Below are 55,670 nucleotides of genomic sequence, written 5' to 3'. Positions count from 1 at the left end.
GGCGGCCGCTCGCTCTGGGATGATGCCAAGCGCCGCCTGTTCAACAACAAGGCCGCCGTCGTCTCCATGTGGGTTCTGGGCGTGCTGATCCTGCTCGCCGCTTTCGGCCCGATGCTCTGGGTGCATGATTACAGCCAAATCTCGGCCGATACCGAACTGCCGCCAACCTTGCAGAACTGGCACCTGCTGGGCACCGACGAGCAGGGCCGCGACCTGGTCGCGCGTAACCTGCTGGGCCTGCGGATTTCCATGTCGGTGGGTCTGGTGGCGACCATCGTCTCGCTGATCATCGGGGTGACCTGGGGCGCGATTGCCGGCTTTGTCGGCGGCAAGGTCGACAACATCATGATGCGGTTCGTGGACGTGCTCTACGCCATGCCCTTCATCTTCTTCGTCATCCTGCTGCTGACCGTATTCGGGCGGAATATCATCCTGATCTTCGCCGCCATCGGTGCCGTCGAGTGGCTGACCATGAGCCGGATCGTGCGCGGCCAGACGCTTGCCATCAAGGGCAAGGAATTCATTGAGGCCGCGCGGGCTGCCGGTGTTTCGGGCCCGGCCATCATCCGCCGCCACATCCTGCCCAACGTGGTCGGCCCTGTCGCGGTCTATGTGACGCTGACCATCCCGGTCGTGATCATGGCCGAAAGCTTCCTCTCCTTCCTCGGCCTTGGCGTGAACGAGCCGCTGACCTCGCTCGGCGTGCTGATCTCCAATGGCGCCAAGGAAATGCAGGACAAGCCCTGGCTGCTCATGGCGCCGGCGATCCTCATGGCGGTCACGCTGCTCTGCCTCAACTTCATCGGCGACGGGTTGAGGGATGCGCTCGATCCGAAAGAACGCTAGACGCCTTTCCATGAGTGATTCCGCCTTTATCGATCTGAAATCGACGCATAATCCGCACCGCTTCTATCTGCCGGTGGAGGAGCGTCTCTGCGTCGGCCCGCCCGGCCACAAATTCCTGTTCGGCGGCGTTGGCCTCGCCACCGCCATCACCGCGCTCGAGCGCACCACGGGCCGGCCCTGCATCTGGGCGACGGCGCAGTACCTCTCCTTCGCCAACCCGCCGGATGTCGTCGATGTGGATGTGCGGGCCCCCATTGTCGGCAAGAACATCACCCAGGCGCGCGTGCTCGCCCATATTGCCGAGCGTGAGATCTTCACGGTGAATGCCGCTGTCGGGGAACGCGAATCCGACCAATCGCATCAGTGGCTGACCAAGCCGGATGTCGCCCCGCCCGAAGACTGTCCGCCCATGCCGCGCTTTGACGAGACCTCGGAGGACCTCCACACCTTCCTCGACATGCGGGTCGCCCAGGGCCGTTACGCCCCGCGCCGGCAGATTTCCGGCGGACGCAGCGAGGATGGCCGCGTCGTCCTGTGGGGCCGGGCGAAGACCGGGGCACCGATCGATTCGGCCATGCTGGCGATCATCAATGATTTCGTGCCGTCCGGCACAAGCCACGCGCTGGGGCTTCCGGCCGGCGCCAACTCTCTCGATAATACGCTGCGCATCCGCAAGATCGTGGAGACCGAATGGGTCTGCTGCGACATCCAGATCGAAGGTGTCCACAATGGTTTCGTGCATGGCCGCATCGCCATGTTCGCCGACGATGGCACGCTGATGGCCACCGGCAGTCAGTCCGGCATCATCCGCATCTTCGACCCGGAAGCCTTCGCGAAGCGGTTTCCGAAAGAAGCCTAGCCTAGCGCCGCTTTCGCAACCGCCGCGCTGGCCGGGCAGCTTGCGATTTCAGTTTGAACCGCCGGGGCCTCATGGCTGGAGGAATGCGTTGCGGCGACGGCGATGACTTCGGCATCCGAGAACATGGTCGCCAGCCGTACAAGGCTCTGGCGGGTGGTGCGCGGGGTCTCGGCGTCAGAGAGGGCATCGAGCTGCACTTCGCCTTCCTCGGCCATGCCGCGGAAGATGCAGCCAAGGTCGGAGGGGCCGTCATTGCCATCGACCCAGTGGCCGAGCTGCTGGGCGGCCGCCGCGAAGCGCAGGATTTCGATCTCGTAGCTGTCCGGGATATCGGCTGTGCCGGCCTCATCAATGTGCGCGATCAGGCTCGCGGTCTCGTCGCGCAGATCACTCGCCTTCGCGCCCCAGTCACCGACAAGCTCCGGCGAGGCGGATGCGGTAAAGGGCAGGGCGGCAGCAGCGATGGCAACAAGCAGGCGTTTCATGACGGCACGATCTCCAAATTCTCCTCAGAGGCGAAGCAAGCCGCATGCCGCTCGCCTGACAGGCCCTCCAGCTTGACTTCATTGCGCCCGCCCCATATCCAGCGCCTCAATGAATACGAGATCGCACCACCACCATCACCACGCGTGACGCGCCGACGAGGCGCGAACCGGTCCGGCTGCGCCTCTCTTCAAGTGTTCATTCCCAGACATTGAACCGCCAGAGGCAGACAAGCCGATCCCCGGTTGTCGTGTCTCGTCCAGTGCGTCCGCTTCACACTCATTCCGGCTTCGTCTAAGGCGAAGCGCGAGCGAGATGAACAGGACCAGACGATGAGCAAGAAGAAACAGGACCCCGACGCGCCGAAGAGTGGCAAGGACCTCGCCCGCAAGCCGCGCGGCTTTCCGGACCGGCGCGAGGGGCTGATCCATGCCCAGGCCGAGATGATCGACCGGGTGACCTCGGTCTACCGCCGCTGGGGCTTCGAGGCGCTCGATACCGGGGCGTTCGAATATGCCGACGCGCTGGGAAAATTCCTGCCTGATGATGACCGCCCGAATGCCGGGGTCTTCTCGCTGCAGGATGATGACGAGCAGTGGATCTCGCTTCGCTATGACCTGACCGCGCCGCTCGCCCGGTTTGCCGCCGAGAACTGGCAGACGCTGGCCAAGCCCTTCCGGCGCTATGCCGCCGGGCCGGTCTGGCGCAATGAGAAGCCGGGGCCGGGACGCTTCCGCGAATTCCTGCAATGCGACGCTGATACGGTCGGTGCCGCAGGGGCCCATGCCGATGCGGAGATGGTGGCGATGGCGGCTGAAGCGATGCGCGCGGCCGGGGCAGGGGATGGGGAGTTTGCCGTCCGGGTGAACACCCGCCGCCTGCTCAATGCCGTGCTCGACGGCGTCGGTGCAAATGGCGATGCGGTGCGCCTCACTATATTGCGCGCGCTCGACAAGCTCGACCGGCTCGGCGAGGAGGGCGTCAAGCTGCTGCTCGGTCCGGGACGCGAGGATGAGAGCGGAGACTTTACCAAGGGCGCAGGCCTGGACACGGCTGGCATTGATCGCGTTATGGCGTTCGCCCAGGCGGGCCGGCCAACGCGCAGTGAGACGCTGGAAGCGCTCGGCCAGGCCGTCGGGACCGGCGACGAGGCGCAAGCCGGGCTTGATGAACTCGCCGCCATCGCGCGCGGGCTTGAAGCGTTCAGCTGCCCGGACAGCGATGTCCTCTTCGATCCATCTGTCGTGCGCGGGCTAGAATATTATACCGGCCCGGTTTTCGAGACGGAGCTGCTGCGCGAGACCGTCGATGAGGATGGCAATTTGGTGCGTATCGGCTCAGTCGGCGGCGGCGGGCGCTATGACGATCTCGTGGCTCGCTTTACCGGCCAGCAGGTGCCCGCGACCGGTTTCTCGGTCGGCATCTCGCGGCTGGCGACGGCCTTCGCCATCAGCGGCGACATCGAAGCATTGAACGGGCCTGTCGTCGTCCTGAACCTCAATCGCGAAGACCCGACAGAGGCGCTCAAGCTCGCGACCGAGCTTCGTGCCGCCGGTATACGGGCGGAAGCCTATATGGGCTCGTCCGGCATGCGTCCGCAGATGAAGTATGCCGACCGGCGCGGCGCGCCTGTCGCGATCATGGTCGGCGAGGACGAGATCGCCAAGGGCGTGGTCACCATCAAGGACCTCAAGGAAGGCGCGAAGCAGGCGGCTGCCATCAAGTCCAATGAGGAATACCGCGAAGCCCGCCCGGGCCAGTTCGAAGCGCCGCGTGCCGAGATGATCGCGCGGGTGCGTGAGATCGTGGAGGCGTCGGAATGAGCAGCCCTGAGGACGTGTTCGCCCAGCTTGGCGGCGAGCTGTGTGACCCGCCGATCGTCATGCCGGCGAACCAGCCGCTGGAGCTCTCCGGCGAAGCGGTGCGCGCCCGGCTTTGTGTCTTTGTCGGAGAGAATGGCGAGGAGTGCGCGTTGCGCCCCGACCTCACCTTGCCGCTCGCCATCGCGCAGGCCAAGGCCGGCGTGTCTGACGAAACCTTGAAGCGCTATTCTGCGCGCGCCTTCCGCCTGCCATCCGTGGCGGGCGATTCGATGGAGTTCATGCAGGTGGGCTTCGAGCGCTATGGCGCGCCTTCTGATGCGCAGACCGATGCGGAGGCTTTCGCGCTGGTCTGCGAGGCGGCCGCGGCAAGCGGTGTCAGCGAGAGCGAGACCCGCATGGGCGACCTCGCCGTCTTCCCGGCTTTTGTCGATGCGCTCGATCTTGCGCCCGGCCTCGCCGAGGCGCTGAAGCGGGCTTTCCGGCAGGTGGGCGGGGTGTCAGCGCTGCTGAAGGCAAAGCCCGCCCAGCCGGCCCATGGCCTTGCTGCGCGTCTAAAAGGCGCGAGCCCGGCTGAAGCCAAGGCCATCGTCACCGATATCTTCGCGCTGTCAGGTATCCAGACGCAAGGCACACGCTCCATTGACGAGATTGTCGAAGGCCTCCTCGCGCAAGCCGCCGATGCGGAGTATGGCGGCGCGCCGGACCTTGCCCGTCAGACGCTCGAATCGGTGATGGCCGTCGACTGCGCGCCGGAGCAGGCCGCCGATGCGCTGCTTGCCATTGCACGCCAGGCCGGGATCGACGGGGTGGAACCCGTGCTCGATCGCCTTGATGCACGTGTCTCGAAGATGCGGGAAGCTGCGCCGGCCTTCATGAAGGCTGCCCGCTTCGGCACGCCCTTCGGACGGCGCTTCAATTATTATGACGGCTTCCTGTTCGAGCTTTTCCGGCCGGGTGAAGCCGATAGCCGTCATCCGTTCGGCGCGGGCGGGCGTTATGACACGCTGCTGTCCAAGCTCTCGGCAGGCGCCGTGGATGCGAGCGCAATTGGCGGTGTTGTCCGCCCGGACCGTCTCAATGGGGGAGGGGCATCATGAGCCGCCTGACCATCGCTATCCCGTCCAAGGGGCGGCTGAAGGACAATGCCGAAGCCTGGTTCGCCAAGGCCGGTTTCTCTCTGAAACAGGCCGGTGGCGAGCGCGGCTATACGGCAGAACTCAAAGGCCTGCCCGAGGCGGACGTGCTGCTCTTGTCTGCGCGCGAGATTGCACAGGGCCTGATCGACGGCGCCTTCCACATTGGCGTGACCGGCGAAGACCTGCTCAATGACCTTTCCGCCGACCTGTCGCGCGATGCCTCTGTGATCAAGCGGCTCGGCTTTGGCGGGGCGGATGTCGTGGTTGCCGTCCCGGCTGCCTGGCTCGACGTGAACACAATGAGCGACCTCGAGGCGGCCGGGGCCCGCTTCCGGCAGCGCCATGGCCGCCGCATGAAGGTGGCGACGAAGTATCTGCGCCTGACGCGGAATTACTTCGCCGCGAAATCGGTCGGCGAATACCGCCTGATCGAGAGCGCAGGCGCAACGGAGGCGGCGCCGAGTTCCGGGCAGGCCGAGGTCATCGTCGACATCACATCCTCTGGCGCGACGCTGAAGGCGAATTCGCTCAAGGTGCTCGATGATGGTGTGATCCTGAAAAGTGAGGCCGCGCTGACCGGTTCGCTCAGGGCGGACTGGAGCGAGGACGCGCTTGGCGCACTGGAGAAACTGCTGGCCTCGGTCGAGGCCGTGGAATCGGCGGACGCGACTCGCATGCTCGTGGCGGCGAATCCGATCCCCGATAGCGTTATCAGCGCCGAAGGGATGCAGCCTGTTTCGGCAACTTCCGTCCTCTCGCCCTCCTTCAGCGCGGTAAAAAATGCCCGGGCGATCGCTGAAACAGGGGTGGGCCCGGTTACAATCTTGCGCACAGAGTTCATTTTCGACCGGGAAACACCCTCATTTACGAAGTTTGTTACCAATCTGAAATCGAACGCTTGACAATGTGACAGAAAAACGGCGATACAAGTCCTGCAAGTTTCTGGGAGGAAACGCTGCAAGAACTCTTACAGGCGCGACCCGATGGTCGCGCCGTTTTTTTGTCTCCTTGCGGCGAAGATCTCCCCTCCGGCACAAGCTGATTGTCCTGCTCATATTGGGTTGTTTTGCGCGTGGGCAAGTCAAAGCCGGACGGTTTCACGGTTTTTGGATATGATGCCGTTCCAAGCTGCAAAAGGCTGACGCATGTTCGACCGCCTGAGCCGATTCATTGCCCGCTTCTTCCGCAAGCACCCGGCTAGTCTGGCTGAGCTTGAAGGCAAGATCGTGCTGGCCGGGCTTTCCTTTCTTGATGAGGAGGGAGCGGTCGCCGAGCGATTTCAGCTTTATGGCCGGGTGATACGCGCCAGCAGGCACGAAGGCGTGGTGCTGGCGAAGGGAGACGGCACGGGTGAGTTCATCCTGCCGCCATATCCGCTCCAGTCCTATCGGCGCGCGGCGTCCGGTGAGTACACGATAAAATCGTCAGGCGCGCGTATCATGGATCCGGATTTCACAACCGCCTGGCTGATCGACGGACCGCCGGACGGGTGGCCGGAAACCAGGCTGCACGGCATGCAGGGGGGATTCGAGCCTGTGTCCGGCACAGACTGACAAGAAAAAAGGCCCCTTGCGGGGCCCCGAATAATGGAGTTTCTCTAAGAGTGGAACCCGGTTGGCGGCTCAGGGTCAGGGCGTCAGGGTATCGCCAACCGGGCTCTCTGTTGTTATTGATATTCAATATAGACCTTTATCGAATAACGTCAAGTCCATATCGAAAAACAATTATTACAACGCTGTTAGCACTTGCGCTTGCAACCAACGCCGCGCCAGATAGGATTTATGGTCCTGCATGGCTAGGGCCATAGCGGCATGTCGCCCATGCATAATTGCATTTGCAACCATCGCATCGACAGCCTGCAGGCGACGGCTTGAAGGCCGCGGCCAGTCGTCCATGTTGACTTTGATTTCTGCCCCCGCCATGCGATGGGCTTTCAAGGTTCAAAATCGGAGTTCAAGGAATGTCAGATCCGCGCGCCCACATCATGCCTGTCTACGCGCCGCCATCGGAGGTGTTCGAGCGCGGTGAGGGCGTGCGCCTCTACACGGAGGACGGCACCGAGTATCTCGACTTTATCGCCGGGATCGCGGTCAACGCGCTCGGCCATTCGCACCCGAAACTGGTCGAGGCTCTGACGGGGCAGGCCGAAAAGCTCTGGCACCTCTCCAACATGTTCCGGGTCCCGGCGGGCGAAGAGCTCGCCGGCAAGATCTGCGCGCGCACATTCGCTGACCGCGTCTTCTTCACCAATTCCGGCACCGAGGCCGTCGAATGCGCGTTGAAGGCGGCCCGCAAGTATCACTGGTCTAAGGGCGACGAGGACCGCATCGAGTTCGTGACCTTCACCGGCGCCTTCCATGGCCGCTCGCTCGGCGCGATCAATGCTGGCGGTAATCCGAAATACCTTGAGGGCTTCGGCCCGCCGATCGAAGGCTTCAGGCAGATCGAATGGGGTGACCATGATGCGCTCGATGCGGCGGTCACTGACAAGACCTGCGCGGTGTTTGTCGAGCCTGTGCAGGGCGAAGGCGGCGTTCGTGCCATGCCCGAGCAATGCCTGGAAGGCCTGCGCAAGCTCTGCGACGAGCGTGGGGCGCTGCTGATCTATGACGAGATCCAGTGCGGCATGGGCCGGACCGGCCAGCTCTTCGCGCATGAATGGGCCGAAAACGCCCAGCCGGACATCATGTGCCTCGCCAAGGGCATTGGCGGCGGCTTCCCGCTCGGCGCCTGCCTGATGACCGAAGAGGTCGGCCTGCCGATGCAGCCTGGCTCCCACGGGTCGACCTATGGCGGCAACCCGCTCGCCATGGCGGTTGGCAATGCGGTCTGGGACATCATCTCGGATGAGGACTTCCTGGCCGAAGTGCGCCGGGTCTCCGGGACGGTGGCGCAGGGGCTGAAAAGCCTCGCAGACAGCCATGCCGACAAGGTCGACGGCGTCACCGGCAAGGGCCTGCTTACCGGCCTGAAGCTCAAGGCCGCGCCGAAGCCCGTGCAGCAGGCCTGCCGCGACAAGAACCTCCTCGTCGGCGTCGCCGGCAACAATGTGCTCCGCCTCGCCCCACCGCTGATCATCAAGGATGAAGACGTGCGCGAGGCCGTCGGCGTCATGGACGAGGCGCTGAGCGCGTGGGAGATGGAGGGGTAGGCAACTTCTTGCTCGTGTGGAGATGGCTTGTTGCTCTAGGGGCCTGCTTTCTCGTCGGAGCGCTTGCCGGAATTTGTCTTCACTGAATTCTTTTTGACTCCTTTGGCGATCTGTCGGTCGGCCATTTGCGATTAGGCCTGACGGTTGGCTTGATATTAGCGCTGACTGGTGCGTTACGCGCGCTCTGGCTATTCAGATCGAAGCAAAGACCAAACTAAAAAAGCCGGCCCCTTCGGGTGCCGGCTTTCTTCATTCAGTTAGGCATCAAAGCCTATTTCTTCATGCCCTTCATGCCCATGCGGCCGATTTCGTTGCGGCCGACGACCATGTGGTGAACCTCGTCCGGGCCGTCCGCGAGGCGGAGCGTGCGCTGGCTGGTGTACATGTCGGCAAGCGGGGTCCATTGCGAGACACCCGTGGCGCCGTGCATCTGGATCGCGTCGTCGATGATCTTGCAGACGCGTTCCGGCACCATCGCCTTCACCATGGAGATCCAGACGCGGGCTTCCTTGTTGCCGAGCACGTCCATCGCCTTGGCGGCCTTGAGCACCATCAGGCGCATGGCCTCGATCTCGATGCGGGCGCGCGAGACCTTTTCCTGGTTGCCGCCGAGCTTGATCAGCGGCTTGCCGAAAGCATCCCGGCTCATGCCGCGTTCCAGCATCAGGTCGAGCGCTTTCTCGGCCGCACCGATGGAACGCATGCAGTGGTGGATGCGGCCCGGGCCGAGGCGGAGCTGCGAAATTTCGAAGCCGCGGCCGACGCCGAGCAGGATGTTCTCTTCCGGCACTTTCACGTCGGTGAAGCGGATGTGCATGTGACCGTGCGGCGCGTCATCCTTGCCGAAGACATGCATGGGCCCGAGCACCTCGACGCCGGGCGTGTCCATCGGAACGAGGATCTGCGACTGTTGCTCATGGCTCTGGCCGTCCGGGTCGGTCTGAACCATGACGATCATGATCTTGCAGCGCGGGTCACCGGCGCCGGAGGCGTAATACTTCTCGCCATTGATGACCCATTCGCCGTTCTTGAGCACGGCCTGGGTGCGGACATTGCGGGCATCCGAGCAGGCGGTGTGCGGCTCGGTCATCGCGAAAGCCGAACGGATCTCGCCGTTGAGCAGCGGTTTCAGCCACGTCTCTTTCTGCTCTTTCGTGCCGACGCGCTCGAGCACTTCCATGTTGCCCGTATCAGGGGCAGCACAGTTCATGCTTTCCGAGGCCAGCGAATTCTTGCCGAGCTCGGCAGCGATGTAGGCATAGTCGAGATTCTTCAGGCCTTCGCCGGTTTCGGCATCCGGCAGGAAGAAGTTCCACAGGCCCTGATCCTTGGCCTTCTGCTTGACCTCGTCGAGCAGTTCGAGCTGTCCCGGCGCATAGGCGAAACGGTCTGCGCGGCCTTCACCAAGCTCGTGGAACTTGATGCTCATCGGCTCGACTTCTTCCTTGATGAACTTCTTGACGTGCTCGTAGAGCGGCACGGCTTCTTCGGACATGCGCAGATCGTTCAGCGGATCGCGTACGTCCATTTTTTCGAGGCTTCCGGTATCCATGGTTTTAATCTCCTCCCAGAGACTCTAGCGTTAGGGGCTTGTTCGCTGGGGCGGCATTTGCGTTTCCGCCAGCAGCGGCTTAATGTTTCACTAGTGAAGTATATCCGCCGCGATGGCGTGGCGCAAGGGCAGGGCATGACGGCGCGACACAAAAATCCAAGGCTTTATTCCAGGCTCCAGATCGCAGCCCAGCAGCTGCGCAAGGTCACAGACCGGCAGCTGGTCGAAGTGGCCGGGATCACGGCACCGCAGCTTGGTGTGCTGACGCGCGTGGCGGCGGTGAAGGAGCTGAACCAGACGAGCCTCGCGCGCGACCTGCGCCTCAATGACAGTGCCATCACGGCCATGGTGCGCCGCCTCATTGGCCTCGGCATGCTGGAAAAGGCCCGCAGCGAAAGCGACAGCCGCTCCTGGGTCCTGACGCTGACCAGGGATGGCGAAAACGCCATTGCACGCGCCAGCGAACACATGCTGTCGATCAATGCCCGCATCGAGAAGGATTTCGGAGCCGACGGCCTCGACGACTTTGTCGACAAGCTCAACCGGCTGATCGAGATCTGCGACGAGGAACAGTCCGTCGAGGCGGGAGCCTAGACCCCCGCGCTTTCCCTCTGGGCAACCCTGTCGAACCAGGCGGCGACGTTCTTGAAATCCCGGTTCAGCGGCTGGCCGACCTGTTCGCCGAAGGCGAGGAAGCAATAGAGCAGGATGTCGGCGAGGGTGAACCTCTCGCCGGCGACATAGTCCCGGCTCGCAAGCTGCTTGTCGAGGAAGGCGATATTGTCCTGCGTGAAGGCTTTCAGCCCTTCGGCGGCTTCCGGCAGGCAGCGCATCCGGTCCTTGAACATGGGCAGGCCCTCGGCACCGCGGAAGGCGGTGGTCAGCGGTTCGACGATCTTGAGGTCGACCCAGCGGGTCCAGCGACGTGTCTGGGCGCGGTCTTCCGGCGTCGAGCCGATCAGGCTCTCGCCCGGCTGCGTCTCGTCGAGATACTCGCAGATCGCTGTGATTTCGGTGATCAGGGTACCGTCGTCGAGGAAGAGCGCCGGGGACTGCCCATGAGGGTTCTTTTCCAGATAGGGCGCCTGACGGTTATCGCCCTTCATGATGTCGATCTCCTCGGTCGGGATCGAAATGCCGCGCTCGGCCATGAACATGCGAACGACGTGGGGGTTGGGGCCAACGGATGTGTAAAGTTTCATGAATTCCTCCCTTTATCGGTCCGGAGGGTATCCATGTGTTTGCCGCGGGCAAGCATGGACGCAACGTCAACGCTCGTCCTTGTGCTCCTGCGCGCGGACCTCGCGTGCCATCACGCCATTCGTTTCAGCCCCGATGCAGATCGCAACCGCCGAAAGCCAGAGCCACATGAGCAGGGCGACGGCGGCGCCGAGCGAGCCGAAGGTCTCGTTATAGTCGGCGAAGTTGCCGAGGTAGAAGGAGAAGCCGACCGAAGCCGATAGCCAGATGGCGCCGGCAACCAGCGTCCCGGGGATGACGGGCCTTGTGCGTTGCTGGGCGTAAGCCACGCCGTGAGGTCGTGCGATCCGGTAGAAGATGTAGATGCCGCCCAGGAACAGGGCGAGCAGGCCGAGCCAGCGTACGATCCGCAGGAGGGCATCGACGAAGGCACCAAGCTGCAGCGCCTCGATGATCGGGGGGACGGCGCCGATCGCAGCGAGCGAGAGCAGGGCGAAGACAATCCCGCCGCCGGTAAAGGCCAGGGCGATCAGGTTCTGCCGGATGAAGCCGCGCCTGACATGACGATGATAGGTGACAGCGACCGCAATAAGCAGCGCATTCGCCGCCCGGGAGGCTGACCAGAGCGCGAGCAGCAGTGAGAACAGCGCCCCCCAGGAAAGCCCGGCGACCTGACTGTCGGCTATACGCACCATCTGGTCGGAAATGAGCTTGTAAGCAGCATCGGGCACGACCGCATTGAGCAGCTCCAGATAGGTCCGGAGTTCGGCCTCCGTCGTGAACAGGCCCCAGACCATGAGTGCGCAGGCAATGGCCGGGAAGACTGACAGGAAGGCGTAGAATGCCACGCCGCCTGCAACCAGCGCGACATCATCCTCGCCGGCCTTTCCGGCGATGCGCATCGTCGTGCGGTAGGCCGGCGAGCCAAAACGGCGCCATAGCGGGGTTTCGCGAAGGGTTTTCAGGGCGGCTATTTCTGCCATGAGAACCTAACGGATCGGACAGGTCCGGCGTTCCGCTTGCGACATCGGGGCTTGACCTCGCAGGCCGGAACGCCAGCATTGGAGATGTCAGACAGAGAGGAAGAAGATCACCATGAAACAGGCAAGACACTGGATCGCGATCGCCCTTCTCATCCTGGTGGTGGTTTTCGCCATCCAGAACATGGCGGCGATCAGCGTCAACTTCCTCGGCTTCGAGTTCGCGACAAGCAGGATCGTCCTGATGGTGATCTGCGTCCTCATCGGGTTCGGACTTGGCAAGACCATTCATTTCAGGCGGCTCGGAAAATGACGGCGTGGCTGCTGCGTCTTGCGGCGCCGCTGAGTGCGGTGCTGGGCGCATCTGTTTTGTTCGCTGGCGCCGCCGACGCCGATCGCGTCAGCGATGACCGCTCAGGGGCCGAGAAGGATGTGAGCGTCCTCTGCGAACTGGTCCGCAGCCACTATGCTTATTACGAGGCTCGTGAAACGGTCTGGGAGGCGGCCTGTCGCAAAGGGCTTGAGCGGGCGCGGCGGCAAACGGGGCAAACCCCGGCAGGACATCTCGACCTGCTGGAAGGCATGCTCGACCAGCTCTACGACAATCATGTTTCCCTGAGCGTCAATTCCGCGGATTCTCCGCGCCTGGTGCCGTCTGGCAGCGACTATCATGTCGAGATGAGCAATGGGGCTGTCGTCGTGACGGCCGTGCGGCCCGGCTCTGGCGCTGCCCGCGCAGGGCTGGCTGTCGGCGACAGGGTCACAGCGCTGAACGGCGTGCCGGTGCTCTCGGCTGCGATGCAGCGGATGATGGTCAAGCGCAACACGATCAGTGAAGCACGGCTTGAGTGGGCCCTGAATGCGCAGGCGGCAGGATACCGCGACCAGCCGAGACGGGTCACCGTCGAGAGGGACGGAGACGCTTTCGAGCTTGATCTCGGTCCTCCGGCAACGCCGGGGACCGACACACGCCTCACGGTTCGCCGGCTTGACGGCGATGTCGGCTATATCCGTTTCGAGGATTCACTAGGGCAGCAGGATGCCGTCACGGCTTTCAATGAAGCGCTTGAAGCGTTGCGCGGCGTCGATGGATGGATCCTCGACCTGCGCAATACGCCGGGCGGCGGCAATACCGGCGTTGCCGAGCCTGTGCTGGCGCGGTTCATTCGCGGGGTGAAACCCTATCAGCGGACCGGTCCGCGCTGGCATGAAGATCCTGTGCGCCGTGTGGCGTCGCGAGGACCGTGGCGCGCGAGAGGACGCGTCGCTGTCCTTGTCGGGCGCTGGACGGGCAGCATGGGCGAGGGCATGGCCGTCGGCTTTGACGGGATGAGGCGCGGACGTGTCTTCGGCAGCGAGATGGCGGGACTGGCTGGCGGCATTGAGAGCTTCGACCTCCCCGCCAGCGGATACAGCGTGCGCTTCCCGACCTATAACCTGATGCACCTGGACGGCACCGACCGTCACCTCTGGCGCCCGCCCGAGCCGGTGCTGGCGGACAATGGCAATGGGGAAGACCTGGCCCTTGAGGCCGCGCTCGACTGGGTTGCGAAGCGCTAGTCTGTTTCCTCCTGCCCGGTAAGAACCTTGAACTCCCCGGCATTGCGGAAATTGAGGTCGCGCTGCGGGAAGGGGATCTCGATATCGTATTTGGTCAGCGCGGTGTGCAGGGCCCAGTAATAGTCGGCTTTCACGCGTGACGGCTTCTTGACCGCTTCTTCGGTGAGCCAGATCACCAGCTCGAAATCGAGCGCGGAGTCGCCAAAGCCTGTGAGCCAGACCTGCGGTTCGCGGCCCGGCGTGTCGTCATAGGTCCACGGAACTTCCTGGGCGGCCTCCAGGGCGGCCTTCTTTACCTCTTCCTTGTCCGAGGCATAGGCGACGCCGAATTCGACATGCATGCGCCGGCGGGCATCGCGCAGGGTCCAGTTGATGACCTGCGCCTTGATGAATTCTTCGTTGGGGACAAGGATGTCGACATTGTCGTTCGTCGTGACGAGCGTCGAGCGGATGTTGATTTCCTTCACCAAGCCGGTGACGCCTGACTGCAGCTCGATGAAGTCTCCGACTTTCACCGAGCGTTCGAACAGGATGATCACGCCGGAGATGAAGTTCGAGAAGATCGACTGAAGGCCAAAACCGATACCGACACCGAGGGCACCGCCGAAGACGGCGAGCGTGGTCAGGTCGACGCCAAGGGTCGAGATCGCGATCAGGATGGCAATTGCCATGAACCCGACCTTCAGCACCTGACCGAGCAGGCCGGCCATGGAGGGGTTGAGCGTCTTGTTGGAGCGCAGCTGCGACTGCGCCGCGTCGCCGGCGACCCGCCCGATCCAAAGCGCGACGATGGCGATGACGATGCTGGTGATGACCCGCAGCAGCGTGATCTGCACGCCGGCAATGGTGAAGGCGGCGGCATTCATCGCATCGGTGACGGGGCCAAGAAGGTGCAGGATGTATAGCGCCGCAACCGTCCAGGCGAGGACGGCCAGCGCTGTCTGCCAGAAGCCTTCCTTCATGTTGGAGGTGATGAAGCGCACGACGATCCATGCGTTCATCAGGCTGGCGGCGATGCGAAGCCCGGCATTGGGAAGCCCCATCGCGTCGAATGTTGCCGTCGCAATCCAGAGGAAAAGCACCACAAAGGCGGGCCAGGTAATGCGTGCCACGGAGACTGCGAGCCTGGACAGAACATCATTCTGCTCGCGATTTTCAGCGTACCGGCGCAGGCGTGAGGCCGGATAGCGCGAGCACAGCCAGCCCAACGCGACTGCTGCGAGGAAGGCGCCAGCTTGCCAGAGCGATCCCCAGGAGACGAAATTCTCCCGGAAGGTTTCATAGCCGTCGATGGCCTGCTGTTTCAGCGTTTCCCAGTCGAGATGGCTGGTGACCAAATTCTCTTCGCCGCTGTCGCCCCCCGTGTCCGCAGGTGCCTCGGCAGCGTCTTCGGTCCCGTTGATATCGGGCTGGGGCCCCTCCTGACGCAGAGCGAAGGAGAGCATGCGGTTTGCTAGAGCCATTTAAGCTTCCTGAAGATCCAGAATTGGAGCCCCATCAGGGCTGCGAGGAGGCCGACCGTTATCCAGAAAGCGTAATGCGACTCGACGCCGGGCATACCCCCGACATTGATGCCGAGCAGGCCGGTCAGGAATGACAGCGGCAGGAAGATCGCCGCGACGATGGAGAGCATATACATCGTCTGGTTCATCCTGGCCGCTGTGCGATTGTTGAGATCATCCTGCAGAACGATGGCGCTTTCCTTCGAGACATCAAGGTCTTCAAGGTAGCGGTGCAGGCGTTCGCCGGTCTCGCGGATGTCCGCGAGGTTTTCGTCCGACAGCCAGGCTGGCGGGTTTTTCTGGATCAGGACCAGCGCTTCGTGCTGCGGGGACATGTAACGTTTCAGGGCGAGGCAGTTGCGCCGGATGTCTGCGATCTTGGTGAGCATCACCTCGTGATCGCGGTCATCCTCCTCTATCTCTTCCATCGCGTCGATATGGTCGTTCATGTCGACAATGGCGCGGCTCATCTTGGCGACCATCTGTTCGAGCAGTGCGGTGAAAAGGTCGCCTGCCGTGGCCGGGCCGGTGCCGGCAAGTAGTTCGGCATGAACGTCACGCGGGGTCTGCAGGCGGCGCCGGCGCAGCGTGATCAGCCGGTTGCCGTCACACCAGATCTGCATCGCGATCATGTCTTCGGGTTCGGCCCCGGGATTGAAATTGATCCCGCGCAGCACAGTGATCAGGCTGTCGCCTTCACAGAAGGCGCGCGGTCGTGTCTCGTTGGACAGGAGCAGGTCGGCAGTGGCTGCGTTCAGGCCAAGGCTCTCCACGAGCCAGTCGTCCAGGCCTTTATAAACGCGATCGAGATGTAGCCAGAGCGTCCCGTCAGAGGTGTCACCGGCTGTTTTGCGTGCCGACGCCCAGTCGATGGCGGTGGCTCCGCCCTGCCCATCAAGGACGCAACCGAAGAGCAGTGGGCCGTCGGGTGGTGCATCCTGGAGAGAGACGGGGCTGTCTGGCTGGGAGGTCATGTTCCGGACTGTAGGCTCCCGGCGTTCCGAAGCAAGCTGCGCGGCCTATTCCCCGCGCTTCCTCGCCCCCTCTCTTTGCAGAGCCGTAATTTTCCGATATGGCGCCCGCTTTGGGGCAACCGTGGCGGTTGCAGGAGGAGGCGGCAATGGCGATCCGGCATTTTCTCGATCTGTGGCAGCTTGAGGCGGGCGAGCTTCGCGCGATCCTCGACGAGGCGCATGCGATGAAGACGGCTCGCCGGGGCTGGCCGAAGGGGCGTGTCGATGAGGAGGCTCCGCTGGACGGGCATATCCTCGCCATGATCTTCGAGAAGTCCTCGACGCGGACCCGCACCAGCTTCGATGTCGGCATTCGCCAGCTCGGCGGTACCTCGATCGTGCTCAACGCCAATGACATGCAGCTCGGGCGTGGCGAAAGCATTGGCGACACCGCCCGCGTCCTCTCGCGCTATGTCGACATGGTGATGATCCGCGCCAACAATCATGCGGACGTGGAAGACTTTGCGGAATCAGCTGGCGTGCCGGTGATCAATGGTCTGACGGACCGCTCGCATCCCTGCCAGATCATGGCGGACCTGATGACGCTGGAAGAGCATGGCGTTGACCTGAAAGACGCCCGGCTCGCCTGGGTCGGCGATGGTAACAATGTCTGCTCCAGCTTCATCCATGCGGCGGCAAAATTCGGCTTCACGCTCGCGGTCGGCACACCGAACCGCTATGCGCCGGAAGAGGATGATGTCGAGCTGGCGCGCGAGCTGCAGGGCCGTATCGAGCTTTACGATACCGCAGAGGACGCTGTCGCCGGGGCCGATGTGGTCATCGCCGACACCTTCGTCTCCATGGGCGACACCGATGCCGATGAGCGGCTCGACGAGCTTGAACCCTATGCGGTGACAGAAGAGCTGATGGACCTCGCCAGACCCGGCGCGAAATTCCTCCACTGCCTGCCCGCCCACCGCGGCGAGGAAGTCGACACCGAAGTCATCGACGGCCCGAACTCGCTCGTCTTCGACGAAGCCGAGAACCGCCTGCACGCCCAGAAGGCCATCATGCGGTGGTGCCTCGACAAATAGGCGATGATGGGCAGACTGCCCGCTCGACAAGAGGGAGGGCGGCATGCTGACAAAACGGGATTTTCTGATTGCAGGCGGCGCAGCTGGCCTAGCCGTCGGAGCGCCGCGCGCCTGGGCGCAGGGGGGTGCCGGTGGCGAGCTACCCGATCTCGCGGCGAAAGCCACGCCCATCTCTCCGGAAGAGCACCAGCTTCGCATCGAGAAGGCACAGGCACTGATGCAGCGGCAGGGCATCACCGCACTGGTCATCGAAGCGGGCTCGGCGCTCACCTATTTCACCGGGATTCGCTGGTGGCGATCAGAGCGCTTCACAGGCGTCGTGATCCCGCGAGAGGGCACGCCCGTGGTCATCACGCCATACTTCGAGGAGCCCTCGATCCGGGAAAGCGTGAAGGTGGAGACGCAGGTCCGAACCTGGCACGAGAACGAGAATCCATTTGCGCTCGTCGCGGGGGCGCTTTCTGACCGGGGCTATGAAGACGGCAGGATCGCCATCGAGGAGACGGTCCGTCATTTCGTCTCCAACGGTATCGCTGAGGCAGCGCCCGCCTTCGATCTTGTCTCCGGAATGAGCGTTACGCGCGGCGTGCGCATGTACAAGTCGCCCGCGGAACTGGCCCTCATGCAGGTTGCCAACGACATCACGCTCGCGGCCTACAAGCATATCCATCCGAAGGTCGAACCCGGCATGAGCCAGGGCGAGATTTCCGCGATGATGAACGAGGCGACCACGCAGCTTGGCGGATCGGTCGAGTTTTCCATGGTTCTGCTCAATGAGGCGAGCGCCTATCCGCATGGCACCAACACGCCGCAGACGGTGCGCGACGGGTCGGTCATCCTGATGGACTGCGGCTGTGGCGTGCACGACTATGAGTCTGACATTTCCCGTACCTGGGTCTTCGGGGAGCCGACGAAGAAGCAGCGCGACGTCTGGAACACGGTGAAGGCGGGACAGGAACTGGCGCTCGAAACCGCGCAGCTGGGCGTGCGTGCCGGCCTTGTCGATGAGACCGTGCGCGCCTTTTATGAAAGCAAGGGCTATGGGCCGGGCTACGAAACGCCGGGGCTTTCTCATCGGCTCGGTCACGGCATTGGCATGGACGGGCATGAGCCGGTTAATTTCGTCGAGGGCGAGGATACGCTGCTGGCGCCCGGCATGTGTTTCTCCAACGAGCCGGGCATCTACATTTTCGGCGAGTTCGGCGTGCGCCTGGAGGATTGCCTCTACATGACAGAAGACGGGCCGAAGCTATTCAGTCCTTTGTCTCCCTCCATAGACAGGCCGTTCGGTTAGGCCTCGACCAGTCTTCCTGCCTGTTAGACAGGATCTGCCCAGCCTCTCGCTGCGGCAGCCTTTCCAATGCAGGCCTCTGCTGACACTGTAATGCCGGAAGCGCCACAAAGAGCGCTTGAGGAAACATGTGGAGGAGACCCCTATGAAAGCTGCCGTGATGCGGGCGCCGAACCAGCCGCTCTCGATCGAGGATGTATCCATTTCCAAGCCGGGCCCGCGCGAGGTGCTTGTGCGGCTCAAGGCGGTGGGGGTCTGCCATTCCGACGTCCACTTCTGGGATGGCGCTTTTCCCGCCGAACTGCCGGTGATCCTGGGCCATGAAAGCGCCGGTATTGTCGAGCAGGTGGGCTCCATGGTCAGCGCGGTGAAGCCCGGCGACCATGTCGTCTCCATCCTCTCGCCTTTCTGCGGCACGTGTGAGTTCTGCCTGTCTGGCCACATGTCGGTCTGCCACACCGTGAACCGCGAATTCTTCAACCGCGAGGAAGACGAACCGCCGCGCCTCAAGGCGGGGAGTGAAAAGGTCAATCAGTTCCTGAACCTGTCCTCTTTCGCCGAACAGATCCTTGTTCACGAAAACGCGCTCTGCGCCATCGATCCGGAAATGCCGATGGACAGGGCCGCGCTGATCGGGTGCGGGGTGATTACGGGTGTCGGCTCCGTCTTCCATGCTGCCAAGGTTGAGCCGGGCTCGACCGTGGCCGTGGTCGGCTGCGGCGGCGTTGGCCTGTCGACGATCAATGGCGCCGCGATTGCCGGGGCGTCGCGCATCATCGCGATCGACCTTTCAGACGAGAAGCTCGCCCTGGCGAAGAAGTTCGGCGCGACCGATTTCGTCAATCCGAACAAGGGCGATCCCGTGCTGCAGGTGAAGGAGCTGACCGGCGGCGGCGTGCACTATTCCTTTGAGTGTATCGGCCTCAAGCAGACGGCCGAACAGTCCTATCTGATGCTGCGTCCGCGCGGGGTTTCGACCATTATCGGCATGATCCCGCCGGGTGTGAACATCGAGGTGCCGGGTATCGAGCTGCTGGTGACCGAGAAGCGGCTGCAGGGCGCGGTCATGGGGTCGAACCGCTTCCGGATCGACTTCCCCCGCCTGATCGAGCTCTACAAGCAGGGCCGGCTGCATCTCGACGATCTTGTCTCCGACCGCATCGGTCTCGACGGGATTACGGGCGCACTGCAGAACCTCAAGGACAATAAGGGCACGGTGGCTCGGCAGGTCGTCCTGTTCGACTGAGTCTAGAAGTCCCTCGAGATCCAGAGCCGGACATCATTGTCCGGCGCATCGTCTGACAGGCCGAACAGGTTGCCCGCCGTCCATGACCAGCCATTGCCAAGCGGCCCGCTGATTGTCGGGCCGACTTGCCGGGTCTGGTCATCAAGCGTGAAGTTGTCGCTGGTTCCGAAATCGAAGAAGCCGAGCACGGCCAAGTCGTAATCGCCGTTCAGTTTGACCGACAGACTTGAGCGGGCTTCGAAGGCTATTGCGTCATCCGCATTGCCGCCAAAAGACCGTGTTGCGATCAACATGCCGCGGGCCTGGACCCGGTCCGTCAACCGCCAGCGGTTCAGCCAGTCGATACCGATGCGTTCGGAATCCGGCCCGTTGGAAATACGCGCATCAAAGCGGATGCCGCTTTGCCAGACCTTTGCTGTCTCCGGGGTCAGTTCCATGAGGTATTCGACATTGAAATTGTCGAAGCGTAGGTCACTTCCCGGCTTTTCCTCGAACCGGGCATTCAGTTTCAGGCTGCTGCGGGAATTGAGAGAGAACCCGTAGTCGAAGCGATGCGCAAAGCTGTCATCCAGGCCGTCCTCGCCGGGCACCCAGCCAAACCGGTACTCGACGCTCCGGTCACCCGCGGTTACGGTCGGGGAGGAGATCGAAGACGTATTCTGTGCCGTTGCGGTCTGGGCGCAGAGAGCCCCCATAGCAGCCAAGGCGGGGGCAAACGGTTTTCCTGTTCCTTGCAAGAATCGCATGTCCGGTCCGAGATAAGATTGGCACCGGCTTACTTCATGACGTTTATGTGTCAATTACTCCGTTGACGTCATATCCTGCGCAAGGCCGAGACGAGGGCGCGGGTGGCGGGCTGCTTCATCTCCGGACGCTTCGTGATGAGGCTGGACAGCCGCTGGCGCTCCTCGCGCGTCCCGCCAAGGTCGTAAAGCCATGCGGCGAGTTTCATGGCGCGGCGCTGCTCTTCATCCGGTGTGTCAGCGCCTGCCTCATCGCTGTCCCAGCGGCCATAGTGGAAGGAGCGCGTGACCTTGTCCTGTCCATTTGCAATCAGGAAGATGAAGCCCGCTGGCGCGGAGACGTTCTTGATGTTGGCGTCAGGAACAAGGTCGAGCCATGTCTGGTTCTGCTGCCAGCGCCAGGTGTTCGGACTGTTCTTCTTGCGGGTGGTCAGACCTATGATCTTCAGCCGCCGCTGCACGGCATTCCAGTCGGTCCCATCCTCTGCCGCCATACGGTGGAGGACTTTGACCAGCGCTTCCATCGTACCGCCATAGGCCACCATGTCGACAAGCGCGGTTGGCCTGTCTGCCGTTGCGATGCGCGCCGGGGACAGGCCGCGCGCTTCCAGCGCTTCACGAAGGCCGCTGAACTTGTGGGTGGGGATGGAGGCCGCTTCGCCCTGACCGATCCAGCGCATCGAGAAAGGCACAAGATTGAGAGAGGGGACGCTCTCCAGGTCGCTGAAGCATCCACAGAGATAGTCATTGAAGTTCTCGGGCGACCGCCCGATGAAGGCGAGATCGGCGCCGTCGCTCATGGCGAGGATGCGGGCGGCGGCAGAACGAAGGGCATCGATGTCTTCCCGGTGCGGTTTGTGAAAACCGGGTACATCTTCGATCCAGCTGCCGAGCTGTTCGCGTTTGTCAAAGCTCCATCGGAATGGCGTGGTCATGTCCCGTTCCCGCTCGCTTCCCCCCTTTGCTTGCTAGCACCGATCAGCGCTGGAGGGGAACGGCTCGCGAGCTACAGTGTGAAGAGGGAACCGGCTTGCATTGCAGTCCGTTAAGAGTGGGATGGCTGTTGCCCTGCTGGCGCCGGCCGGGATGAGTCAGGGCAGTCTTCTTGAAACAGGGTTTTTTGCCAGTTCGGCCTGAGGCGGCGACACATTGGGCCATTATTGGCCTGTTCGTGATGATGGCCGTTGCGGCGCTATCCTTCGCCCAGTCTTTCTTTATTCCCGTCGTCTTTGCTCTGCTGCTGGCGCTGATCCTGAGTCCGATCCGCCGGGCGCTCGGCAAGGTGGGGATCGGCCCAGGTTTCGCCGCCGGGATCATCATGATCGTCTTCTGCGCGATCAGCGCGATCCTGCTTTTCATGGTCTCGAGTTCGCTGGCGACGATTGTCAGCGACGAGCCCCAGCTGATGAACAAGGTGCAGGAACGGGTCAACGAGATGACCGGGGTTCTCGAACCGGTACGCCAGGCGGGACAGCAGCTGGAGGAGATGCAGCAATCGGCCCCGGAGGCACCCGAGCGTGTCGTGGTGCGCGAAGAGGGTATCTTCAGCCTGTGGGCGCAGACGACGCCCTATGTTGCCGGCCAGGTTGGCCTCGCCATCGTGCTGGCCACCTTCCTCATCGCGTCAGGCGACATGTTCTATGAAAAGCTCGTCGAGGTCATGCCGAACCTCAGTGCCAAGCGGAAGGCGCTGATGATTGCCCGCGATATGGAGCGGCAGCTATCGACCTATTTCCTCACCATTACGGGCATCAACGCCGCGCTCGGCATTCTCGTTGGTGTTGCCATGTGGCTGCTCGGGATGCCGGACCCGGTCTTCTTCGGTGTGGCGGCCTTTGCGTTGAACTACATCCCCTATGTCGGCTCGATCATCGGCATTGTATTCGCCTTCATGATGGGCGTGGTGACGTATGACAATTTCTGGCTGTCTCTGGCGCCGCCCTTTGCCTACTGGCTGATAAACTCCGCGGAAGGACAATTCATTACGCCGGTCGCCGTCGGCCGGCGCCTGCGGCTGAATGCGGTCGCGGTTTTCCTCTCCATCGCCTTCTGGGCCTGGCTCTGGTCTTTTGTTGGCATGTTCCTGTCGACGCCCATGCTGATTGCGCTCAAGGCGTTTTCGGAGCGCAACTCGGAACTGTCCTGGCTGAATACCTTCCTCGAAGGCCGCAAGCCCTGCGACATGGAGGATGATCAGGTCGTGCAAGGGGTCATGGATGACGGCAGCGATGCCTGTCACCCGAATGAGCCGCAGACGCTTGAGGAAGTGGAGGAACAGGTCTCGACGCGTGAGCAGATTGACGAAGACCTCGAACGCGATCCGTCCGCTCAGCCGTCTTCGGTCTGAATACTCTCGATGAAGGCGATCAACGCATCGATATCGTCCGGATCGAAGCTGAATTCCGGCATATCTTCGTGGCCGACCACAATGCCCTCCGCGAGGGCCTCCTGCAGGCTGTCGATGGGATAGCGCTGGGACAGGGTGCGGAAGGGCGGCGCCTGCTCGTGCGTGCTGTCAGACGTCGCATCGAGCGCGTGACACTCGGCACAGTTCTTTTCAGCGATTTGCCGGCCCTGTGCGACAAGGCCGGTCTCGGTGACGTCCCCGGTCGTGGCCTCCGGCTCGTCGTTAGCGGGGCCGGAACAGGCGCAGAGCGCAGCGGTAAGCAGAATCGTGGCAAGTCTCATGCGCGCAGGGTGCGCCATTTTTCACGGCAATCAAGTGTCAGCGCCTGATCTTTCCTGAACTTCATCCAGTCCAAGAGCCACAATAGCGGCCGCCGCGCTCATTACACCCAGAACGCCAATTACGATGGCGACGCCGCCATACTCCGCCAGCAGGCTGAATCCGCCGCCAAGCGCGAGCAGGAGGCCGATGATCGTGTTGGAGAGCGCTGTATAGGCCGCCCGCGTTTCCTGTGTGGCCATGTCGACCAGATGCGTCGAACGGCCAAGGCGTACGCCCTGATAGGCGATCATCAGCGCAAAGATGACAAGCGGCAGCGCCCACACCGTGCCCAGAAGCCCGGCCGTCTCGAGGCCAAGCGTGGCGGCCAGGGCGATCGTCGCTGCGATGGCTGAGAAGATCAGGACCTTGCGGCTCGACCGGTCTGCCAGCCGTCCCCAGACATAGGAACTCAGCAGCGACGCACCGGCGGACGCGACGACCAGCAGGCCGAGACCGCCAAACGCATTCTCTGCGCTCTCCCTTGCCGACAGTGCCACCATGAAAGGCGGGGCAAGGGCGGTCGAGATGAGCAGCCCGCGTGTCGCGATGAAGCGCCTGAGCTGTGCGTCCTTTGCGAGCAGGGAAAAGTTCTGCCATGCCGCACGTAGCGGATTGCGCCCACCTTCGGTCGAGCCTGCTTCTTCCTGCAGTGTGGAAAAGAGCAGGGCCGCCATCAGCCACAGGCCACCCGCGACGAAGATTGCCGAAGGGACGAGGGCCATACGCTCAAAGACCCCTGAGGCGAGGGCCAGACCAAACAGAATGACGAACAGGGCCGAGACGGAGGCCGCCGCTCCGGTCGCTGTGCCGCGACGGGATTTCGAAACCGTCTTGCCGAGCACGTCCTTGTAGGTGACCGAGCAAACGCTTCGCGCCAGCGCGAGGACGGCGAGCGCCGAGACAATGGCGATGCCCGCGGCCACGCCCTCAAGGGTCAGCGCTGCGATCGCTATGCAGATGGCCGCCAGACCCTGAACCACGCTGCCGGCGGCCCAGGCCCATTTGCGCTGCGGCAGGGTGCGCAGCCATGCGGCGGTGAAGAGTTGCGGCAGCAGGGCACCGGCTTCGCGCACAGGCACGAGCAGGCCGATGAAGGCTGCCGGCGTGCCGAGCTGGGTCAGCAGCCAGGACAGAACGAGCTTTGGATCAATGAGCCCGTCAGCCGTCTTGGTGGCTCCGAGCGACACGATGTGGGTCAGGAAATTCTGCGGCTGGTGATTGCAGGCGCTCTCGGGAATATCGCGGCAGACGCGGCCCTCATCCTCGGAGGTGAGCATACGGTAGACTTTGTCGAGCGTAGGTGAGGCCACGGGCAGGATCCGGTTGTCAGCGTCAGCGATGCGGAAGTAGCGCATGCAGGCGCTGTGGCAATAGGGGCCGATGATGCTGGCTGGCTATTACAGACAAACCGGGGAACGCTGCCGAAGGAAGGCCGTTTGAAAAGCAGATGTCCGAGACCGCGCCCCGCAAGAGCAAGAAGACGCTTCGCCAGAAGATTTCCGACTGGGGCGAGGGCCCATGGTCGCTACCGGTATCCGTGCTGATCGGATTTATCGAGAACACAATCGTTGTGGTACCCATGGAGCCGGTCTTCCTGCCAATCATGGTCTTGCGTCGGAAGACAGCCTGGCTTGTTGCCGCCGCACTCCTGCTCGGCAACGTGCTTGGTGGACTTGTCATGTACTGGCTCGGCGCTGCCTTTGCCGATGATGCGATCCAGCCGCTTGTCAGCATGTTCGATGCCGAGCAGGCCTATCAGAACACGCTGGACAAGCTGAGGTCCGATGGCTTTGCGACGCTGTTCATGATCGGGATTACGCCCTTTCCTTTCCAGGTGGGGGTCGCCGCCGCCGGCGCAGCCGGTTACAACATCGCCCTCTTCACCATCGCCGTTACGCTGTCACGCTCGATCCGCTATTTTGCGCTGGCCTTCCTGGTGATGCTGGTCGGCGAGCGCGCAGAGGATCTGCTTGAGAAGCACGAGTCCGAGCTGATGATTTCGGGCGTGCTGCTTTTTGTCGGCTTCGTGGTCTATTTCTTCTTCTTTTGACGGCGGGCTTTCCGCAAGGTCGCTGTTGCAAGCCGAACGGGCTTCGGCTCAGTGTTTCCAAAACAGATTGAGGGAAGGGAGGCGTTGTCATGGCAGACACCGTGAATGGCGCGTGCGATGCGAAGTTCGCTGCACTGAAAGAAGAGTTTGCTCGCAATTTCGAAGAGCGCGGGGAGTCGGGCGCTTCGGTCTGCGTCAGCGTGAACGGTGAAACCGTGGTCGATCTCTGGGGCGGTGTTGCAGATCCTGCAACCGGAGACGCCTGGCAGGAAAACACCGTCTCCATCGTCTTCTCGTGCACCAAGGCCGCTGTCGCCCTGTGCGCTCACATCCTCGTCGACCGCGGCGAGCTGGAACTCCATGCGCCGGTCGCGAAATACTGGCCGGAATTCGCAAAGAACGGGAAAGAGAACACCACCGTCCAGATGATGCTCAATCATGAGAGCGCGCTTCCTGCCCTGCGTGAGCCGGTGAAGAAGGGCGGGTTCTATGACTGGGACTACATGATCAAGCGCCTCGAAGACGAGGAAGCGTTCTGGGAACCGGGCACGCGCAATGGCTATCACATGGTCAATTTCGGCTGGACGGTGGGGGAACTTGTCCGCCGCGTGTCCGGCAAGTCGCTCGGCCAGTTCTTCGCCGATGAGGTCGCAGGGCCGACCGGGGCGGACTTCTGGATCGGCCTGCCGGATGATGTCTCGCCCCACATCGCACCGATCATCGCTTATGAGCCGAAGCCCGATGACATCCCGTCCGATTTCACCAAGCGGCTCCTCACCAAGCCGGACTCGATCCAGGCGCTGTCATTCACCAATAATGGTGGCTGGCATCCGAATGATCCGGCGGCCCACAAGGCAGAGATCGGCGGGGCTGGCGGCATTTCGAATGCGCGTGGCCAGGTGGCGATGTATACACCGCTCGCCTGCAATGACGGGTCACTGGTGTCAGCTGACCGGCTGCACGCCATGTCCATGGTCTCGACGGCCACACAGCAGGACGCAACGCTGCTGGTCCCGACCCGCTTTGCATCGGGCTTCATGAAGTCGATGGATAATCGGGGCCAGCGCGTCGGACGACGGGAGTCAGCGATTATCGGGGAGCGGGCCTTCGGACATGTGGGGGCTGGCGGTCATATCGGTTTCGCCGACCCGGAATGCGGCATGGCTTTCAGCTATACGATGACGCAGATGGGGCAGGGGCTGCTGATGAATGAGCGTGGCCAGTCGCTGATCGACGCGGCCTATCGGGCACTAGGGTATCGCACCAATGCGCCAGGAGCCTGGATCCGCTAGGCGCGGTCGCCAATCGCGTGGAGCGGCGGCTCCTGCATGTCGGATTCGATCTGGAGCACCATGTGGGCATCACCGGCCGACAGCGGCTTGCTGTAATAGTAGCCTTGGATGAACCGCCCTCCGAGATCGCAGACGAGATCGAACTGCTCCTGGGTTTCCACGCCTTCGACAATACAGGCGATCTTCAGGTTCTCACACAGGCCGAGGATCGAGCGGAGCACGTTCGCACTGCGCTCGTTGCGCGTCAGGTCGCGGATGAAGCTGCGATCGACCTTCAGGATGTCGATGGGCAGGCGGTGAACATAGGCAAGCGACGAGAAGCCGGTGCCGAAATCGTCGATGGCAACATGGGCGCCGGACTCACGGATAAGGTTGAGAACCTCCATCGCGCTTTCGAAGTCGTTCATCACGGCTGATTCCGTGATCTCGAAGATCAGGCGTGTCATGGGAAAGCCGGAGCGTTCGGCGATCGACAGCAGCCGCCGGACAGGCGCCTCCGATGACAGGCTGGTCGCCGAAAGATTGAAACTGAGCGTCAGGTCTCCCGGCCAGTTGCGTGCTTCCTTGAGAGCCTTGGTGAACAGGACTTCCGTCAGCCGGCCCATCATGCCGATATTCTCCGCCGCCTTGATAAAGAGGTCAGGCCGGATGCGTCCGAGCGTCGGGCAGTACCAGCGCGCCAGAGCCTCGAGGCCCTTCGTGCTACCATATTCGAGATCAAGCACGGGCTGGAACTCGACCGTCATTTCCTTTTCGAGGTCGGCATGGCGCAGGGCCTGTTCCAGGGCACTGTTGGCGAAGATGAGCCGCTCATGGTCGTGCGAGAAGAAAACCGGTTCCGACTTCGCATTCTGCTTGGCGTAATACAGCGCATAGTCGGCGCGATCGAAGAGCAGGCTGCGGGAGTTGGCGGCGGCCGGGAAGCGGGCCATGCCGATGGTGGCGCTGAGATTGGCGGCCCCTTCCTCGAAGCGGAACGCATCACGGAAAGCGTCGCAGGCCGACCGGGCAAGCGTCATGACTTCTTCGTCGTTTCCGGGATCACGGAAGAGAAGGCCGAACTCATCACCGCCGAGACGGGCAATCAGGACGGGAAGGTGGCTGAAACGCTTCTGAAGTCGCGCTGCCGTATCGACCAGGACCTGATCGCCAGCAGGATGTCCGAAAACGTCATTGATCGGCTTGAAGCCATCAAGATCCAGCAGGGCGACCACGAATTCACTGCCGAGCTTGCCATGCCGGCTGACGCATTCGTCGATTTCAGCAAGGAACTGGCGGCGGTTGGCCAGCCCGGTCAGACTGTCAGTATTGGCAAGGCGCTTGTTTTCCTCATTGAGGGCGCGCAGCTTGCTGTGCTGCTGGCGTTGTTGGCGCTTCTGGAGGATCATCCGGGCGAAGTCCTTCTCCGACTGCAGGAGAAGCGTCGCGAAAACCGGTGTTACCACGCCAAGGTTCAGCGCGATGGCCGTCAGGACAGGTTCGCCAAAGGTCAGCAGGAAAGTACAGGTCGCGATGGACACGATGAACAGGTGCAGCATGGCCGCCTGGCGCAGGTGCATGAGGCAGAAGGCGCTGACGATTGTCGTGACGCCGATGAAGAAGACGATCTGCGCGTGCTGATGGGCGTCGCCATACTGGTAGAAAGACAGGCCCCATAAGGTGAATATAGCTGATAGCGGAATGACCAGCTTGATCGTATTCCGCAAGCTTTTGGCGATCTGCTCGTCGCTGAGGAGGCGTTGACGGCCAACGACATATTTGACGGTCCGGGCCAGCGCGAAAACGAGCAGCAAGACGGGGGCCAGCAAGGTCAGGAAGAGGGGCGCAATTTCGATATGGGTGTAGGCGACGGCAAGCGTGTTGATGGTGATGATGCCGTACATCAACGGAAGCTGTTGGCTGAGGGCACGATAGCGTGCCCGGTTAAGCTCACGCTCGTCGTCTTTGATCTGCATGAATGATTGCAGTTTGTGCAGCAAAAGCCCGGTTCCCGATTAGGTCAGGCTTAGCCATAGAACACTTCGCTTAAAGTCCCCTTACAGCGATAGATCAGATTTCATCAATCGTAATGCCTCCAACAGTTCTGGCTTGATTCCCCGGCTGTGTCGGACGGGGCCGCTGCGCGATTTTGCAGGCTCGTTCTTGCCCCGCAGGGGGCGTGCCGCCACATGTGCCGCGAATTGAAACAAGGGAAATCCTGTTTTGAGTGCCCTCTCCTCGCATCCAGAAGATTATGTTGCCAGCTTCTCCTCCGAAACGCTGCCGGTGGCCGGGCGGGTCGTGCGCATGGGAAGCAAGACCCTCTCACCGATTCTCCAGCGCCACGCCTATCCCGATCACCTCGGCGAGATCCTTGGTGAGGCGCTGCTCCTCGCCACACTTGTCGGGTCGGGCATGAAGTTCGAGGGCCGCGTCATGACGCAGGCCGAAGGCGACGGTCCGGTTTCCATGCTGGTTGGCGAGTATCACAAGGATGGCAGCGTGCGGGCCTATTCCCGCTTCGAGCAGGAGCGCTGGGCCTATCTGGAAAAGGTCAACAAGGGCCTGAAACCCCACATGCCGCAGCTCTTCGGTCCGATGGGGCGTCTCGGGCTCATCATTGTACACGACAAGCCTGGTATGCAGCCTTATCAGGGGATCGTCCCGCTGGCGAAAGGCTCGCTGCAGGAGTGCGCCGAGGATTACTTCCATCAGTCCGAGCAGATCGAGACCTGCCTTGCCATGTCCGTGAAACGCGATCAGGCCGGGGAATGGCATGGCGGCGGCATGATGGTGCAGAAGATTGCCGGTGACGATGCGCGCGGTGACACGGAAGATGGCTGGCTGGAGGCTCAGGCCCTGTTCAATACGCTGACGCCGGAAGAACTGATTTCCGAGGAGATCGCAGCGCCCGACCTTCTCTACCGTCTCTTCCATGAGGGCGGCGTGCGCATGGAAGCGCCACAGCTTCTGATCGACCGGTGCACCTGCAGTGAAGATCGGCTCCGGAAGACCCTCTCCGGCATGGCTGACGAGTCGCTGCATGACATGGTCGAGCCTGATGGGACGCTGAAGGTCGACTGCCAGTTTTGCGCGCGCCACTACGATATTCCCATCGAGGCAGTGACAGGCCGACAAAATTAGACGGGACGCCACCCGGAAGGGTTGGCGCCCCGTCCAATCGGGGATGGGGAGGAGGTTCCCGGGAAGCCGGCATTCTGCTGGTTCCTGGGATTGGAAACATATCCGTTCTTGGACATGTCCCCCTAACAGTGTGTGGGCGCGGCGTTTGTTCCTTCCGGTTTCATTACATTTCCCCAATATACCAACGCCTGCACCGGCGGCATGACCAGCGAACCCGGCGTCATGGCTCGCCACACCCGCCCGCCTTCCCTAAGGTGGCTGCGATAGCCGTCAGGGAGGACAGCAACATGGAAAAGACAAACAAGGTCTGGAAACTTCGCAACCGTCCGGTGGGCGATGTCAGCGAGGGCGATCTCGAACTCGTCGAGGAACCGGTACGGGCCCTGGAAGAGGGCGAAGTGCTGATCCGGACGCTCTTTCTTTCGCTTGACCCGACAAACCGGATCTGGATGTCGGATCGTGACCAGTACATGCCGCCGGTCCAGATTGGTGAGCCGATGCGCGGCGGTGGCATCGCCATCGTCGAGGACAGCCGGTTCGACGGCCTGGAGCGCGGTGACATCGTGAACACCGGGCTTGGCCAGTGGGCGCTCTATCTGGTCAAGAAGGGCGAGGAGGTGAACAAGCTTCCGCAATTGCCCGGCGTGCCGCTGACGGCGTTCATGGGGCCGCTCGGCATGACCGGCATGACCGCCTATTTCGGCCTGATGGATATCGGCAAGCCAAAGCCGGGCGAGACGATGGTGGTCTCCGCCGCTGCCGGGGCGGTCGGATCCATGGTTGGCCAGATCGCCAAGATCCAGGGCTGCCGCGTCGTCGGGATCGCCGGGTCGGATGAGAAATGCAATTGGCTGACCGAAACCGCCGGGTTCGATGCAGCGATTAATTACAAGAAGGAAGATGTCGGCGCGGCGCTGGACCGGCATTGCCCGGATGGCATCGACATCAACTTCGAGAATGTCGGCGGCGAGATCATGGATACGATCCTCACAAAACTGAACGATTTTGCCCGCATGCCGCTATGCGGCCTGATTTCATCCTACAATGCGACCGAGCCGGTCCCCGGGCCATACAACTTCTCGATGCTGCTGATGCGGCATGTCACGCTCAAGGGCTATATCGTGACCGACTATATCGACCGCTTCCCGGAAGGCATGCAGGCCATGGGGCAATGGCTCATGGAAGGCAAGATCCGTTTCGAGACAGATGTGGTCGAAGGGCTGGAGAATGCGCCAGCTTCGCTGGAGCGGCTGTTTACGGGCAAAAATCTCGGCAAGCTTGTGGTGAAGGTATCGGAGCCTGAATGACGCCAATCCTGCGCATTGTCTGGCTGTCAGTTTTCCTGATCGGGTATTCGGTTCTCGTGAGCCTTAAGTTCATGTGGCTGCCCGCCGAAAGCGATGTGCTGGGCTTTGTGCGCTACTGGCTGCCCATATCGGGCGCCGCGATCTTCTGCGTGGCCTATCTCCTGCCCAAGGAGCCGGCTGTCTGGGCATTGCCGCTGCTGGCCTATCTGGTGCCGGCAGCCTGGTTCCGGCATGCCGAGTTCGTGGATCCGCTGGGCGTGCTGGTCCTGATCGCCGGGTCAGCGGTCTCGGCTTTCGTCTTCAGGCGGTACCTTTCCGGCTGACGGGCCAGTTGCCTTTTCGCCCACGGCAAAGCGGCCCTTGTGGCGGCCCCGGGCGTCGGCATAGCCCGCCTGGATCAACGGCAGGTCGGCCTCGTAGTCGCCGGTCGGCCGGAACAGGCCATCGATCCGGATCGTCCGCTGGCCATAGTCGAGGACAGACAGGATGAGCGGCACGCCACCCTGGTGGGCGATCCGGTAGAAACCGCTCTTCCACTCGACCGCATGTGAGCGCGTCCCTTCCGGAGCAACGCCAAGGACAAGGCGGTCGGACGAGGCGAAGGCCGCGCCCATCTGTTCGACCACATCGTTTGCGGAGTCCCGGTCAATCGGTACACAGCCCAGCCAGCGTACGAGCGCGCCGAGCGGATGATCGACAAGCGCTTTCTTGCCCATCCATCTGAGCTTTACCTGATAGTAGCCGGCCGCGGCCAGCATCCAGAAGCCATCCCAGTTCGATGTGTGCGGCGCCGCCACCATGACGGCGCGCGGGGCGTCCGGCCAGTCGCCGCGAACCCTCCAGCCGCCTGTTGCCAGGATCAGCCTGCAGACTTGCCGCCAGAGAGGTGACATCAGGTTGCGCGCGGGTGCGGGCCGGGCGCGCCGCGCGCGTGATCGTGGGGGCGGGTCTGCCATTGCGGGACTCTGCGCTGGAACGTGGCGGTGCGCCAGCAATCAGCCCGGGAAAGCTGGTTGATTGCACGCGAGCGGGGAATGCGCCTCACTTCCGTTTGACGGCACCCTGAAGCGTGAAGCTGAAGGCTAGTGACAGGATAAGCGGCACCCAGATTGGCAGTGTGCCGAGGCCCGGCGCTTCAAGGGCCGCGGCGAGATGGTCATCCACGCACCACCAGAGCAGGAAAAGAAACATGTCGCGATCCTTCCATTTGACCCACCCATGATAGCGGGGGCGGGCCGGCACGCAATCTGTCCGACCGGGACGGCCCGCCAGCTATAGGGTTTCGATGTCCGACCCTTGCGTGCCCGACCCACAAGTGCCTTGCCAGAAGAGTTTCCTTTTTACGGCCCGCGCGCCTCAATGTGATCCGACCGGGGCCTGGCATACCTGGTTGTTCATGGGCGGGCGCGGCTCCGGCAAGACCCGCGCCGGTGCAGAATGGGTAAGGCGTCTGGTGCTTTTCGGCGGTTATCGCCGGATCGCGCTTGTCGGACCAACCTTCAATGATGTGCGCGAAGTGATGATTGAGGGCTTCTCTGGCTTGCGCTCGATCATGCGAGCGGGTGAGCGGGCGCCGGAGTATGAGGTGTCCCGCCACCGTCTTGTCTGGCCGAATGGGGCAGAAGCCCATGCCTTTTCCGCCGAGGATCCGGACGGCCTGCGGGGCCCGCAATTCGATGCCGCCTGGTGTGACGAAGTCGCTGCATGGCAAAACGGCCGGGCGGTCTGGGACATGCTGCAGATGACCCTGCGGCTGGGGCCAAACCCGCGTATCATCGCAACGACAACGCCGCGCCGTGTGCCGCTCGTCCGCGCTCTGGTGGAGGGGGCGACCGTTGCAGTGACGCGATCGGCCACGCGCGACAATGCAGAGAACCTTTCTCCCGTCTTTCTTGATCATGTCGAGCGGCTGTACGGAAACTCCGATCTCGGCCGACAGGAACTGGCCGGTGAACTTCTCGACGAGGAGAGCGGTGCGCTCTGGACGCGTGCATTGATCGACCTGGTGAGCCTGACCCATCATCCCGGGCCGTTGACTGAAATCGTCGTGGCCGTTGACCCGCCAGCGGGTGTGGGGGCGGCCGCCGATGCCTGCGGGATCGTTGCGGCTGGAACGCGCCGGGACGCCGGAGGGCTCGTATCCGGGTACGTCCTCGCCGATGCCCAGCTGCCGGACCCGTTAATCGAGGCCATTGAGGGGGCCGGGCAGACCCCGGCCTATCGCGGCACGGCCTATATCGTCTTCGAAGACCTGCCGCTGGACGCATTCGGAAACCGGTTGCCGCAACTGAGCTTCGAAGTCGTGCGGGCAGGTTCGGATGAAACCGGCCTGCGCAAGCTGGCGGAAGGGGTGAATGTGATCCCTGCTTCGGGAGAGTTCGTCTACGGGACACGCATCGTCCGTGAACGGTTCTTTCCGGGGACAGAAAAGCCGCTCAACATGAACAATGCGTCCGGTGAAGCAGACTTCCGGTCTTCGCTAGACCAGCTGACCTCAGACCTGCCGGGCACGAATTCTGCCACGCTGACCGTTGGCTGGTTCGGCGATGACGTGCGCGCTGGCCATTGCCGCATCCGCCCCGGTGTAGAGACGCGAAACCGCTCGACGGCTCCCTATCAATGGGGCGTGGCAGGCGAGATCAGGACGAGCGCCTATCTTGTCAGCCAGTCCGGCGGCAGCGCCAATTATGGCGGTACGCCAACCGATGTTGCGGTGAAGGAAGGTATTGCCGCGATGCAGGCGGAGGGGATGGCTGTGACGCTCTCACCCTTCCTGCTCATGGACGTGCCGTCCGACAACGGCCTGCCTGACCCTTATGGCGGCGATGAGCAGGCGGCCTTCCCCTGGCGGGGACGGATCGTGGCGAGCGAGGATGGGACGGCCGCCGTCAGAACCGAGATCGACGCCTTTCTCGGCACCGATCATGATTTTGGCTACCGGCATTTCATCCTGCACCATGCCAGGTTGGTCGCAGGGGCCGGCGGTGTTGAGGCGATCCTGATTGGCAGCGAGATGCGCGGGCTGACGCGCTTGCGTGACGAGACAGGTGCCTTCCCCTTCGTCGAAGGGCTGGTGCAGCTTGCCGCCGATGTAAAGGCAATTGTCGGGCCGGGCGTGAAGGTTTCCTATGCGGCCGACTGGACCGAGTACGGAGCTTATACTCCGGACGATGGTTCTAACGATATCCTGTTCCCGCTAGACGTGCTTTGGGCCTCGGCTGACATCGATTTTGTCGGCGTGGACTGGTATCCGCCGGCTGGGGACTGGCGGGATGGTGACACCCATCTCGACCGGCTCGCCGGTTACACCGCGGCCGATGATCCCGCCTATCTGGCAGACCAGATGGCCGGCGGAGAAGCCTATGACTGGTACTATGCCAGCCAAGCCCACCGGGATTCCCAGATCCGCACGCCGATCACCGACACTGCCCATGGCGAACATTGGGTTTTCCGCCAGAAGGATCTCGCGGGTTGGTGGAATGCAGCCCATCATGAGCGGCCGGGCGGCGCCCGTGAGGCGACCCCGACGGACTGGGTGCCCGGTATGAAACCCGTGCGGCTGATCGAAATCGGCTTCCCGGCCGTCGACAAGGGCGGCAATGCGCCAAACCTTTTCTACGATCCAAAGAGTTCAGAGAGCGCCTTGCCGCCATACTCGTCCGGTGAACGTGATGACGTCCTCCAGCGCCGCGCGCTTGAGGCGGCGCTAGCTTACTGGCAAGCCCAGCCTTGCGTGGAGAAGACCTTCATCTGGGCCTGGGATGCCCGGCCCTGGCCGGACTTTCCGGTGCGTGAAAGCGTCTGGAGCGATGGGCCGAACTGGTCCTACGGTCACTGGCTGAACGGCCGCACCGGGCTGATCGAGGTTGGCGAGGCTGTCAGCGATTTTGGCGCCCGCGCGGGGATCGATCTTGATGGAAGCCGCCTGTCGGGCTGGCTGGAAGGGATTGCCCTCACCGGTCCGATGCCGCTCCGCCGCGCGCTGGAGCCGTTGCGGGCCGCCCATGGCCTATCGTGCGTCGAGCGTGAAGGCGGCCTCATTTGCACCGATCAGGCTTCGGTGGACACGGTTCAGGTCAATGCGGCCCGGCTGGCGGAATCCGGCCTGTCGCTCACGTATAACCTGCTCGACAAGCGCCCCGGACGGTTGCAGTTGAGCTTCATTAGCGCCGACGGGACCTATGCGCCTGCTGCGGTGGATGCCCGGTCCGATCTGGGCGACCCTACGCAGACGATTGAAGCCGCGCTGCCGCTGGTTCTGTCTGATGCCGAGGCCAGCGATCTTGCTGCGCGCCTGCTTGAGTCTGCGCTGCAGCCGGATGCGGCGGGGTTCGTCTTGCCGCCGGAATACCTGCATCTCGAGCCGGGTGACCGGGTTGAGATGGATGGACTTGCGAGCGCCTGGCAGGTCACCGACATCATTGATGATGGCCTCACCCGGCATTGTAGCGCGGTGCGCCCGATGGAGGGGCAGGGTCTTCGGGCGAGCGCCTTGCCTGACGAGGCGCCGGTGGCGCCGCGACCCGCTGTGCCAAAACTTGTCCTTGTCGATGGTCCTCCGTTCGGACCCGGTCAACAGACCGGCCCCCTTGCTGCGGTCGCAGCGTTACCCTGGCCCGGTCCTGTCGATGTCCGGGCAGGGACCTCGGTATCTCAGGCCCGTCGCCGGGCAACCGTAAATGGACCGGCGGGATTTGGCAGGCTGGCGGCGCCGCTGAGTGCAGGACCGCTTGGCCGATGGGACAGGGCGGGGGCCATTGTTCTCGAGATCGCGGGCGAAGACCTTTCGAGTGCTGAACCAGCAGATGTTCTGGCGGGAGCTAACCGGCTTCTCGTGCGCAACGCTACAGGCTGGGAGCTGATTGGATTCGAAACCGCTGAGCTGATAGCCGAGAATCAATGGCGGCTTGGCGGACTGCTGCGCGGCCTGAATGGCTCACCTGTAATTACTGTAGATGCTGGCGCGATCTGCCTGCTTGCAGATGAGCGGCTGGTTTCGGCGGGCCTCCTGCCGCAGGAGGTCGCCCTGCCTTTGATCTGGCAGGCCGGGCCGGGTGATCCCCAGACTTTCAGTCACACAGACGTCGCAGGCCTTGGCTGGAGTGTCGCCCATCTGAGCGCTTCGCCGGGCGAAAGTGGGCCGGTCATCACCTGGCTCCCTCGCGGTCTCGACATCCCTGACAACTGGGATCTGCCTGACCCGGTACGCCAACGCCAGTACCTGGTCGAAGCGCTCGCAGGCGGGGAAGTGGCGCGCTCGCAAAGTGTGACTGGCGAGCAGGCGATCATTCCTGCCGGATACGAAACTGTAAGGGTTGCTGAAATAGGAACTGATGGACGCATCGGTCAGCGGGTTTCAATCCCGCTCGGTGCATCCTAACTATTCGGCAGTCTATTAACCCCAATCCAGCGTGGTTTACCGAACGTGTCGCGCGACCTGTACAATATTCTGGGCGTATCCAAGACGGCCAGCAACGACGAAATCCGCAAGGCCTACCGGCAGAAGGCGAAAGCCCTGCACCCGGACCTGCACCCGGATGACAAGGCAAAGGCCGACCAGTTCAAGGAAGCCTCTGCCGCTTTCGAGATTCTTGGCGACGAGGAAAAGCGGAAGAAATACGACCGCGGCGAAATCGATTCGGATGGCAATCCGACCGGGTTTGCGGGTGCGCAGGGCGGTTTCGGCGGGGGGCGCGACTATGGCGCCTACCGCGACTTCGCGAGCGCTGGCGGACAGGCCCAGGGCGACCCGTTTGAAGATATTCTCGCCGGAATGTTCGGCCAGCAGCGCCGCCGGCCCGGGCCCCGCAAGGGCGCCGACATGCGCTATCGGGTCGAGATTTCCTTCGAAGATGCCGTGCAGGGCGCCAAGCGCCAGATGACCATGGGCGATGGCAAGGCGCTGAATGTTTCCATTCCGCCCGGTATAGAAACCGGCCAGACGCTGCGCCTGAAAAGCCAGGGCCAGCCCTCGACCACTGGCGGCCCGCCGGGTGATGCCCTGCTGGAGGTCTTTGTGCGGCCCAGCAAGACCTGGACGCGCGACGGTGACGATCTGCGCATGACCGTGCCGGTGCCCCTCAAGACGGCCGTCGCGGGTGGCAGTGTGGACGTCGAGACGCCCGCCGGTGCAGTCACCCTGAAAGTACCGGAAGGATCGAACACAGGGACGGTGCTTCGCCTGCGCGACAAGGGCGTCCAGTTCAAGGACAAGCCGGGCCATCTCTATGTCCGTCTTGAAATTGTTCTGGAGGATCCGAAGGATCCGGGTCTGAAGGCGTGGGCTGCTGAAGATTGATGGGGTTTGGGATGCTGACTGGAACCCGCGCGGATTATTCACGGGCTGTTCAGGGCTGATCGGCCATAAGGCACATCATGAAACGGATCATTCTCGCTCTTGCGCTCAGCGCCGCGACGCTTGCCCCGCCAGCCTTGGCACAGGGCCAGTGGGGTAGCTCGTTTACCGCTGACGAAGCGCGCAATGCGCGCGAGAAGGGCGAGATCAAACCGCTCAACGATCTTTTGCGCCCGATCCGCAATCAGTATGGCGGGAATATGCGCCGTTTTGATGGCCTCTATGAAAGAGGCGGGCGCAAGGTGTATGTGATAGATTGGGTAACAGGCCGGGGCGAGCTGGTGACCTTCACCATCGACGCCAGGACTGGACGCGTAATCAGCAAGAGCTAGGTTGTTTTTATGAGAATTCTTGTTGTCGAAGATGATGCAGACCTGCGTCGGCAGCTTGCCGATGCGCTGACGCAATCAGGCTATGCCGTTGACCTTGCCGCAGACGGCGAGGACGGTCACTTCCTGGGCGATACCGAGCCCTATGATGCGGTGATCCTCGATCTCGGCCTGCCGAAGATGGATGGTGTCACCATTCTCGAGCGCTGGCGCGATGACGGGAAAGATTTTCCTGTAATGATCCTGACCGCCCGCGACCGCTGGAGCGAAAAGGTGGCCGGCTTCGATGCCGGGGCCGACGATTATCTGACCAAGCCCTTCTACACTGAAGAGCTTCTGGCCCGCCTTCGCGCTTTGCTGCGCCGGGCGACGGGCCATTCGGCTGCCGCCCTGGAAGCCGGCGGCTTGCGTGTCGATACACGTGCAGCGCGCGCCACCGTGAATGGCCGGCCGGTCAAGCTGACAGCGCACGAGTATCGCGTCCTGTCCTACCTGATCCACCATCAGGGCCGGGTCGTGCCGCGCACAGAGCTTGTCGAACACATCTACGATCAGGATTTCGACCGTGATTCGAACACGATCGAGGTCTTCATCGGGCGTCTTCGCAAGAAGATTGGCACGGACCGCATTCAGACGGAACGTGGCCTCGGCTACCGGCTGGTGGTTCCTGAAGGTGAGACGGCCGGCCTTGCCGGATAGGGGCGGCCTGCCGCACCCTCCGGTGAGATGAGCGAATCCATCCCCCCCAGGCAAAAGCCGCGCCTTTCCCTGTCACGGCGCATGCTGATCGGCGCTGTCGTCTGGAGCCTGATTGCAGTCGTGGGCGGCATCGTCGTCATGACGATCTCTTATCGGGCGCAGACCATTCGCCTGCTTGAGCAGGAACTCGATTCCATCCTTGTCACCCTGCCACGGGCGCTGGAAGTGCTGCCGGATGGCCGGGTTGTCGATGAAGAAGACAAGCTGCCGAGCGATGTGCGCTATGACCTGCCCCTGTCCGGGCGCTACTGGGCAATGGTGGCCGTCAATGATGAGGGCGAGGTCGCCAACGATATCCGCTCCCAAAGCCTGTGGGATGGCCCACTGCCACTGCCGCGCGAGCAGGCCCTTTCCGCGCTCTCCAATCCGGGCATGACCGTCTACGGCAATGCGCGCGGTCCAGCCGATGAGCGCCTGCGTGTGGCGGTACGTGCGATCACCGTTCCCAATCGCGAGACCCCCATATTGCTGATGGCTGCAGCTGATCGTGAGGCCACCGATGAAGGAGCCAACCAGCTACGCTTCCTGCTGCTTATCAGCATGACCTTCCTCGCGGCGGGCACGCTAATCGCGCTCTGGGTGGGCCTGCGTCTGGCGCTCCTGCCGTTTGACCGCGTGCAGCTACACATCTCGCAGGTGCGCGAAGGCAAGCGGGCGAAGCTCGATGGGGATTATCCGGTCGAAGTGCTGCCGCTGACCCAGGAGCTGAACAAGCTGATCGACAACAATCGCGCCATCGTGGAACGCGCGCAGACGCATGTCGGCAATCTTGCGCATGCGCTGAAGACGCCGCTTGCGGTCCTGCGCAATGAAGCGAATGGCAGTACACCGCTCGATGATGTCGTCCGCCGTCAGACCGAATCGATGCGGGCGAATGTCGACCATTATCTAAAACGGGCGCAGGCCGCGGCCCGGTCCGAGGCGCTCGGTGTGCGCACAGAGATCGCGCCGGTGGTGGATGGGCTGGTGCGCTTGCTGAACCGGCTCTTCGGCGAAAGCGGGGTGACCGTCGAGTCGACCATTCCGGCCAGCCTCTATGTGCGGGTCGAAGCGCAGGATCTGGAAGAGATGCTCGGCAATGTGATGGAGAATGCCTGCAAGTGGACAAAATCGCGCGTTGAAGTCTCCTCTGAGCCGGGAGACAACGGCCTCATGTTGATCCATGTCGATGATAATGGCGAAGGCCTGACGGCTGACGAGATGACCTCCGCGGTCAAGCGCGGCGTACGGCTTGATGAGACCGCGCCGGGGACCGGGCTCGGACTTTCCATTGTTGCCGATATCGCTGAGATGAATGGTGGCAAGCTGACCCTTTCGGAAAGTCAGCGCGGCGGCCTGCGTGCCACGATAGCGCTTCGCCGGTCATGAGACGCGGTACGCTCATTGTGTTGGCCTGCGCTGTTGTCGCGGCAGGGGGGCTCTATCTCCTGAAGGGGCGTCCGCTACTGGCCGAGCAGCCCTATGCCGAGCGCGAAGCCGAGATTGCGCAGCGCGATGCTTCCGAGCTCAACCCGTCTGAAATGCTGGCGCGGCTCCAACTGGCGGCCCGCCAGCAGCCGGATTCCCCGGAACCGCAATACTTCATCGGCGTGCTGATGCGCGCGCAGGGGCGTAATGAGGATGCGCTGCGGGCCTTCCAGTCAGCGCTTCGCCGGGATGATACGCATGTGCCGTCATTGGTGGCGCTTGCCGATGTCATCATGATGCGCGATGGCGGTATCGTCACTGCGCCGGCGGCTCAGCTCTATGCCCGTGCCTGGCGCCTCGACGAATCGCAGCATCGCGCCGGCCTGCTCTCGGCACTGCCTGCCTATGAGGCTGGCGATGTAGACGCTGCTGAAGAGCACTGGGCAGAGGTCAAGCAGGACATGGCGCCCAATGATCCCCTGTTCGGGATGCTGGAAGCTTTCAAGTCGCGGATCGATGAAGAACGTGCGGCTGAAGAGACCCCTGCTGAATAAGGGCAACTGCCTGGATGTTTCGGTCGCAGTGTCATTTGGGCAGGCTTCCGGTATAGGATGCGCGCATGAGAGCTAGGACGAAGAGACTCTGGGGTGTCGGGGCGGCAGCAACGCTGCTGATCGGGGCTGTCGCGCTGGCGACAGTCGCGCTGCGCCAGCATGCCGACCTGTTCTATACCCCCGGCCTGATCGCCGAGCAGGGCATGCCGGAATCGGGCAAGCGTGTGCGTGTGGGCGGCTGGGTCCAGGAAGGCTCTATTGCCTATGGTGACGGCGCCGACATGACCTTTCTCATTGAGGATGGCTCCGGCGAGACAGTCGAGGTCAGCTATACTGGCATTACCCCGGATCTGTTCCGTGAAGGCGAGGGCGTGGTGGCAACCGGCCGTTTCGGCGAGACGGGCGACTTCACCGCCGACAGCATCCTCGCCAAGCATGACGAGAACTATGAACCTCGCGAGCTGAAGAAGGCCCGGCAGGCGACTTCATGATTGAAGCGGGGCATTTCGCAGCCTTCCTCGCGCTCGTTTTCTGTGGCCTGCAGGCAGGCTTCGGACTGAGGGGCGACAGGGACCAGTCCGGCCTCTTTGCCGGGCTTGGCTTTGCAGCCATGGGTTTTGCCTTCTTTACGCTGGTCTATGCCTTTGCGCGATCTGACTTCTCCGTTGAGCTGGTGGCCGCGCATTCCCACACGCTGAAGCCCTTCGGCTACAAGATCGCCGGGACATGGGGAAACCATGAAGGCTCGATGGCGCTGTGGTGCCTTGTCGGGCTTGGCTTCGGCGCAGCTGGCGGATGGCTGATGAAGTCTGACCGGCCAAAATTCGAGTCGCGCGCGCTTGGTGTACAGGGCCTGCTCAACCTTGCATCGCTGGCCTATCTGCTTTTTGCTTCGTCACCATTTACCCGGTTGGACCCGGCGCCGCTGCAGGGGCAAGGGCTTAATCCGCTGCTGCAGGACCCGGCGCTCGCGATCCATCCGCCGATGCTTTACCTCGGCTATGTCGGCTACTCCTTTGTCTTTGCGCTTGCGGCCGCCGGCCTGATCGAGGGCCGGATTGACCGGCAATGGGCCAAGCAGGCGCGCGGCTGGGCGCTCGCGGCCTTTGTGCCCCTGACACTCGGCATCGCGCTTGGCAGCTACTGGGCGTATTACGAGCTTGGCTGGGGTGGCTGGTGGTTCTGGGACCCGGTCGAGAATGCCAGCCTGATGCCCTGGCTGATCGGCGCGGCACTGATGCACTCCATCATCGTGACGGAAAAGCGCGGCAGCTTCTCGGCCTGGACAGCCTTGCTGGCGGTGCTCGCCTTCTGCTTCTCACTGCTGGGGGCGTTCCTTGTGCGCTCCGGTGTGCTGACCTCGGTTCACTCCTTCGCTGTCGACCCGCTGCGCGGGTCGGTCCTTCTGGCTGGGCTTCTCATTCTTGGTGGCGCGGCGCTTGTGCTGTTCGCCCTGCGCGCGCCGAAGCTTTCGGGTGGCCCGGAATGGCTGGCGACCAGCAGGGAAGGGGCGCTGATGGGCAATAATCTCATCCTGACAGTCGCGACCTTCACCGTCCTTCTAGGCACACTGTTTCCGCTGATCGCCGAGGCGGTGGGGCAGACCATTTCTGTCGGTGAACCGTACTTCAATCTGACTTTCACGCCGATCATGGCGCTCGCTCTTGTGGCTCTCCCGGTCGTGCAGGCCTGGGCCTGGGGTAAAGCGGACCTGTCCTCGCTCTGGAAATGGGCGCTTGGTTTTGCCGGGATCGTCGCGGCGTTCTGGCTCGCGGGCATTGGCCCGCTGAACATACCGTTGCTGGCCGGTGTCGGACTTGCCCTGGGCGTCTGGCTGATCTTTGGAGCCGGGCAGGAAATCTGGCGACGGGCAAAGACGTTTGCCCGCCTACCGAAAATGCCGCTGCGAGTCTGGGGCATGACGCTCGCGCATGCCGGGCTTGGCATCTTCGTGATCGGTGCCGTGCTGCAGAGTTCTGGCCGGACGCAGACGACGCTCGCCCTGCAGGAGGGCGAGACGCAGACGGTGGCCGGCTGGGACGTCCGTCTCGACGACGTTTCCAGCGTCGAAGGCCCGAACTGGTATGCCGAGCGTGCAACGCTGACGGCTGTTCGCGGTGGAACGGCAGCGCAGATGCAGCCGCAGAAACGCTATTATCCGGCCGCGCGTATGCCCACGACTGAAACCGCCATCCACAAGACCGGTACGAGCGATCTCTATATTGCGCTCGGCGATGGCCGGCGGAACCGGGCAGGCGAGACCCGCTGGACCTTCGAGGTCTTCCTCAACCCGCTTATCGATTTCGTGTACCTTGGAGTCGTGCTCATCGCCCTTGGCGCGGGCCTCAGTATGGCAGGCAAGCGCACACGGACACGCAAGGATGCGGAGGAGGAAACGGCATGAAGGCGGTTCTGGCGGCTCTTCTGGTGCTCTTTGCCGCTGAGGGCGGCGCACAGCTCGATGACCCGAAGCAGGAAGCCCGCGCGCAGGATCTGATGCGCGAGATCCGCTGTGTGGCTTGCGAGAATGAACCGATCTCCAATTCCGGCTCCGACATTGCCGCAGACATGCGGGACCGGGTGCGCGCGATGGTGGCCGATGGCATGTCGGATGAGGAGATCAGGGACTGGTTTTCAGAACGCTATGGCGAGTTCGTGCTTTTCCGTCCGAGTTCGGAAGGGCCCGGCGGCTGGCTGCTCTGGGGCGCACCTTTTGTCCTGCTCATTGCAGGGGGCGCTCTCATCTTTGCGCTGCGGCGGGGTGGCTCGAACGCTTCTGGCGCGGTCGAGCCGGTGGACCCTGAAGAGGCTGGCTCACCCTGAGGTCACAAAGGTTTTGATGGCCGGCAGGCATCCATGGTCCTATCTGCCCGTTAGGCGCGACGTGGAAGGAGACCGGGAATGCAAACCGAAACCGTTCAATTCGAGGGATCGGACGGCCAGACCCTGGCCGGACGAATAGACCATCCTGTTGGCACGCTGCGCGGCTGGGCAATCGTGGCGCACTGTTTCACCTGTTCAAAACAATCCTTCGCCGCCTTGCGCGTCGCCAAGGGCCTGGCCGAACGCGGCATCGGCGTCCTGCGCTTCGATTTTACCGGGCTTGGTGAATCCGATGGCGACTTCGCATCGACGGATTTTTCCAGCAATGTCGCTGACCTTGTCGCAGCCGCCGGCTGGATGGCGGGCACCGGTCGCGCGCCTGACCTGCTCGTTGGTCACTCGCTGGGCGGGGCTGCCGTCATTGTTGCTGCGAAGAAGATCGATGGCGTTAAAGCCGTGGCGACGATCGGCGCCCCGTCTGATGCCGGCCATGTAATCCACCATTTCGCTGACCGCATCGAGGATATCGAGGAAAAGGGCCGTGCGCAGGTGAAGCTGGGCGGCCGGCCATTCGTGATCACGAAGCAGTTCGTGGAAGACCTGCGGGCCTCCGATGTGGGCGAGGCGGTCAGCACGCTTCGTCTGCCACTGCTGATCCTGCATGGGCCAACCGATGAAGTGGTCGGCATCGACAATGCGAGCGGGCTGTTCATCGCGGCCCTCCACCCCAAGAGCTTCATCAGCCTGGATGGGGCAGATCATTTCCTCTCGAAGCCTGAAGACAGCGCATTCGCGGCCAGCATGATTGCGGCCTGGGCGAACCGCTACCTGGCTGGAGCTGCCGAGGGTGGTGACCTGCTTGAACAGACCCATGACGTGATCGTTCGTGAGACGGGCGAGGCGAGCGATTTCCAGAACGAGGTCCTCATCAATGGCAAGCGATACCTAGCCGACGAACCGGAAGAGATTGGCGGCGCCGATACCGGGCCTGACCCCTATGAGTGGGTCACAGCAGGGCTGGGCGCCTGTACGGCAATGACGCTTCGCATGTATGCGCGGCGGAAGTCATGGCCACTCGAGCGGGTCACTGTCCGGGTGAACTACAACAAGGCGCACGCTGAAGACTGCAAGACCTGTGAGCCCGGAGACAAGGTTGATGTATTCGCGCTGGAAATAGAAGTCGAAGGCGCGCTGGACGAAGACCAGATCGCCCGCCTTGGGGAGATTGCCGAGCGTTGCCCGGTGCACAGGACGTTCGATAGCGAGACAATCATAAGAACTCGGATCACACCGCAACCCGCCGAAAAATCCAATGAAAACGCCTGAGTGCCTTACTCATGTCTAAATGATGTTTAATTCACTTCCATGCTGGCACTATCCTAGCATCGCGCCCAATATTGATAGGCCGAGACACGTTTCAGGAGGTTGAGTGATCAAGATGAAGTCGTTTGGTATATCGAAGCAGGCTCTGGCGGCCGCAATAGCAGGCGCCGGTCTGACAGGAGCGCTGGTCTACGCACCACAAACCTTCCAGCAGGCCGACGCCAAGCAGCCCATCACGATCCAGGCGCCAAAGGGTGCCCCCATGAGTTTCGCTGATCTGATTGAAGAGGTCAGCCCGGCAGTCGTCAGCGTGAACGTGGTTTCCGAGCGTGAAGTCTCCAACATGGGCAATATGGAAGAGTTCTTCGAACGCTTCCGTGGCTTGCCCGGCTTCGATGACTATATGCGCGACCGCGAAAATGAGGAGGGTGAGCAGGAGGAAGAGCCTCGCACCCGTGAGGCCCGCTCGCTCGGGTCCGGTTTCTTCATTTCCGATGAAGGCTTCATCGTCACCAACAATCACGTCGTCCAGGATGCAACCGAAATCGAGGTTGTACTGGAAGATGGCCGCGAGCTTGAAGCAGAACTCGTCGGCACAGACCCGCAGACCGACCTGGCGGTGATCAAGGTCACCGACCCCGGCACATATCCCTATGTCGAGTTCGAATCCGATACCCGGCTTCGCCGCGGCGACTGGGTCGTCGCGCTCGGCAACCCGTTCGGTCTGGGTGGTACGGCAACCGCTGGCATCCTGTCCGCCGATGGGCGCGAGCTTGGCGGCGACAGCCCGTATACCGACTTCCTGCAGATCGACGCAGCCATCAACCGCGGCAATTCCGGTGGCCCGACCTTTGACCTTCAGGGCCGAGTGGTCGGTGTTAACACGGCAATCTTCTCCCCGACCGGCGGCTCCGTCGGCATCGGTTTCGCCATTCCGGCGGAACTGGCTATCGAAGTTACAAATGCCCTTATCAAGGACGGTAAGGTGTCGCGTGGCTGGCTGGGTGTGACCATCCAGGATGTCACCCGGGATATGGCAGAGGCGCAGGGTCTGAAAGAGGCCAAGGGCGCGATTATTGCCGACGTCAATGATGAGAGCCCGGCTCGCAAGGCCGGCCTGCAACGTGGAGATGTCATCCTCTCGGTCAATGGCCGCGATGCGACTGACGCAACTTCCGTGACCCGCATGGTCGGCGGCCTGATGGCCGGCTCGAAAAACAAATTCACCGTTCTGCGGGACGGCGAGCGTCAGGAAATCAATGTCACCGTGGGCGAACGCCCGGTAGATCCGAGTGAGCTGGCACCGTCAGGCTCCAACAGCCCGGACTCATCAGGCGGCGAGGCTGAAGAAGGTCCGCTCGGCGTGAGCCTGCGTCCGCTCGACAGTGCCGCCCGCAAGGCGATGGGGCTGGACGATGACGAAGCCGGCCTGATCATCGGTGACTTGGAATCCGACAGTCCGCTGCGCGAACTGGGCATTCGCCCGGGCATGGCGCTTCTGTCGGCTGCGAACATGCCGGTCTCCTCGGTTGATGACCTGGAGAAGGCAATCGCAGACGTGAAGGCGAAGGGGCGTGACAAGCTGCTTCTCGCTGTGCGGAACGGCCAGCGGACAATGTTCGTTACCACCGACATCGGCGAGCAGTCTGAAGACTGATAGTAAAGGAGTGCCCATGATGCGGGTCCTGATAATCGAGGATGATCGCGAGCACGCGACATTCATCAACAAGGTGCTCTCAGAAGCCGGCCATGACGTGGAAACGGCCTATGACGGCGCCAACGGCCTTGCCCTGGCCCGTGATGGGGCGTTCGACGCGCTCGTTGTCGATCGGATGCTGCCGGAAAAGGACGGGCTGAAGCTCGTTGAGGAATACCGGAATGGGGGCGGGCAGACGCCGGCTCTCTTCCTTTCGGCGCTCTCGGATGTCGACAACCGTGTCGAAGGTCTGAAGGTCGGCGCAGACGATTATCTCGCCAAACCCTTCGCGCCGGCAGAACTGGCCGCGCGTGTCGAGGCACTGGGCCGCCGTCAGGTCCAGGACGAGCCGCCGGTGACCAAGCTGAGAGTCGGTGATCTCGAAATGGACCTGCTGGACCGCAAGGTTTGGCGCCAGGGCCAGAAGATCGACCTGCAGCCGCGCGAATTCCGTCTTCTGGAATTCCTGATGCGCCATGCCGGTCAGGTCGTGACCCGCACGATGCTGCTTGAGAAGGTCTGGGACTACCATTTCGACCCCCAGACCAATGTCATCGATGTCCATATTTCGCGACTTCGCGCGAAAATTGACAAGGATTTTGACGAGGCCCTCCTTCAAACGGTGCGCGGTGCGGGTTACTGCCTACAGGCATGAAGTCAGGCCCCTTCGCCTTTGTCCGGACCTCAACCTTCCGGCTGGCGCTCGTCTACTCAGTCCTGTTCGGGCTGTTCTCGTTCCTGCTGCTCGCCTATCTGTATCAGGCGACGGTCGGCTCTCTGCGTGCAGAAGCCGACCAGCGGCTGGATGCGGAGATGCGGGCGCTTGGCCTGGCCTATAATGCTGGCGGTCTGGAACGCCTCGAACAATCTGTCATCGAGAGGGCGCTCGTTCCGGGCGCCCCTTTTCGTTATCAGCTGGAAACCCCTGACGGCGAACGCATCATCGGGGACTTTCCCTATTTGCCGGTCTCTCCGCCTGAAACGGTTGGCGAAGTCAGCATGGTCAGCCTGTCGATCGAGATGCCGCGCGGCAATGGCGAGGCAGTCGTCACCGAGGCTGAGGGCCGGATCGTGAAGCTGGCCAATGGCAATGTCCTTCTCGTCGCCATCGAGACGGGCGAACGCGGGCGGATTGTCCGGCGCATTACCCAAGCCGTCACGACGGCGGCGCCGATTGGCGTGCTGCTGGCCCTGATCGGGGGGATCTTCATCTCCCGCTACGCTGCCCGGCGCGCCGAGCAGTTGACCCGCACGACCGAAGAAATCGTTGCAGGCAATCTCTCCATCCGCGCGCCTGTCCAGGGCTCCGGTGACGAGTTCGACCGGCTGGCAACGCATCTGAATACCATGCTGGAAAAACTTGAGCGCCTGATGGCGGCAAGCCGGCATTCCGGCGATGCTATCGCACATGATCTCCGCTCACCGCTCTCGCGCCTGCGCAACCGGTTGGAGACCACGCTCCTGTCCGACATGGATACCGATACGGCGCGCGAGACCCTTGCCAGCACAGTGGAGGAAGTCGACCGGGTGCTGCTGACCTTCAACGCCATCCTGCGGCTTTCGCGGCTTGATGCCGGTTCCGAAGGGCGGATGGTGAAGATCGATCTGCACGAGGTCCTTGAAGAACTCGCCGAGCTTTATGAGCCGGCCTGCGAAGATGCGGGGCTCATCTTCAACAGCGACATCTCCCAGCCGATCATCGTGCTCGGAGACCGCGAACTGATTGCGCAGGCGGTCTCGAACCTGCTCGACAACGCACTGAAATACACGCCGGAAAATGGCGAGATCACCTTTACGGCGCGGCGTAGCTCCGACTCGGTCATCATCACTGTGTCCGATGATGGTCCGGGCATTGCTGAACATATGCGCGACAAGGCCAAGGAGCGTTTCTTCCGGCTTGATTCCGCGCGGACCCAGGCCGGGTCCGGGCTTGGTCTTGCCCTGGCCGATGCGGTGGCCGAGCTGCACAAGGGGCACCTCGATCTGTTGTGGACACATGGACCGCCTCAGCCAAAAGGCCTGAAAGCGGTTTTAACCCTGCCGCGAGACAAGTAAGAGACATCCCATGTTGGAGATCAGACCTCTTGCCGACAGCGGCCATGATGCCTTCGACGCCGGCGCACAGCTTGCCCCTTATCTCGCGAGACTGGTCCGGCGGGCCCCCGATGCGCTGGCTCTCCTGAAGGCAGATGGGCCGGCTGTCCTGGCTGCGGATGCCATGAAACAAGCCGAAGCGGCGGCAGGTCTCGAGACGCGAGACGAGGTCATGGCCGCGCTGCGCCAGGCGAAGCTCAAGAACCATATGGCTGTTGCTGCCATGGACCTCTCTGGCGCTGCCCCTCTGCAGGATATTACCGGCCATCTGACGGGCTTCGCCGACCTTGCCGTGGATGCTGCGCTACAGTCAGCGCTGCGGATGCGCGGGCTCAAGCCTGACGGCATGTTTGTGATCGCGCTCGGCAAGATGGGAGCGTTCGAGCTCAACTATTCTTCCGACATCGACATGGCTATCTTCTACGATCCGGCCGTTTTTGCCGAAGGCGTCCCGGAAGCTGGTGAGCTGGCGAGCAAGGTTGTGCGGGACACGATGGGGCTGCTTGAGGAGATCACCGGCGATGGCTACGTCTTTCGCACCGATCTGCGTCTGCGTCCCGACCCTGGATCCACCCCGCCTGCCGTCTCCACCCAGATGGCCGAAATCTACTATGAGAGCGTCGGTCAGAACTGGGAGCGCATGGTCTGGATCAAGGCGCGATCCTGCGCAGGCGACATGAAGGCGGGTGAACGCTTCATCGCGATGCTCGAGCCCTTCGTCTGGCGCCGCCATATGGACTATTGGGCCATTGCCGACGTCCAGGCCATCAAGCGCATGATCAATTCACAGACAGGCGCCAGCGATCTTGCCGACCCGTCGCCAGACCTGAAGCTCGGACCCGGCGGCATCCGCGAGATCGAGTTCTTCGTCCAGACGCAGCAGATCATTATGGGCGGGCGCAACAGTTTCCTGCGCCACAAGAAGACATTGAAAGGACTCGACGCTCTTGTCGCGGCCGGGTCTGTCGATGCCGCAGTCGGGGAGGAGCTGTCGCAGGCTTACCAGGTCCTGCGCGGCATCGAGCACCGTATCCAGATGCTTGAGGACCAGCAGACCCATCGCCTGCCAAAGGAGGAGGAGGCTCGCACCCGCGTGGCAAAGCTTTGTGGGCATGAGGACCTGGCCGGTTTCGACAGGGCCGTCTCAGAGGTCCGCGCGCGGGTAAACCATCATTATCGCGACCTGTTCGCCGAAGAAGAGCGCAAGCAGGAAACCGCCACGCGCGGCAATCTCGTCTTCACCGGCGTCGACGACGATCCAGGAACGGTCGAAACGCTGAAGAAGTACGGCTTCTCTGACCCGTCGCGCATCATCGCCACTGTTGCCAACTGGCATCGCGGCAAGACACCCGCCACGCGGACTGAACGCGGCCGCGGCCTGCTTACGGGGCTGCTGCCGGAACTGCTCGAGGCGATGAGCCGGACAGGGGAGCCGGATACCGCCTTCACCCGTTTCACGCGCTTCTTCGAAGGGCTGAGCTCCGGCATCCAGACGCTCTCCATGCTCGCCAATGAAGGCACGCTTCTCGAAGATCTTGTTACGACGCTCGCCATCGCCCCGCGCCTTTCGCAGACCCTGTCACGCCAGCCGGGCCTGCTTGAGGCGCTGGTGACGCCGAGTGGGCAGGAATACCCTCCGGCCCTCTCCCGCGAGGCGGATTTCGAGAGCCAGATGGATGAGGTGCGCCGCTGGCAGAATGAGCGGGCCTTCCTGATCGGTCACCGCCTGCTGCATTCACGCCTGCCGGCCCAGCAGGCTGCGCTCGCCTGGAGTGACCTTGCAGATCATTGCGTCCAGCTGATGGCCGAGGCGGCAGCGATCGAGACCGCGCGCCGCTATGGGCCCCAGCCGGGGCACTGGTCGATCGGCGCACTCGGCAAGCTCGGTGGCAAGGAGCTGACGGCCGGGTCGGACCTCGACCTGATCATCATCTTCGATGCGGAAGAAGGGGTTGCCGGGGAGGCCGGGCACTGGTTCACCAAATTCGCCCAGCGCCTCATCACTGCGATCTCCGTCGAGACTGCCGAGGGCAGCCTCTACGAGGTCGATATGCGGTTGCGTCCATCCGGCAGGTCCGGACCGGTTGCGACCTCCATCAAGGCTTTCGACCGTTACCAGCATGAGGACGCCTGGACCTGGGAGCTGATGGCGCTGACCCGGCTGCGGCCCGTCGCCGGAGACGAGGCGCTTGGCCAGCGCGCGCTTGAGATTGCCCGTCATGCGATCATCCATGGCAAGCCGGAGGCCGAACGCAAAACCGATATCCTCGACATGCGCCGCCGGCTCTGGAAGGAACGCCCGCCGCGTGGCGACTGGGACCTGAAGCTGGTCGAAGGTGGTTTGATCGATCTCGAATTCGTGTTGCAGCAGGCCATGCTCCTTTCCGGCAAGGAGGATTGCGTATTGCCCATGGTGATTGACGCTGCCGAGACGCTTGGGGAGGAGGGGGCGCTCAGCGCTGATGAGGTAGAGACGATCACGTCGAGCTTCACCTTCCTTCAGTCCATCCAGCAGATCCAGCGATTGGCTGTTGGGGCCGAACTGACCGCCGACATGTTTTCCCAGGGGCTGAAAACCCGTCTTGCCCTGGCGACGAACTGCGAGACGTTCGAGGATCTGGAAGCCCGCTACAGGGCTGTCACAACAGCGATTTCGTCTCTTAGATGCAAAAAGATCGGACCGCTCGCGACGGATTAGTGAGCCTTCCTCGTTCCACCGTGTGGGGCCAATAAGAGGAAGAACCCGAAATGAAAAAACTTGCACTCGCAGCACTCATTGCCGGTACGACCACGGTCGGCGTGGCTGGATATGCCATCGCCCAGCCGTACAATGGCGGCAGGGGCCAGATGATCGAGAAGATGGACACGAATGGCGACGGCCAGATTACGAAGGCTGAAGTTGAAGCCCACAAGGCCCAGCGGTTTGCTGAAGCCGATGCCAATGGTGACGGCAGCCTCAGCATGGCTGAAATGGAAGCCTTCCGCGCCGTCCAACGTGCACGCCGCATGGAAGCTCGCCAGCAGGCGATGTTTGATCGCCGGGATGCGAATGGCGATGGCGTGATTTCCGCCGATGAATTCGGAGGGCGCGGCGCCATGATGTTCGACCGTTTGGATGTCGATGATGACGACATCATCACCGCTGATGAAATCGCGGCGATGAAGGCGAAGCGTGGTCGCGGCAAGCATGGCGGAGATTGCCCTTACTGGCCGGAAGATGGTGGCACTGACCAGTAAGTGGACCTCACGGCGTGCGCTGGTGCGGAAGCGGGGAAATTCCTTCCTCGCATCCTGCGCCAGCGCCGCTACTGTGGCCCGGTGTCAGGCATCAGCGAACGAGACCAGATCGCACGAGCCGCTGCTGGCGACCGCACGGCCCAGACAGCACTCGTCAATCGCCACATGCCAGTTGTCTGGCGTGTGGCCTTTCGCATGCTGCGAGACCGGCAGGAGGCAGAAGACGTGACGCAGGAGACGTTCCTGCGGGCGTGGAAGATGCTGCCAGACTGGGAAGAGCGGGCCAAGTTCTCGACCTGGGCCTGCACTGTCGCGATCAATCTCTGCCGCGACCGGCTGAAGAAGAAGAAGCCGGTCCTGATGGACGAATTGCCGGAGCAGATCGATATTTCGCTCCGGCCTGAACAGGCGCTCTCCCAGAAGCAGGCGAGCGCACACATTACGGCGCTGGTGGACCGGCTGCCGGAACGACAGAAGGAAGCGCTGACACTGAGCGCCTTCGAGGGGCTCGGCAATATCGAGGCCGCCGAAGTGATGGGCATCAGTGTCGAAGCGCTTGAAAGCCTGCTGGCGCGCGGGCGGCGCAAACTGCGTCTTGAGCTCGCAGCAGACAGCGACGCATGAAGGACAGGATGATGAAAGACGAACGCCTTTATGATCTGATTGCCGCCTATGGCGCCGAACCGATGGCCTGGCCAGAGGATGAGCGCGATGCGGCCATGGTGCATCTCAAAGCGCATCCCGACCGCTTTGCCGTTGCGCTCGACGAGGCGCGCGCGCTGGATCTTGCCTTTGAGCGTGAGGCCTTGCCTGATGTGCCCGCCGGTCTGGCGGAACGTATTCTTGAGGCTGCGCCGGCGGCCCATTCGGCGCTGGCTGGCTGGGCCGGTCGGTTGCGTGAAATGGTATTTCCGAACGGTCTCCGCTGGCCGGCCGGAGCAACGGCCGCCGCGCTTGTCATGGGTGTGAGCGCCGGCATCTTCAGTGCCCCGGCGACTGCTGATGACGGTTATCAGACGGCCGAGGAAGAAGTTGTCTATGCCGCCCTCGGCTATGATGGCTTTGAGGCCTACATCCAGGAGGTAGACGAATGAGTCGACGCCGCGCCCTTTCGACGCTGGGCATCGCGCTCGTCGTCTCGTTGATCGCCAATGCGCTTTTGATTGGCCTGATCCTTGGCAATGCCATCGGCAAGCCGGACCGCCCTCACCATGAGCGCGGGCCCCGCGGGGGCGGCGAGGAATTCGAGATTGCCCGCGGCATGGAAAGCGTCATGCCCGATAGCGCCCACAAGGAAATGCGTCAGGCGTTTCGTGAAGCCTTCCGTGAAGCCCGGCCCTATTGGGTGCAGAAACGCCAGGCACAACAGGCCCTTCGCGACGCGATGGATGCCGATCCGTTCGACCGGTCTGCCGTTGAGGCCGCCTTTACCGGCATTCGTGACGCCGACCAGCGCCTGACCCGGTCATTCCACACGGTCCTCGCTGACGAGCTTTCAAGCCTCACGCTCGACCAGCGCGAGGACCTCGTCGGGTGGCTGAAGAAGGTCGATGAAGAGCGCCGGGCCCGCTGGCGTGAGCACCACGACCGTCGGCCCGGGGGTCATGGTGACCGGCATGGCCCGCCACTGTCTCCGCCCGGCGATGAGCCACCGAACTAGGCTTTTGACTTGTGCGCCAGGCGGGCGGCATTTGCCTCCCAGTTCTGGCCGTCAAAGCCGGTGACCATGGCGTCGAGGGTCTCCCAATTGTCGAGGCAGCGCCAGGTCACGGCATAGCCATCCGGATTGGAGCGTGGGACATAGAAGCTCTTGATCCCGCACACCTTGCAGAACAGGTGGCGGGCCGCGCCGGTATTGAAGCGATACACGGTCAGCCGTTCTTCGCCTTGCGTCAGCCGGAAGCGGCTGGATGGCACGATGATGTGGTCATTACCGCTCATGGCGCAGATCGAGCAGTTGCAGTCCTCCACCTCGACATGATCGGGGAGATCCACCTCGAAACGCACGCCGCCGCAATGGCAGCCGCCCGCATATGTCCTGAGACCTTCGGCCATGGTGTCAGTCGAACCAGACTGGCGGCCGGCGGTTGGCCCATGGCGCAGCGCGCTCGATCTGGCCGGCGATGGCGTAGAGCAGGTCTTCGCGACCGAGCCGTGCGCCGAACATCATGCCCAGCGGCAGGTTATCTGCGGTCTGGTGCAGCGGCAGCGATATGGCTGGCCAGCCTGTCTGGTTGAAGACCGGACACCATGGCGCAAAGCCTGTGATGGCCTCGCCATAGGCATCGAAATCCTCCGGGTCGAGGCTCAGCACGCCGAGCTCGACCGGCGGACGTGCCAGCGTCGGCGCGAGGATGAGATCGTAGCCGCCTTCGTCCATGAAGGTCTCGAAAGCGAATGCAGCCTCGAGGAAGGCATTGTTGGTCTTCACGAGTTCGGACATCGGCACGGTCCGGCCCAGCTCGATAAAGCGCATCGAGACCGGTTCGAAATCATCTGCGCCGATCTTGCGGCCAAAAGCCTGTTCGCGCTCATCAGCGACGGCGGCCATGAAGGAGGAGACGATCATCATCATCCCCTTGCCAAGCGCGTCGCCATCAAGCGCAGGTCCGGCCTCCTCGACATGGTGGCCGAGCGATTGCAGCAGCTTGCCGGTCGCCTTGAGGCCAGCGTCAGCCTCCTTGTCCGGCCTCACGCCATTCGGTGCCGTCGTCCACAGCGCGATCTTCAGTGGCCGGGGATCACGTTGTGAGGCGGTGAGGTAGCTCGTCTGCGGAGGCGGGGCGATGTATCGGCCACCGGGCTCCTGGCCGTGGGTCGCGTCGAGAAGGGCTGCGCTGTCGCGTACGCTGCGGGAGACGCAGTGATGGGTCGACAGGCCGAACCAGTTCTCGCTCATCGGCGGTCCCATCGGCACGCGCCCGCGCGAGGGTTTGAGCCCGACCAGACCGGTACATGCCGCCGGAATGCGGATCGAGCCGCCCCCATCGCTGGCATGCGCCACGGGCAGGACACCGGAGGCCACGGTGGCCGAGGCGCCGCCAGAGGAGCCGCCGGAGGTTCGCCCGGTATCCCACGGATTGCGTGTCTTGCCGTAGAGCGCGCTCTCGGTTGAGGTCGTCAGGCCGAATTCGGGGCTGGTCGTTTGCGCGAAGATCACAAAGCCAGCCTCGCGATAGCGCTTGGCTAGCGTGGAGTCGAACGTCGCGACATTATCCCTGAAGGCCCGCGAGCCATTGGTCAGCGGCAGCCCCTCGAGGCGGACACCGAGATCCTTGGTGGCGAACGGCACGCCCGCAAAAGGGCCGGCCGGCAGGCCTTCGGTGATCTGCTTGCGGGCATGATCCTCGAAGAATTGCGAGAAACAGTTGAGCTCATCCTGTGCGGCCCGCGCGCTCTCAAGCGCGGCGTCCAGCAGCTCCCCTGGGCTCACTTCCCTGTTACGTACCAGCGCCGCGAGCGCGGTGGCGTCCTGATCTGCAAAGGCTTTCATGGTGGCCCGCTCTCCCGTCTTGTAACTCCCTCAGCCATCTACCGGGCGAGAAACAGAAAGGGCAAGCCATGCGGGGCAAAAACCCTCAATGGTCGTGGCCGATCTCGTCCAGCAGGGCGTGCATGTCCTCGTCCGACCAGCCGAAATGATGGCCAAGTTCGTGGATCACGACATGCTCGATAAGCTGCGTCAGCGTCGTGTCCGGCCGGGTCTGCAGCTCGGCAAGCAGGGGCTTGCGATAGAGGAAGATGCGCGCTGATTCAGGGCTCGGGAAGGTGACGCTGTCATGGATCAGCGGGATGCCCTGATAGAGGCCTGTCAGGTGCATCGGATTGACGATATTGAGATCCTGCAGCACGTCGCGATCGGCAATGTCCTGCACATGGATGACAATCCGCCCCGCTGCCTTGCGGAACTCTTCCGGCAAGCCGGCATAGGCCTCTTCAGCAAGGGCCTGAAACGTGTCGAGATCGGGCTGGTCGGGCATGGAAGGGGGCCGTCAGGACTCCTCGGTCCAGTGGTCGATGAAGCTCGTCACGATGGTGCGGAACATCTCCAGGTCATTGCCGTCGAAGGTCGCTTCGTCTGCTATGTTCACGACATAGTCGATCCCGACAGCCATTGGCGCGCCATTATCATCAGGCAGGACAAAAGCCCGGCCGAATGGGTAACTGTCATTGT

The 55,670-nt window shown here is 62.6% G+C and carries 54 protein-coding genes (2 of these 54 running past the window's edge); 37 read left to right on the top strand and 17 right to left on the bottom strand.

Annotation, left to right across the window (positions count from 1 at the left end):
• Both Q1K29_RS09240 and Q1K29_RS09235 read left to right on the top strand, forming a co-directional pair.
• Window positions 1-846, top strand: the 3' portion of a protein-coding gene (locus Q1K29_RS09240; protein WP_300393719.1) for an ABC transporter permease subunit. It extends 57 nt beyond the left edge of the window; the window shows 846 of its 903 coding nt (coding positions 58-903); its start codon lies off the left edge, out of view; the stop codon is at window positions 844-846.
• Window positions 847-856: 10 nt separating this feature from the next.
• Window positions 857-1,705 carry an acyl-CoA thioesterase domain-containing protein gene (locus Q1K29_RS09235; protein WP_300393716.1) on the top strand — a complete coding sequence of 283 codons (849 nt, stop codon included), beginning with the start codon at window positions 857-859 and terminating at the stop codon, window positions 1,703-1,705.
• Here Q1K29_RS09235 and Q1K29_RS09230 read toward each other — a convergent pair.
• Window positions 1,702-2,190, bottom strand: a complete 489-nt coding sequence (locus tag Q1K29_RS09230; protein ID WP_300393713.1) for a hypothetical protein — start codon at window positions 2,188-2,190, stop codon at window positions 1,702-1,704. The two genes, Q1K29_RS09235 and Q1K29_RS09230, sit on opposite strands and share 4 nt — an antisense overlap.
• Window positions 2,191-2,520: 330 nt before the next feature.
• Here Q1K29_RS09230 and hisS point away from each other — a divergent pair, with 330 nt between their 5' ends.
• From hisS to Q1K29_RS09205, 5 genes are all read left to right on the top strand, one after another.
• The gene (hisS, locus tag Q1K29_RS09225; RefSeq protein ID WP_300393710.1) at window positions 2,521-4,011 is read left to right on the top strand and encodes a histidine--tRNA ligase; all 1,491 of its coding nucleotides are present in this window, start codon (window positions 2,521-2,523) and stop codon (window positions 4,009-4,011) included.
• Window positions 4,008-5,108 carry an ATP phosphoribosyltransferase regulatory subunit gene (locus Q1K29_RS09220; RefSeq protein ID WP_300393708.1) on the top strand — a complete coding sequence of 367 codons (1,101 nt, stop codon included), beginning with the start codon at window positions 4,008-4,010 and terminating at the stop codon, window positions 5,106-5,108. Before hisS ends, Q1K29_RS09220 begins: the two co-directional genes overlap by 4 nt.
• On the top strand, window positions 5,105-6,049 hold the full coding sequence (gene hisG / locus Q1K29_RS09215; protein WP_300393705.1) for an ATP phosphoribosyltransferase: 945 nt from the start codon (window positions 5,105-5,107) through the stop codon (window positions 6,047-6,049). Before Q1K29_RS09220 ends, hisG begins: the two co-directional genes overlap by 4 nt.
• Before the next feature lie 243 nt (window positions 6,050-6,292).
• Complete coding sequence (locus Q1K29_RS09210; protein ID WP_300393702.1) at window positions 6,293-6,700, top strand: hypothetical protein; 408 nt, start codon at window positions 6,293-6,295, stop codon at window positions 6,698-6,700.
• A 407-nt stretch (window positions 6,701-7,107) separates the two neighbouring features.
• On the top strand, window positions 7,108-8,298 hold the full coding sequence (locus Q1K29_RS09205; protein ID WP_300393699.1) for an aspartate aminotransferase family protein: 1,191 nt from the start codon (window positions 7,108-7,110) through the stop codon (window positions 8,296-8,298).
• Between the two features lie 271 nt (window positions 8,299-8,569).
• Here the strand turns inward: Q1K29_RS09205 and Q1K29_RS09200 are convergent, their stop codons facing one another.
• Window positions 8,570-9,850 (bottom strand): acyl-CoA dehydrogenase family protein, encoded by a 1,281-nt coding sequence (locus tag Q1K29_RS09200; RefSeq protein WP_300393696.1) that lies wholly within the window; start codon window positions 9,848-9,850, stop codon window positions 8,570-8,572.
• Between the two features lie 93 nt (window positions 9,851-9,943).
• On the opposite strand from Q1K29_RS09200, the gene Q1K29_RS09195 reads away from it, so the two are divergent.
• Entirely contained in the window at window positions 9,944-10,444 is a 501-nt protein-coding gene (locus Q1K29_RS09195; protein WP_300393692.1) for a MarR family winged helix-turn-helix transcriptional regulator, read from the top strand.
• Here the strand turns inward: Q1K29_RS09195 and Q1K29_RS09190 are convergent.
• Window positions 10,441-11,052 (bottom strand): glutathione S-transferase family protein, encoded by a 612-nt coding sequence (locus Q1K29_RS09190; protein WP_300393691.1) that lies wholly within the window; start codon window positions 11,050-11,052, stop codon window positions 10,441-10,443. The two genes, Q1K29_RS09195 and Q1K29_RS09190, sit on opposite strands and share 4 nt — an antisense overlap.
• Window positions 11,053-11,118: 66 nt before the next feature.
• Complete coding sequence (locus tag Q1K29_RS09185; protein ID WP_300393688.1) at window positions 11,119-12,033, bottom strand: YihY/virulence factor BrkB family protein; 915 nt, start codon at window positions 12,031-12,033, stop codon at window positions 11,119-11,121.
• 112 nt (window positions 12,034-12,145) lie between these two features.
• Here Q1K29_RS09185 and Q1K29_RS09180 point away from each other — a divergent pair, with 112 nt between their 5' ends.
• Together Q1K29_RS09180 and Q1K29_RS09175 are read left to right on the top strand one after the other, a co-directional pair.
• A complete protein-coding gene (locus tag Q1K29_RS09180) occupies window positions 12,146-12,343 on the top strand; it encodes a hypothetical protein (protein ID WP_300393685.1) in 198 nt (65 codons plus the stop codon).
• Window positions 12,340-13,590 carry a S41 family peptidase gene (locus Q1K29_RS09175; protein WP_300393682.1) on the top strand — a complete coding sequence of 417 codons (1,251 nt, stop codon included), beginning with the start codon at window positions 12,340-12,342 and terminating at the stop codon, window positions 13,588-13,590. The genes Q1K29_RS09180 and Q1K29_RS09175 overlap by 4 nt, the downstream gene beginning before the upstream one ends.
• On the opposite strand, the gene Q1K29_RS09170 is transcribed toward Q1K29_RS09175, so the two are convergent.
• A complete protein-coding gene (locus Q1K29_RS09170) occupies window positions 13,587-15,053 on the bottom strand; it encodes a mechanosensitive ion channel domain-containing protein (RefSeq protein ID WP_300393679.1) in 1,467 nt (488 codons plus the stop codon). The genes Q1K29_RS09175 and Q1K29_RS09170 overlap by 4 nt on opposite strands.
• The gene (locus Q1K29_RS09165; RefSeq protein WP_300393676.1) at window positions 15,044-16,066 is read right to left on the bottom strand and encodes a zinc transporter ZntB; all 1,023 of its coding nucleotides are present in this window, start codon (window positions 16,064-16,066) and stop codon (window positions 15,044-15,046) included. Before Q1K29_RS09165 ends, Q1K29_RS09170 begins: the two co-directional genes overlap by 10 nt.
• A gap of 146 nt (window positions 16,067-16,212) precedes the next feature.
• On the opposite strand from Q1K29_RS09165, the gene argF reads away from it, so the two are divergent.
• The 3 genes from argF (at window position 16,213) to Q1K29_RS09150 (ending at window position 19,676) form a co-directional block, all read left to right on the top strand.
• Entirely contained in the window at window positions 16,213-17,139 is a 927-nt protein-coding gene (gene argF, locus Q1K29_RS09160; protein ID WP_300393673.1) for an ornithine carbamoyltransferase, read from the top strand.
• 43 nt (window positions 17,140-17,182) lie between these two features.
• On the top strand, window positions 17,183-18,433 hold the full coding sequence (locus tag Q1K29_RS09155; protein ID WP_300393670.1) for a Xaa-Pro peptidase family protein: 1,251 nt from the start codon (window positions 17,183-17,185) through the stop codon (window positions 18,431-18,433).
• Window positions 18,434-18,575: 142 nt separating this feature from the next.
• Window positions 18,576-19,676, top strand: a complete 1,101-nt coding sequence (locus tag Q1K29_RS09150) for a Zn-dependent alcohol dehydrogenase (RefSeq protein WP_300393667.1) — start codon at window positions 18,576-18,578, stop codon at window positions 19,674-19,676.
• Window positions 19,677-19,678: 2 nt separating this feature from the next.
• Here Q1K29_RS09150 and Q1K29_RS09145 read toward each other — a convergent pair whose 3' ends face one another.
• Together Q1K29_RS09145 and Q1K29_RS09140 are read right to left on the bottom strand one after the other, a co-directional pair.
• Window positions 19,679-20,422 carry a hypothetical protein gene (locus tag Q1K29_RS09145; protein WP_300393664.1) on the bottom strand — a complete coding sequence of 248 codons (744 nt, stop codon included), beginning with the start codon at window positions 20,420-20,422 and terminating at the stop codon, window positions 19,679-19,681.
• Window positions 20,423-20,490: 68 nt separating this feature from the next.
• On the bottom strand, window positions 20,491-21,354 hold the full coding sequence (locus Q1K29_RS09140) for a hypothetical protein (protein ID WP_300393661.1): 864 nt from the start codon (window positions 21,352-21,354) through the stop codon (window positions 20,491-20,493).
• A 185-nt stretch (window positions 21,355-21,539) separates the two neighbouring features.
• Here Q1K29_RS09140 and Q1K29_RS09135 point away from each other — a divergent pair, with 185 nt between their 5' ends.
• Window positions 21,540-22,766 carry an AI-2E family transporter gene (locus tag Q1K29_RS09135; protein ID WP_300393658.1) on the top strand — a complete coding sequence of 409 codons (1,227 nt, stop codon included), beginning with the start codon at window positions 21,540-21,542 and terminating at the stop codon, window positions 22,764-22,766.
• Here the strand turns inward: Q1K29_RS09135 and Q1K29_RS09130 are convergent.
• Entirely contained in the window at window positions 22,748-23,107 is a 360-nt protein-coding gene (locus Q1K29_RS09130) for a cytochrome c (protein ID WP_300393655.1), read from the bottom strand. The two genes, Q1K29_RS09135 and Q1K29_RS09130, sit on opposite strands and share 19 nt — an antisense overlap.
• Before the next feature lie 30 nt (window positions 23,108-23,137).
• Window positions 23,138-24,502 (bottom strand): MFS transporter, encoded by a 1,365-nt coding sequence (locus Q1K29_RS09125; protein ID WP_300393653.1) that lies wholly within the window; start codon window positions 24,500-24,502, stop codon window positions 23,138-23,140.
• A 92-nt stretch (window positions 24,503-24,594) separates the two neighbouring features.
• Between Q1K29_RS09125 and Q1K29_RS09120 the strand changes: the two genes are divergently transcribed.
• Together Q1K29_RS09120 and Q1K29_RS09115 are read left to right on the top strand one after the other, a co-directional pair.
• Window positions 24,595-25,197: a VTT domain-containing protein gene (locus Q1K29_RS09120; RefSeq protein ID WP_300393650.1), complete on the top strand. Its 603-nt coding sequence runs from the start codon at window positions 24,595-24,597 to the stop codon at window positions 25,195-25,197.
• A gap of 89 nt (window positions 25,198-25,286) precedes the next feature.
• Complete coding sequence (locus tag Q1K29_RS09115; RefSeq protein WP_300393647.1) at window positions 25,287-26,489, top strand: serine hydrolase domain-containing protein; 1,203 nt, start codon at window positions 25,287-25,289, stop codon at window positions 26,487-26,489.
• Here the strand turns inward: Q1K29_RS09115 and Q1K29_RS09110 are convergent.
• The gene (locus Q1K29_RS09110; protein ID WP_300393644.1) at window positions 26,486-28,444 is read right to left on the bottom strand and encodes an EAL domain-containing protein; all 1,959 of its coding nucleotides are present in this window, start codon (window positions 28,442-28,444) and stop codon (window positions 26,486-26,488) included. The two genes, Q1K29_RS09115 and Q1K29_RS09110, sit on opposite strands and share 4 nt — an antisense overlap.
• Before the next feature lie 247 nt (window positions 28,445-28,691).
• Here Q1K29_RS09110 and Q1K29_RS09105 point away from each other — a divergent pair, with 247 nt between their 5' ends.
• From Q1K29_RS09105 to Q1K29_RS09095, 3 genes are all read left to right on the top strand, one after another.
• A complete protein-coding gene (locus Q1K29_RS09105; RefSeq protein WP_300393641.1) occupies window positions 28,692-29,612 on the top strand; it encodes an Hsp33 family molecular chaperone HslO in 921 nt (306 codons plus the stop codon).
• Between the two features lie 287 nt (window positions 29,613-29,899).
• Window positions 29,900-30,919, top strand: coding sequence for an NADP-dependent oxidoreductase (locus Q1K29_RS09100; RefSeq protein ID WP_300393639.1), 1,020 nt, complete (start codon window positions 29,900-29,902; stop codon window positions 30,917-30,919).
• A complete protein-coding gene (locus Q1K29_RS09095; RefSeq protein ID WP_300393636.1) occupies window positions 30,916-31,242 on the top strand; it encodes a hypothetical protein in 327 nt (108 codons plus the stop codon). Before Q1K29_RS09100 ends, Q1K29_RS09095 begins: the two co-directional genes overlap by 4 nt.
• Here the strand turns inward: Q1K29_RS09095 and Q1K29_RS09090 are convergent.
• Entirely contained in the window at window positions 31,198-31,875 is a 678-nt protein-coding gene (locus Q1K29_RS09090) for a 1-acyl-sn-glycerol-3-phosphate acyltransferase (RefSeq protein WP_300393633.1), read from the bottom strand. The genes Q1K29_RS09095 and Q1K29_RS09090 overlap by 45 nt on opposite strands.
• 85 nt (window positions 31,876-31,960) lie before the next feature.
• Entirely contained in the window at window positions 31,961-32,110 is a 150-nt protein-coding gene (locus Q1K29_RS09085; RefSeq protein WP_300393630.1) for a hypothetical protein, read from the bottom strand.
• A 205-nt stretch (window positions 32,111-32,315) separates the two neighbouring features.
• Between Q1K29_RS09085 and Q1K29_RS09080 the strand changes: the two genes are divergently transcribed.
• The 18 genes from Q1K29_RS09080 to Q1K29_RS08995 all read left to right on the top strand — a co-directional run bounded on the left by Q1K29_RS09080 (window position 32,316) and on the right by Q1K29_RS08995 (window position 53,156).
• Window positions 32,316-36,299, top strand: coding sequence for a glycoside hydrolase TIM-barrel-like domain-containing protein (locus Q1K29_RS09080; protein WP_300393627.1), 3,984 nt, complete (start codon window positions 32,316-32,318; stop codon window positions 36,297-36,299).
• A gap of 45 nt (window positions 36,300-36,344) precedes the next feature.
• Window positions 36,345-37,217 carry a J domain-containing protein gene (locus tag Q1K29_RS09075; RefSeq protein ID WP_300393624.1) on the top strand — a complete coding sequence of 291 codons (873 nt, stop codon included), beginning with the start codon at window positions 36,345-36,347 and terminating at the stop codon, window positions 37,215-37,217.
• Between the two features lie 77 nt (window positions 37,218-37,294).
• On the top strand, window positions 37,295-37,606 hold the full coding sequence (locus Q1K29_RS09070) for a PepSY domain-containing protein (RefSeq protein ID WP_300393621.1): 312 nt from the start codon (window positions 37,295-37,297) through the stop codon (window positions 37,604-37,606).
• A 9-nt stretch (window positions 37,607-37,615) separates the two neighbouring features.
• A complete protein-coding gene (locus Q1K29_RS09065; protein WP_300393618.1) occupies window positions 37,616-38,302 on the top strand; it encodes a response regulator transcription factor in 687 nt (228 codons plus the stop codon).
• A 27-nt stretch (window positions 38,303-38,329) separates the two neighbouring features.
• Complete coding sequence (locus Q1K29_RS09060) at window positions 38,330-39,730, top strand: ATP-binding protein (RefSeq protein ID WP_300393615.1); 1,401 nt, start codon at window positions 38,330-38,332, stop codon at window positions 39,728-39,730.
• Window positions 39,727-40,323 carry a hypothetical protein gene (locus tag Q1K29_RS09055; protein ID WP_300393613.1) on the top strand — a complete coding sequence of 199 codons (597 nt, stop codon included), beginning with the start codon at window positions 39,727-39,729 and terminating at the stop codon, window positions 40,321-40,323. Before Q1K29_RS09060 ends, Q1K29_RS09055 begins: the two co-directional genes overlap by 4 nt.
• 65 nt (window positions 40,324-40,388) lie before the next feature.
• The gene (locus Q1K29_RS09050) at window positions 40,389-40,814 is read left to right on the top strand and encodes a cytochrome c maturation protein CcmE (protein WP_300393610.1); all 426 of its coding nucleotides are present in this window, start codon (window positions 40,389-40,391) and stop codon (window positions 40,812-40,814) included.
• Window positions 40,811-42,727 (top strand): heme lyase CcmF/NrfE family subunit, encoded by a 1,917-nt coding sequence (locus Q1K29_RS09045; RefSeq protein WP_300393608.1) that lies wholly within the window; start codon window positions 40,811-40,813, stop codon window positions 42,725-42,727. Before Q1K29_RS09050 ends, Q1K29_RS09045 begins: the two co-directional genes overlap by 4 nt.
• The gene (locus Q1K29_RS09040; RefSeq protein ID WP_300393605.1) at window positions 42,724-43,146 is read left to right on the top strand and encodes a cytochrome c-type biogenesis protein; all 423 of its coding nucleotides are present in this window, start codon (window positions 42,724-42,726) and stop codon (window positions 43,144-43,146) included. The genes Q1K29_RS09045 and Q1K29_RS09040 overlap by 4 nt, the downstream gene beginning before the upstream one ends.
• 78 nt (window positions 43,147-43,224) lie before the next feature.
• Window positions 43,225-44,472: a bifunctional alpha/beta hydrolase/OsmC family protein gene (locus Q1K29_RS09035; RefSeq protein ID WP_300393603.1), complete on the top strand. Its 1,248-nt coding sequence runs from the start codon at window positions 43,225-43,227 to the stop codon at window positions 44,470-44,472.
• Window positions 44,473-44,584: 112 nt separating this feature from the next.
• On the top strand, window positions 44,585-46,126 hold the full coding sequence (locus tag Q1K29_RS09030; protein ID WP_300394064.1) for a Do family serine endopeptidase: 1,542 nt from the start codon (window positions 44,585-44,587) through the stop codon (window positions 46,124-46,126).
• A 19-nt stretch (window positions 46,127-46,145) separates the two neighbouring features.
• Window positions 46,146-46,820 (top strand): response regulator transcription factor, encoded by a 675-nt coding sequence (locus Q1K29_RS09025; RefSeq protein WP_300394061.1) that lies wholly within the window; start codon window positions 46,146-46,148, stop codon window positions 46,818-46,820.
• On the top strand, window positions 46,817-48,220 hold the full coding sequence (locus Q1K29_RS09020) for a HAMP domain-containing sensor histidine kinase (protein ID WP_300393600.1): 1,404 nt from the start codon (window positions 46,817-46,819) through the stop codon (window positions 48,218-48,220). Before Q1K29_RS09025 ends, Q1K29_RS09020 begins: the two co-directional genes overlap by 4 nt.
• Before the next feature lie 10 nt (window positions 48,221-48,230).
• Window positions 48,231-50,957 carry a bifunctional [glutamine synthetase] adenylyltransferase/[glutamine synthetase]-adenylyl-L-tyrosine phosphorylase gene (locus tag Q1K29_RS09015; protein ID WP_300393597.1) on the top strand — a complete coding sequence of 909 codons (2,727 nt, stop codon included), beginning with the start codon at window positions 48,231-48,233 and terminating at the stop codon, window positions 50,955-50,957.
• A gap of 50 nt (window positions 50,958-51,007) precedes the next feature.
• Window positions 51,008-51,496, top strand: a complete 489-nt coding sequence (locus Q1K29_RS09010; protein ID WP_300393596.1) for an EF-hand domain-containing protein — start codon at window positions 51,008-51,010, stop codon at window positions 51,494-51,496.
• Window positions 51,497-52,120 (top strand): sigma-70 family RNA polymerase sigma factor, encoded by a 624-nt coding sequence (locus Q1K29_RS09005; RefSeq protein ID WP_300393593.1) that lies wholly within the window; start codon window positions 51,497-51,499, stop codon window positions 52,118-52,120.
• Complete coding sequence (locus Q1K29_RS09000; protein ID WP_300393591.1) at window positions 52,117-52,590, top strand: hypothetical protein; 474 nt, start codon at window positions 52,117-52,119, stop codon at window positions 52,588-52,590. Before Q1K29_RS09005 ends, Q1K29_RS09000 begins: the two co-directional genes overlap by 4 nt.
• Window positions 52,587-53,156, top strand: coding sequence for a periplasmic heavy metal sensor (locus tag Q1K29_RS08995; protein ID WP_300393589.1), 570 nt, complete (start codon window positions 52,587-52,589; stop codon window positions 53,154-53,156). Before Q1K29_RS09000 ends, Q1K29_RS08995 begins: the two co-directional genes overlap by 4 nt.
• On the opposite strand, the gene Q1K29_RS08990 is transcribed toward Q1K29_RS08995, so the two are convergent.
• The 4 genes from Q1K29_RS08990 to Q1K29_RS08975 all read right to left on the bottom strand — a co-directional run.
• Entirely contained in the window at window positions 53,153-53,551 is a 399-nt protein-coding gene (locus Q1K29_RS08990) for a GFA family protein (RefSeq protein ID WP_300393586.1), read from the bottom strand. The genes Q1K29_RS08995 and Q1K29_RS08990 overlap by 4 nt on opposite strands.
• 4 nt (window positions 53,552-53,555) lie before the next feature.
• On the bottom strand, window positions 53,556-54,989 hold the full coding sequence (locus Q1K29_RS08985) for an amidase (protein WP_300393583.1): 1,434 nt from the start codon (window positions 54,987-54,989) through the stop codon (window positions 53,556-53,558).
• A gap of 85 nt (window positions 54,990-55,074) precedes the next feature.
• On the bottom strand, window positions 55,075-55,476 hold the full coding sequence (locus Q1K29_RS08980) for a metallopeptidase family protein (RefSeq protein ID WP_300393580.1): 402 nt from the start codon (window positions 55,474-55,476) through the stop codon (window positions 55,075-55,077).
• Window positions 55,477-55,488: 12 nt separating this feature from the next.
• Window positions 55,489-55,670 carry the end of a YbjN domain-containing protein gene (locus Q1K29_RS08975; RefSeq protein WP_300393577.1) on the bottom strand. Its footprint extends 301 nt past the window's final position, so the window shows 182 of its 483 coding nt (coding positions 302-483); the start codon falls outside the window, past its right edge; its stop codon occupies window positions 55,489-55,491.

The sequence above is a fragment of the Henriciella sp. genome (genome assembly GCF_029937755.1).
Taxonomy (GTDB): Bacteria; Pseudomonadota; Alphaproteobacteria; order Caulobacterales; family Hyphomonadaceae; genus Henriciella.
Note: the sequence above shows the minus strand (reverse complement) of the source record. Positions and strands in the feature narration are given on the sequence as shown.

Coding starts and splice junctions, on each gene's coding strand:
- Q1K29_RS09070 (WP_300393621.1), top strand. CDS start 37,295: ATGAAACGGATCATTCTCGCTCTTGCGCTCAGCGCCGCGACGCTTGCC.
- Q1K29_RS09045 (WP_300393608.1), top strand. CDS start 40,811: ATGATTGAAGCGGGGCATTTCGCAGCCTTCCTCGCGCTCGTTTTCTGT.
- Q1K29_RS09120 (WP_300393650.1), top strand. CDS start 24,595: ATGTCCGAGACCGCGCCCCGCAAGAGCAAGAAGACGCTTCGCCAGAAG.
- Q1K29_RS09035 (WP_300393603.1), top strand. CDS start 43,225: ATGCAAACCGAAACCGTTCAATTCGAGGGATCGGACGGCCAGACCCTG.
- Q1K29_RS09190 (WP_300393691.1), bottom strand. CDS start 11,052: ATGAAACTTTACACATCCGTTGGCCCCAACCCCCACGTCGTTCGCATG.
- Q1K29_RS09060 (WP_300393615.1), top strand. CDS start 38,330: ATGAGCGAATCCATCCCCCCCAGGCAAAAGCCGCGCCTTTCCCTGTCA.
- Q1K29_RS09205 (WP_300393699.1), top strand. CDS start 7,108: ATGTCAGATCCGCGCGCCCACATCATGCCTGTCTACGCGCCGCCATCG.
- Q1K29_RS09090 (WP_300393633.1), bottom strand. CDS start 31,875: ATGGCAGACCCGCCCCCACGATCACGCGCGCGGCGCGCCCGGCCCGCA.
- Q1K29_RS09030 (WP_300394064.1), top strand. CDS start 44,585: ATGAAGTCGTTTGGTATATCGAAGCAGGCTCTGGCGGCCGCAATAGCA.
- Q1K29_RS09180 (WP_300393685.1), top strand. CDS start 12,146: ATGAAACAGGCAAGACACTGGATCGCGATCGCCCTTCTCATCCTGGTG.
- Q1K29_RS09025 (WP_300394061.1), top strand. CDS start 46,146: ATGCGGGTCCTGATAATCGAGGATGATCGCGAGCACGCGACATTCATC.
- Q1K29_RS09085 (WP_300393630.1), bottom strand. CDS start 32,110: ATGTTTCTTTTCCTGCTCTGGTGGTGCGTGGATGACCATCTCGCCGCG.
- Q1K29_RS09115 (WP_300393647.1), top strand. CDS start 25,287: ATGGCAGACACCGTGAATGGCGCGTGCGATGCGAAGTTCGCTGCACTG.
- Q1K29_RS09050 (WP_300393610.1), top strand. CDS start 40,389: ATGAGAGCTAGGACGAAGAGACTCTGGGGTGTCGGGGCGGCAGCAACG.
- Q1K29_RS09200 (WP_300393696.1), bottom strand. CDS start 9,850: ATGGATACCGGAAGCCTCGAAAAAATGGACGTACGCGATCCGCTGAAC.
- Q1K29_RS09055 (WP_300393613.1), top strand. CDS start 39,727: ATGAGACGCGGTACGCTCATTGTGTTGGCCTGCGCTGTTGTCGCGGCA.
- Q1K29_RS09010 (WP_300393596.1), top strand. CDS start 51,008: ATGAAAAAACTTGCACTCGCAGCACTCATTGCCGGTACGACCACGGTC.
- Q1K29_RS09145 (WP_300393664.1), bottom strand. CDS start 20,422: ATGCGATTCTTGCAAGGAACAGGAAAACCGTTTGCCCCCGCCTTGGCT.
- hisG (WP_300393705.1), top strand. CDS start 5,105: ATGAGCCGCCTGACCATCGCTATCCCGTCCAAGGGGCGGCTGAAGGAC.
- Q1K29_RS09165 (WP_300393676.1), bottom strand. CDS start 16,066: ATGACCTCCCAGCCAGACAGCCCCGTCTCTCTCCAGGATGCACCACCC.
- Q1K29_RS09125 (WP_300393653.1), bottom strand. CDS start 24,502: ATGCGCTACTTCCGCATCGCTGACGCTGACAACCGGATCCTGCCCGTG.
- Q1K29_RS08990 (WP_300393586.1), bottom strand. CDS start 53,551: ATGGCCGAAGGTCTCAGGACATATGCGGGCGGCTGCCATTGCGGCGGC.
- Q1K29_RS09020 (WP_300393600.1), top strand. CDS start 46,817: ATGAAGTCAGGCCCCTTCGCCTTTGTCCGGACCTCAACCTTCCGGCTG.
- Q1K29_RS08980 (WP_300393580.1), bottom strand. CDS start 55,476: ATGCCCGACCAGCCCGATCTCGACACGTTTCAGGCCCTTGCTGAAGAG.
- Q1K29_RS09100 (WP_300393639.1), top strand. CDS start 29,900: ATGGAAAAGACAAACAAGGTCTGGAAACTTCGCAACCGTCCGGTGGGC.
- Q1K29_RS09110 (WP_300393644.1), bottom strand. CDS start 28,444: ATGCAGATCAAAGACGACGAGCGTGAGCTTAACCGGGCACGCTATCGT.
- Q1K29_RS09155 (WP_300393670.1), top strand. CDS start 17,183: ATGCTGACAAAACGGGATTTTCTGATTGCAGGCGGCGCAGCTGGCCTA.
- Q1K29_RS09175 (WP_300393682.1), top strand. CDS start 12,340: ATGACGGCGTGGCTGCTGCGTCTTGCGGCGCCGCTGAGTGCGGTGCTG.
- Q1K29_RS09130 (WP_300393655.1), bottom strand. CDS start 23,107: ATGAGACTTGCCACGATTCTGCTTACCGCTGCGCTCTGCGCCTGTTCC.
- Q1K29_RS09185 (WP_300393688.1), bottom strand. CDS start 12,033: ATGGCAGAAATAGCCGCCCTGAAAACCCTTCGCGAAACCCCGCTATGG.
- Q1K29_RS09040 (WP_300393605.1), top strand. CDS start 42,724: ATGAAGGCGGTTCTGGCGGCTCTTCTGGTGCTCTTTGCCGCTGAGGGC.
- Q1K29_RS09015 (WP_300393597.1), top strand. CDS start 48,231: ATGTTGGAGATCAGACCTCTTGCCGACAGCGGCCATGATGCCTTCGAC.
- hisS (WP_300393710.1), top strand. CDS start 2,521: ATGAGCAAGAAGAAACAGGACCCCGACGCGCCGAAGAGTGGCAAGGAC.
- Q1K29_RS09230 (WP_300393713.1), bottom strand. CDS start 2,190: ATGAAACGCCTGCTTGTTGCCATCGCTGCTGCCGCCCTGCCCTTTACC.
- Q1K29_RS09220 (WP_300393708.1), top strand. CDS start 4,008: ATGAGCAGCCCTGAGGACGTGTTCGCCCAGCTTGGCGGCGAGCTGTGT.
- Q1K29_RS08985 (WP_300393583.1), bottom strand. CDS start 54,989: ATGAAAGCCTTTGCAGATCAGGACGCCACCGCGCTCGCGGCGCTGGTA.
- Q1K29_RS09235 (WP_300393716.1), top strand. CDS start 857: ATGAGTGATTCCGCCTTTATCGATCTGAAATCGACGCATAATCCGCAC.
- Q1K29_RS09065 (WP_300393618.1), top strand. CDS start 37,616: ATGAGAATTCTTGTTGTCGAAGATGATGCAGACCTGCGTCGGCAGCTT.
- Q1K29_RS09095 (WP_300393636.1), top strand. CDS start 30,916: ATGACGCCAATCCTGCGCATTGTCTGGCTGTCAGTTTTCCTGATCGGG.
- Q1K29_RS09210 (WP_300393702.1), top strand. CDS start 6,293: ATGTTCGACCGCCTGAGCCGATTCATTGCCCGCTTCTTCCGCAAGCAC.
- argF (WP_300393673.1), top strand. CDS start 16,213: ATGGCGATCCGGCATTTTCTCGATCTGTGGCAGCTTGAGGCGGGCGAG.
- Q1K29_RS09080 (WP_300393627.1), top strand. CDS start 32,316: ATGGGCGGGCGCGGCTCCGGCAAGACCCGCGCCGGTGCAGAATGGGTA.
- Q1K29_RS09000 (WP_300393591.1), top strand. CDS start 52,117: ATGAAGGACAGGATGATGAAAGACGAACGCCTTTATGATCTGATTGCC.
- Q1K29_RS08995 (WP_300393589.1), top strand. CDS start 52,587: ATGAGTCGACGCCGCGCCCTTTCGACGCTGGGCATCGCGCTCGTCGTC.
- Q1K29_RS09140 (WP_300393661.1), bottom strand. CDS start 21,354: ATGACCACGCCATTCCGATGGAGCTTTGACAAACGCGAACAGCTCGGC.
- Q1K29_RS09150 (WP_300393667.1), top strand. CDS start 18,576: ATGAAAGCTGCCGTGATGCGGGCGCCGAACCAGCCGCTCTCGATCGAG.
- Q1K29_RS09170 (WP_300393679.1), bottom strand. CDS start 15,053: ATGGCTCTAGCAAACCGCATGCTCTCCTTCGCTCTGCGTCAGGAGGGG.